Origin of the sequence: Vibrio sp. Hep-1b-8, from assembly GCF_006124995.1 — a bacterium.
GTDB lineage: Bacteria > Pseudomonadota > Gammaproteobacteria > Enterobacterales > Vibrionaceae > Vibrio.
This window is the reverse complement of sequence record NZ_QEWN01000086.1, coordinates 1-57,671: the sequence shown is the minus strand read 5'-3', so window position 1 is coordinate 57,671 and position 57,671 is coordinate 1. Positions and strand designations below refer to the sequence as shown.

Below are 57,671 nucleotides of genomic sequence, written 5' to 3'. Positions count from 1 at the left end.
TTATGGGAAGGCGTAATAACGATACCATCGGCTTTATCTTGGTTTACTAAATTGTACGTCAGGATTGCATGAGAGACACCAGGTGTCGGGGTATAGCTGTTATTTTCCTGTACAATCACTTGCACACCATTGGCGACTAGCACTTCTACCACTGTCGAAAACGCAGGCTCAGAAAGTGCGTGAGTATCTTTACCCACAAAAAGTGGTCCTGTCGTTCCTTTTTCAGCACGTACTTCAGCAACAGCTTGAGCAATCGCCAGAATATGGTGCTCGTTAAAGGTCACTTTATCCGCCGTACCGCGATGACCAGAAGTACCAAATTCAACTTTGTGTGCTGGGTTTGAAGGATTAGGTTGGAGAAGGAAGTAATTTGAAACTAACGCTGGAATATTGTGTAGATCTTGCTGCTGAGCTTTTTGTCCCGCTCGTGGGTGCATCGCCATTTTGACATCCTTTCTAAAATACAGAGAAATAAAAAAACCTCATAATACGTGAACTATATAACGCATTATGAGGTTTGAATCAGATAATTTTGATTTTTAAATCGAGTTTGTCACTTTCTCGATGAGATCTGATGGGAAACTCATTCGCGTCATGAGTTGCTCAACCATCTGTCTTTTTCGACTGGTATTATTATTGGTAATAACCCAGAAAGGTGAACCTGGAATCGCTTTTGGCTTAGTCGTATTACCGTTGGCAAGTAGGGTCTGCTCGTTATCAGCGAAGTAAACTCGCTTACGGCCTTTAACTTGCGTTGCTTCAGAGAAACCATTTGGATTAATGTGATGCAGCGTAGATAAAACAAGCATGAAGCGATCAATCGCTTTTTTAAGACCAGCAAACTCATCGGAAATAAGCAGAGAACGCATCTCTTTGACACTGTCTACTGTCTCTTCTTTAATTGCATCTTTGCTAACCACTACACCCTTTGGTTGCGTCGCTACCTGCGGTTGGCTTGCTACCGAGCTCTGTACATCCGTCATCAATAGACGGCGTAAGATATCCGAAGCACTCTCGCCAATATGCTGGGTTTGACTTGCGATGTAACGGTATAGATCCTCATCAACCTCAATTGTTTTCATTCGCTTTTCACAATCTCTATGTTTAAACTCTGGGGGATTATAGCGAGATCTTTAAAGAGACTCTACGGTTAACCGGTAACGAATAAAATAAAATGTCACATCTGCTCAACTACAAAGTCGAAGGTGAGGGTCACACCATAGTTTTGATCCACGGTTTATTTGGTAATTTGGACAACCTTGGGCTATTGGCTCGAGATTTGCGCCAAGATCATCAAGTGGTTAGTGTCGATCTAAGAAACCATGGTCAATCGTTTCAGAGCGAAGAGCACAGTTATCCGCTCATGGCGGAGGATGTCTACCAATTACTGACATCACTGGAGTTTGAGTCCTACACTCTTATTGGTCATTCAATGGGTGGAAAAGTGGCCATGAAGGTAGCTGAAATGGCAGCAGATCGAGTTGAAAAACTGATCGTTTTAGACATGGCGCCAGTGAAATACACGCAAAACCGTCACGACAATGTTTTCCAAGGATTACAGGCAGTTATTGCAGAGAAACCAGCTAACCGCAAGCAAGCTCTCGATATCCTCGCACAACATATTGAACTCGAAGGCGTGCGACAATTTCTTGGCAAGTCCTTATACAACAACGGCACTCATCTCGCGTGGCGTTTCAATGTAGAGAGCTTATTGGCTAACTATACGGAAATACTCGGCTGGCAACCTATCGAATCCATTGACACTCCGACCCTCTTTATCAAAGGAGGAGATTCAGATTACCTCACTGGTGAACATCAACCGCTCGTCCAGCAGCAATTTCGTCACGCCAAAGCTCATGTGATCGCGAATACAGGTCACTGGCTTCATGCAGAAAAGCCAGCTGAAGTGCTGCGTGCAATACGTAAATTTATTGCTTAAAACAGAATGAGAGGTCAGTTGTGCTCTGACCGTTAACTTTAGTGAGCAACAATGGTATAGTGCGGCGCAAGTAATTTGGCACAAAGGGATTCCATGCTTTACGACTACATGAATATGCTCGAGTCTATTGGTCTCGATCTACTTTTCGCGTCTATCTTTTTCTTGATTGGTATGGCGATAAAAGATGTCTTACAAGCGGGTAATGTTCCCCCTTTCGGTCGTCGCATTGTATGGTTAGTCCTATTTCTTGGCTGTGCTGGGTTTATTGCTAAAGGCATTATCCAGCTAAGTTGGGAAGGTGGTGGTCTAGGCTGATCAAGTCGGGTCACAACAGATAATAGTTAAAGGTAACGAATCTATGGCAAGTGTAGGCATCTTCTTTGGTAGCGACACAGGTAACACTGAAGCTGTTGCAAAGATGATTCAAAAGCAACTAGGTAAACAACTGGTTCATGTTCAAGATATTGCGAAAAGTAGCAAAGAAGACATCGATAACTTCGACCTTCTTCTTCTTGGTATCCCAACATGGTACTACGGCGAAGCGCAATGTGACTGGGACGACTTCTTCCCAGAGCTAGAGCAAATTGATTTCTCAACTAAGCTAGTTGCGATCTTTGGTTGTGGTGATCAGGAAGACTACGCAGAGTACTTCTGTGATGCAATGGGTACAGTACGTGACATTGTTGAAGCGAAAGGCGGCACTATCCTTGGCCATACTTCTACTGAAGGCTACGAATTCGAAGCATCAAAAGGTTTAGTCGAAGGCGACGACAGCCTATTCGTTGGTCTATGTATTGATGAAGATCGTCAACCAGAACTGACTGAACAGCGCGTCATCAACTGGTGTAAGCAAATCCACGAAGAGATGTGCTTAGCAGAGCTAGAAGACTAATCGCAATTCAAGTTGTTTAAAACCTCCCATTGGGAGGTTTTTTTATGCTGTCTGTTGTTCACCCTCATCCCTGAATTGGGGTTTCTTCCTCACGTATAGCTTGCGCTGCACTTCAGAAACAATGTTGCCCTGTTTATCTTTGACATAGATAACAAACTCGGGGAAACATTTCTCACCTTCCGCCGTCTGCGACAGAATGCTTTGCAATTGATCGTCTGTCACTCGAAATTCGGCAAACAGATCACTCTGGCCGGGCTTAATGAAGTTGATACTGGCTTCCTTATCCCAAACGTAATACCGTTCACCCAGAATCCCCATCAGCATCAGAGAGTAAGTTGGATCGGTTAAAGAAAAAATACTGCCACCATATTGGGTTCTATTGGCATTTTTGTTCCACCAACGCAGCTTCAATTTCATTTTAACTTCACGAAAGTCATCACTGATCGATAGGATTTTAATGCCAGCCCCCCAAAACGGAGGCCATGAGTTGAGAGCAAATTTAACCACACCTGGCTTATAGATTTTCGCCAAAGACTTATTCATTGTTCTTCCCTAACTGTGTCTAATTGCGAATTGTTAACTGATTGTAACTGGTCGGATGTCCTTTATCAGTGACTTTGCACTAGTTTATAGAAAAATACTAGTAACCCCTTGAAGTTCGTGGTTTATTGTTGATGTCTACTACCCTATAATGATAGGAATATTGAATTCTGTTAATTACTGCAGATCATCAACAGGAAAGTATATGTCAGACAATAACCAAGCGCTCAAGGATGCTGGTCTAAAGGTAACCCTTCCTAGACTTAAGATTTTAGAAGTCCTACAGCAGCCAGACTGCCAACATATTAGTGCTGAAGATTTATATAAGAAGCTGATTGATCTAGGGGAAGAGATCGGTCTAGCTACCGTTTACCGCGTATTAAACCAATTTGATGATGCAGGTATCGTAACTCGCCACCACTTCGAAGGTGGTAAATCTGTGTTTGAACTGTCTACACAGCACCATCATGACCACTTAGTGTGTCTTGATTGCGGTGAGGTTATCGAATTTTCGGACGACGTAATTGAAGAGCGTCAGAAGGAAATTGCTGCCAAATACAACGTGACGCTAACCAACCACAGCCTATACTTGTACGGTAAGTGCAGTGATGGTACGTGCAAAGGCAATCCAGACGCGCACAAAGCTAAATAATAAAAAAGCACCCTAGGGTGCTTTTTTAACAAGCATAGTGCTCATCTCTGAAGCGAAAAAAATGCCAGTCTCAAGACTGGCATTTGTGGTCACTTTGGTTGTGATTACTGAGCTTCGATCTTAGCCCAAGTATCACGCAAACCAACGGTGCGGTTAAAGACCAACGCATCGGCTTTAGAGTCTTTTGCATCCGCACAGAAGTATCCCATACGCTCAAACTGGTAGCCTTTCTCAGCTTCTGCTGTCACAAGGCTCGGCTCTACATAGCCGTTAAGTTTAACCAGTGAATCTGGGTTGATTGTCTCAGCAAAGTTATCAGCCGCTGCTGGGTTTGGCACGGTAAACAGACGATCATACAGACGAATTTCAGCTGGTAGGCCTTTATCTGCTGATACCCAGTGAATAACACCTTTCACTTTACGACCATCCGCAGGGTTCTTACCTAGCGTTTCATTGTCGTAGCTACAGAAGATAGTAGTGATGTTACCTTCAGCATCTTTTTCAATGCGTTCAGCTTTGATCACGTAAGCACCACGCAGACGGACTTCTTTACCTAGTACCAGACGCTTGTACTTCTTGTTTGCTTCTTCACGGAAATCTTCACGCTCAATCCACACTTCACGCGTGAATGGTACTTCACGCTCACCCATTTCAGGCTTGTTTGGGTGGTTAGCGACTGTCAGAGTTTCCACTTTATCAGCATCGAAGTTTTCGATAACGATCTTAACTGGATCCAGCACAGCCATAGCGCGTGGTGCATTCTCGTTAAGGTCATCACGAATACAAGACTCTAGCGAACCCATCTCGATCATGTTGTCTTGCTTAGTGACACCGATACGCTTACAGAACTCGCGGATAGATGCAGGCGTAAAGCCACGACGACGTAGACCTGAGATAGTTGGCATACGTGGGTCATCCCAACCATCAACCAGTTTCTCAGTCACAAGTTGGTTCAGCTTACGCTTAGACATCACTGTGTATTCTAGATTCAGACGGCTGAACTCATACTGACGTGGCTGGCAGTCAATAGTGATATTGTCCAGTACCCAGTCGTATAGACGACGGTTGTCTTGGAACTCAAGCGTACAGATAGAGTGTGTAATGCCTTCTAGCGCATCAGAAATACAGTGCGTGAAATCGTACATTGGATAGATGCACCATTTGTCGCCTGTCTGATGGTGCTCGGCAAAACGAACACGGTAAAGCACAGGATCGCGCAGTACGATGAAAGAAGACGCAAGGTCAATCTTAGCTCGTAGACACGCTTTACCTTCCTCAAAACCACCATCACGCATCTTTTCAAATAGCGCTAGGTTTTCTTCAGGGGTACGGTCACGGTACGGGCTTGGCTTACCTGGTTGAGTAAGTGTGCCACGGTACTCGCGGATCTGCTCAGGACTTAGCTCTTCAACGTACGCTAAGCCTTTGTTAATTAATTCCACTGCGTAGCCGTATAGCTTATCGAAGTAGTTCGATGAGTAACAAACGTCACCATCCCACTCGAAGCCTAACCAGCTCACATCATTCTTAATTGACTCAACGTATTCAACGTCTTCTTTTTCTGGGTTGGTGTCATCAAAACGAAGGTTACACTTACCCTGGTAGTCCTGAGCAATACCGAAGTTCAAGCAAATTGACTTAGCGTGACCGATATGCAGATAACCGTTAGGCTCTGGCGGGAAACGAGTATGCACGCTTGTGTGTGTACCATCCGCTAAATCTTTATCGATGATTTGGCGAATGAAGTTCGATGGACGAGCTTCAGCTTCACTCATCTATAGCACCTCAATTGTTGTAGTATTGTCAGAGAAAAATTCATCTTTGAGCGGCAATCAGCCTACTCAAAATATATAACGACTAATGATCCACAATTCTTCACCAATACACAACTACAACCGCAGCTTTATTCGCAAATAATCCCTCTTTTAGCTTGATAACAATCAAAAGCTGGTTAGCTTTTCAGCGAATCTGATTTACCAGACCCTAAATGCAAAAAAGCCTCCAGAAGGAGGCTTTCATTACTTACCAGTTAACCAGAGGCTATTATGGAAGTTTTACATCAGATAGGTCTTCATTAGCACCGATTGCTTTCATTTCGCCAGCAACGATTTCAGCCAGAGGACCAAGGATAACTTGAAGGTTGTTCTCACCTAGTTTCACAACACCCTTCGCACCAAGCTTCTTAAGTACAACTTCGTCAGCTACAGAGCGGTCTTTTAGAGTAAGACGTAGACGAGTGATACAAGCGTCGATTGAAGTTAGGTTGTCGTGACCACCTAGAGCTTTTAGGTATTGGCGAGCTAGGTCACCTTTAGCAGCGTCACCTGACGTTGCTTCTACTGCTTCGTCGTCATCTTCACGACCTGGCGATTTCAGGTTGAAAGCGCGGATTGCGAAGCTGAATGTGAAGAAGTATAGAGCACCGAAGCCTAGACCAATCAGTAGTAGAGTGAATGGTTTAGTTGCCAGACCCCAGTTCAGTACGAAGTCGATTAGACCAGCAGAGAAACCGAAGCCGTGTAGCGTACCAAACATGTTAGCAACAACTAGAGACAGACCAGTAAACACAGCGTGCATTGCGTATAGAGCAGGTGCTAGGAATACGAACATGAATTCTAGTGGCTCAGTGATACCTGTTAGGAATGAACAGAAACCTACTGAGAATAGTGCACCACCAACTTGGCTACGTTTTTCAGCTGGAGCAGCTAGGTACATTGCTAGTGCAGCACCTGGTAGACCAAACATCATTACAGGGAAGAAGCCGTTCATGAATACGCCAGCAGACTTGTCGCCGCCGAAGTAACGGTGTAGGTCACCAGACTTAACTGTTTCAGTTACTTCTTTAACAGTTGCAGTGATTTCTGGAGTTACAGAGTTAGCGAATTCAAATGTGTGAGTTTGACCAGCAACAAGAGTCTTAGCTAGAGCTGGGTCTACACAAAGCTGTTGTAGAGCAGGTAGAGCCTGACCAGCAGCTTGAGCACCAGTTACGATGATTTCTTGACACGTGCCCATACCGAACCAGAAGTATGAGTTCAGTACGTGGTGAAGACCTACAGGGATAAGTGCACGGTTAAGAGTACCGTAAACGAACTGGCCGATAGCGCCAGAAGTTGATACAGCGTGTGCTAGTGCGTCAAGACCACCTTGGATACTTGGCCATACTACGCCTGCAACTGCACCTGCAACTAGCGAGAATAGACCAGCCATGATTGGTACTAGACGTTTGCCAGAGAAGAATGCCAACCACTCAGGAAGACGTGTTGCATGGAAAGCGTTGTAAGAGTGACCTGCAATGATACCAGCGATAATACCGCCGAAGAATGACATGTTGATGTCAGCGTTAATTGTGGTTGCTGTTGCTGTTAGTACGAAGTACGCAACTGCACCAGCCAGGCCAGCAGCACCTTGACCGTCTTTAGAAAGACCGATCGCGATACCCAGACCAAATAGAAGCGGAAGTTGACCGAAGATTGCGCCACCAGCTTGCGCCATGAATGGAATATCTAGAAGGTCGCCTTGACCTAAACGTAGTAAGAGCGCCGCAACTGGAAGCGTTGCGATAGGAAGCATAAGAGCTTTACCTAACTTTTGCGCATATCCAAGAATATTCACCTTAAGTTCCCCCTATAGGATTTTGTTTTTGGTTGAGCTACTTTTTTTAGTCGCTCAATTTAGTCCTGCTCAGTTTATGACATTAATTTTGCTCCGCAAATTAAAACCTCATCATTTGTGATCATAATCACCAGAAACAGCCAATATCCAAGGTTTTTGCTAGCGAGATCATAAAACTTATTTTACAATCCAAAAAAATAGCATTCATTACCTCATATTCGCGGTATTCTTACATTATAGATAAGAGCTACGATTACTGTCAGATAAGGCATCGTCTACATTTTGCGATTCGATATGACTAGTATGCTCCACCAGCCCTGACATAAGCAGCTGGTGTAATTCAGAAGCCCCGATTATCCGTTTGCTAAAGATATTTTGCGATCTAATTGAAGAGTACGAATAAAGTACCAGCCTATGACGAGATGGCCTCATTTAGATGACTAAAAGTATTAAGAATCTAACCTATAAGGATTAGCTAACTATGTATGCGCTAACTAACTGTAAAATCTACACTGGCAGAGATGTGCTCGTTGACCATGCTGTAATCATTAATAACGACGTTATTGATTCAGTGTGCCCTGTTTCCGAGCTTCCTCAAGGCATCGAAACTCGTGACCTTAACGGTGCCAATGTCAGCCCTGGTTTTATCGATCTACAGTTAAACGGCTGCGGCGGTGTAATGCTTAACGACGAAATCACTGCTGAAACAATGCAAATCATGCATCAAGCTAACCTTAAGTCTGGTTGTACTAGCTTCCTACCGACACTGATTACCTCTTCTGACGAAGATATGCGTCAAGCGGTTGCAGCTGCGCGTGATTACCATGCTCAGTACAAAAACCAGTCTCTGGGTCTGCACCTTGAAGGGCCTTACCTTAACGTGATGAAAAAAGGTATTCACAGCGTTGACTACATCCGCCCTTCAGATGACAGCATGATTGATTTTATGTGTGAAAACGCTGATGTCATTGCAAAAGTAACTCTGGCACCAGAGCACAACGACGCAGCCCATATCGAGCGCCTTAAACAAGCAGGTATTGTTGTGTCTATCGGTCATACCAATGCGACGTATGCTGAAGCACGACGTGGGTTTGAGGCTGGTATTACCTTCGCAACACACCTATTCAACGCGATGACACCTATGGTTGGTCGTGAACCAGGTGTCGTCGGTGCCATTTACGACACGCCAGATGTCTATGCAGGCATCATTGCTGATGGGTTCCATGTCGACTATGCAAACATTCGAATCGCTCACAAAATTAAGGGCGAAAAATTAGTATTAGTGACCGATGCCACAGCTCCTGCAGGCGCTGACATGGATTACTTTATTTTTGTTGGTAAGAAAGTATATTACCGAGATGGTAAGTGTGTTGATGAAAATGGCACACTAGGCGGCTCAGCACTCACTATGATTGAAGCAGTACAAAATACTGTTGAGCACGTCGGTATCGCTCTGGACGAAGCACTGCGTATGGCTACTCTGTATCCTGCAAAAGCAATCGGTATGGCAGACAAACTTGGCCTTGTGAAAAAAGGTATGATTGCCAACCTGACTGTTTTTGACCGTGACTTCAACGTCCAAGCGACGGTTGTTAACGGACAATACGAGCAAAATTAAGAATGAATGGCGGACAAATAGGTAACGTAGATTTAGTAAAACAGCTAAATAGTGCAGCAGTTTATAGACTGATTGACCAGCAGGGCCCTATTTCTAGGATCCAAGTTGCAGACGTCAGTCAACTGGCTCCTGCCAGTGTTACAAAAATCACCCGCCAACTCCTCGAGCGCGGCCTAATCAAAGAGGTCGCGCAACAAGCTTCTACCGGTGGACGTCGCGCGATATCACTCACAACAGAAGTAGAGCCATTCCACTCTGTCGCGATTCGTCTAGGGCGAGATTACATTCAATTCAGCCTTTATGATTTAGGTGCCAAAGAGCTTGCTTCAGACTACAACGAATTCTTCTACACCACCGAGGAAGAGTTGGTTGAAGGTTTGCTGTCTCACTTAAAGACTTTTATTCAAACCCATCAAACAAGCATCAATCAATTGATCGCTATTGGCGTCATTCTACCGGGTCTGGTGAATCCAGAAACCGGTGTTGTTGAATACATGCCAAACATCACTATTGATAACCTTGCACTATCGGATGTGATTGAAAAGACTTTCCATGTCCAATGTTTTGTCGGCAACGACGTGCGTGGTATGGCATTGGCAGAACATTACTTTGGTGCGAGTAAAGATTGTCAGGATTCAATCTTAGTCAGTGTTCACCGAGGAACCGGTGCAGGTATCATCGTTAATGGTCAGGTATTCCTTGGCTATAATCGCAACGTAGGTGAGATTGGTCACATCCAGATCGACCCACTGGGCGAGCAATGCCAATGTGGTAATTTTGGCTGTCTTGAAACGGTTGCAGCTAACCCTGCCATCGTTGAGCGCGTAAACAAGCTGATTAAACAAGGCTATGAGTCCAGTCTGACTGCGCTTGAAACCATCCGTATATCTGATGTCTGCGAACACGCCAACCTAGGTGATGAGTTAGCAAAACAGAGTCTGGTTCGCGTGGGTAATCAACTTGGTAAAGCAATTGCAATTACCATTAACTTATTCAACCCACAAAAAGTCGTTATCGCGGGTGATATCACTCAGTGTGAAGAGATCGTCTTCCCAGCCATCCGCCGTAACGTCGAAAATCAATCTTTGACCACATTCCATAGCGGATTACCGATTGTAGCCTCTCAAATCGACAAGAAACCGACCTTAGGTGCGTTTGCTATGGTTAAGCGTGCCATGTTAAATGGCGTTTTGTTACAAAAATTGTTAGAAGATTAATCTTCTGCACCAGTAAGCAACTAATTGAGTTAGAATAACGGGCTACGAATATGTAGCCCGTTTTTTTAGGACGAAATCGCAACTATATGGAACTCATTTTAATTTCAGCCGCTTTCCTAGCTGGCTTTATTGCGCTCAAATGTAACCTACCTCCACTGGTCGGTTTTTTGTTAGCAGGCTTTGCTTTACATGCATTTGGCTATCAATCTAATGAAACCATCATCACTTTGGCCGATTTAGGAGTCACGCTACTTCTGTTTACCATCGGCTTAAAGCTCGATATTAAAACCCTACTCTCCAAAGAAATATGGGCAGGGGCAACGGTTCATAACCTACTCTCTACTGCCCTCTTCAGCGTTGTTCTGTTCTGCTTTAAGTTTCTTGGCGTAAGTTCATTAGCGGCAATGTCAATGGACCAACTGCTGCTACTTGGCTTTGCGCTCTCTTTCTCAAGTACCGTATTTGCAGTGAAATCGCTGCAAGAGAAAGGGGAAATGAACGCGACCTACGGTACCATCGCCATTGGTATCTTAGTCATGCAGGATATTTTTGCTGTTGTCTTCTTAACTGCATCAACGGGTAAACTGCCCGAGTGGTATGCTATTGGTCTATTCGCGTTACCACTTCTCAGGCCTCTGTTTTACAAGATGCTTGACTGGGTAGGCCATGGTGAGATGTTGGTTCTACTTGGAATCTTCTTTGCACTCGTCGCAGGCGCGGGGTTATTCGAGTTGGTTGGAATGAAGCCAGATTTAGGCGCACTGATCCTCGGAATGCTGCTTGCTGGGCATAAAAAAGCGTCAGAGCTATCTAAATCGCTTTTCAACCTCAAAGAGCTGTTCTTAGTCTGTTTCTTCCTCAATATTGGACTGTCAGCTCAACCAACGCTATCAGGCCTTGCGTTGGCGTTACTCTTCTTGATGCTACTGCCTCTCAAGGGCATCCTCTATTTTCTGGTACTTAACGGCTTTAAGTTCCGTGTCCGTACGTCTCTATTGGCATCATTAAGCCTATTCAACTTCAGTGAATTCGGCCTTATTGTTGGGGGACTGGCGTATAAAATGGGTTGGATGAGCAGTGACATTCTCGTTGCCTTGGCGATATCTGTATCAATTTCATTTGTCTTAGCCGCCCCTATCAACCGTCACGGTCATGCATTGTATCAACGCTCTGGTCGTTGGTTGCGCGAGCACGCAGCAGAAACGCTAAACACACGTGACCAGTTAATCAACCCTGGACACGCTCAAGTACTTATCCTCGGCATGGGTCGAATTGGTACAGGTGCTTACGATGAACTGCGTAAACGTTATGGAAAAATCAGTTTAGGTATTGAAGTACGTGAAGACGCTGCACACGTTCATAAAAGCCATGGTCGAAACGTTATTGCAGGCGATGCGACCGACCCGGACTTCTGGGAGCGCATCTTAGACACCGCAAATGTTAAGCTGGTGCTATTAGCTATGCCTCACCATCAGGGGAACCAAATCGCTTTAGAACAGTTGCAGCGCAGAAACTTTCAGGGGCAGATTGCAGCAATCGCCGAATACCCCGATCAGCTTGATGCGCTAATTCAGGACGGTGTCGACGCAGCATTCAACATCTATAATGAGGCCGGTAGTGGTTTCGCCCGCCATGTATGTGAGCAGCTACAGCCAACATTTACCAAACCCAACTAAAAACTAAGGCAGCGAAAACGCTGCCTTTTTTATATCCATCGTGCAAAAAGTGACCTTAGTTAGAATTCATTTACCAAAAACACAGCAATGGTGAATAAAATTTAAAGCAATGGCACTTTATTCATTTTTTTCATTAGTGACGGTTGATTTTTTTAATCAGAATGGCAAATTGAACTCAACAGATTAAATTTATTTTAAAGGGAAGTTGTATGTGTTCGATTTTCGGTATTTTAGACATAAAGAGTGACGCAGAAGCGCTACGCCCAGTTGCGCTAGAGATGTCTAAAAAGCTTCGCCATCGTGGCCCAGACTGGTCTGGTATCTACTCATCACCAAAAGCCATTCTTGCGCATGAGCGCCTTGCAATCGTAGGTCTAAACAGTGGTGCGCAACCTCTATACAGTCCAGACAAGAAACACATCCTTGCGGTTAACGGCGAAATCTACAACCACAAAGAGATCCGCGCTCGTTATGAAGGCAAGTACGACTTCCAAACAGACTCAGACTGTGAAGTGATCTTAGCCCTGTACCAAGATATGGGTGCAGATTTACTTGAAGAACTGAACGGTATCTTTGCGTTCGTACTGTACGATGAAGAGAAAGATCAATACCTGATTGGTCGTGACCACATCGGTATCATTCCTCTTTACCAAGGCTACGACGAGCATGGGAACTACTATGTCGCTTCAGAAATGAAAGCATTAGTGCCTGTATGTAAAACCGTGAGTGAATTCCCTCCAGGTAGTTACTACAGCAGCACAGACTCTGAGCCACAACGTTACTACATTCGTGACTGGAATGAGTACGCGGCCGTTCAAGGTAACAGCAGCAGCAAAGAAGAACTAAAAGAAGCGTTGGAAGCCGCGGTCAAACGCCAACTGATGACCGACGTTCCTTACGGTGTTCTACTCTCTGGTGGCCTTGATTCATCAATCACTTCAGCGGTCGCGAAGCGCTTTGCGGCTATGCGTATCGAAGATGATGAGAAATCAGAAGCATGGTGGCCTCAACTACACTCATTTGCGGTTGGCTTAGAAGGCGCACCAGATCTTAAAGCTGCACGTGAAGTGGCTGAAAAAATCGGTACCGTTCACCACGAAATGACTTACACCATCCAAGAAGGTCTAGATGCCATTCGTGACGTAATTTACCATATCGAGACATACGACGTAACGACGATTCGTGCATCGACACCAATGTTCTTGATGGGACGTAAGATCAAAGCGATGGGCATCAAGATGGTGCTATCAGGTGAAGGCGCGGATGAAATCTTTGGTGGCTACCTCTACTTCCACAAAGCACCAAACGCTCAAGAGTTCCACGAAGAGACAGTACGTAAACTGCTTGCACTTAATATGTTTGACTGTGCTCGTGCCAACAAGTCTCTTGCGGCTTGGGGTGTCGAAGGCCGTGTACCTTTCCTAGACAAAGAGTTCATTGATGTCGCAATGCGTCTCAACCCAGCAGACAAGATGTGCGGCAATGGTAAGATGGAAAAACATATCCTGCGTGAGTGTTTCGAACATTACCTACCAGACTCAATCGCATGGCGTCAGAAAGAGCAGTTCTCAGATGGCGTTGGCTACAGCTGGATTGACACACTAAAAGAAGTGGCTGAAGCGAAAGTCACAGACCAACAAATGGAAACGGCGTCTTACCGCTTCCCATACAACACACCAACAACTAAAGAAGGCTACGTATACCGTGAGATCTTTGAAGAGTTGTTCCCTCTGCCATCAGCAGCAGAATGTGTTCCTGGCGGTCCATCGGTAGCCTGTTCTTCAGCGAAAGCGATTGAATGGGATGAGTCATTCAAAAATATGGCTGACCCTTCAGGACGTGCGGTTAAGAGCGTACATAACGACGCTTACTAAGCCAGCAGCAACTGATTTAAAGGCACCTATTTAGGTGTCTTTTTTATTTATCCCCCCAGCAAACCATTCACACTCCCCATAAATGTAACAATCTCGAAAACACGCCTCAGTTTTGGAAACTAAGTTTGTGGCACGACTACACCCCTTACCCACCAAGAAAATAAACCATTCAATTCAATTAGTTAGAATTGATTTCGCTAAATTCCATAGATAGTCGCCATTTGCAGAGAGTAAGTCTAAGGAGTATATGTAGAGACAAATAAAAAACTGTAATAACTCAAATTAGTAAAACTTATGACAAACCAACATCAACAATTTTTTGGACATCCTAAAGGCTTGTTCCTACTTTTTGGTACTGAGCTTTGGGAGCGTTTCTCTTACTACGCGATGCGCGCGATCTTAGTTCTTTATTTGACCGATACTACTATCAACGGTGGATTGGGTTGGTCGACTAAAGATGCCCTCGATCTCTACGGCATCTATACTGGACTTGTCTATATCACACCGATGATAGGTGGCTATCTTGCCGACAACTACTTAGGTCAACGCCGTTCGATTCTGATTGGTGGTGCTTTGATGGCGGTTGGTCAGTTCACACTCGCTCTGCCTGCCGATATGCTTGGGTTGAGCGTCACTCACAGCTTCTATCTTGGCCTTGCGTTGCTGATCCTTGGTAATGGTCTGTTCAAGCCAAACATTTCCACTATGGTTGGTGATCTTTACCAAGAAGGTGATAACCGTCGCGATGGTGCATTTACTATCTTCTACATGGGCATCAACCTAGGTGCTCTGATTGCCGGTGTCGTATCAGGTTCTGTAACCAATGAATTTGGCTGGAAGGCCGGATTTATGGTCGCGGGTCTAGGTATGATCATCAGCTTAATCATGCAAATGACATTAGCTAAGTCTTGGCTGGGTGACATAGGCGTTGTACCCTCGGCAGCTCGTGATCTCGAAAAGAAACAATCGGCGACCAAACAACCGTTAACCAAACAAGAAGTTGATCGCTTAAAAGTCATTCTAGTAATGGGGCTGTTTGTTATCGTTTTCTGGGCAGGCTTTGAACAAGCAGGCGGATTGATGAACATCTACACTCAGCAGTATACCGATCGTATGATTGGCAGTTTTGAAGTTCCAGCGGCTTGGTTCCAGTCACTCAACCCATTCTTCATTATTACTCTCGCCCCGCTACTCGCTGCACTATGGGTAAAACTTGGGCCAAAAGAACCGAATTCTCCGGTTAAATTTGCGCTAGCGCTTTTCTTCTTGGCACTTGGTTTCCTATGCATGGTTGGCGCTGTAATGGAGCAAGGCGGTGACACTAGCGTTAAGACATCAATGCTGTGGCTGGTAGGTGCGTTCTTCTTCCATACGCTTGGCGAACTTTGCCTATCACCAATTGGTCTGTCACTTGTCACTAAGCTAGCACCTCTTCGTCTTGCATCGCTAATGATGGGGGCGTGGTTCGGCTTCAATGCTATTGCCAACTATGTCGCAGGTTTGATCGGTTCACACGTAGGCGAGCTAGGTGCGCTGCCGATTTTCGGAGGCATCGCTGTGGCAGCAACGATTTCTGGTGTAGTCTTACTTCTGTTCTCAAATACGCTCGTTCGTTGGATGCACGGTGCAGAAACACCAATTAGCAACGCGGAGCAGGTCGAAGAGCAACAAGCTCAAGTAGCGTAACTCGCTTATCTTAATAACAAACGCCCAGCCTTTTTGGCTGGGCGTTTTGCTTATCTGGCAATGCAAAGCTATTTCACACGAGTAACACGACTCGCTTTATCACCCGTTGCTGATACTGAACGAATAAATACTTCCCCTGCAACCATCGGGCGGTCTTGGTCTGAATAAGTCATCCACGTCTCGCCATCAATAGAGTATTGAAGCTCAACCCCTGGAAACTGGACATTCATTGTAAGCTGACCATTTTCCAATTTCGCACCAGGTACAGGTAAACGATAGTCGATACCCGATTTTTCAAGTTTCGCCAGTTCACGTTGGCCAAGTACGTTCGCAAAGCGGTTGTAGTCTTGGTTTAACGCAGCTTTATCGACGAGATTTGTATTCTGAGAGTATTCTACTCCTACTTTGTAGTCATTCTCCCAGTCGGTGCGATGCCATGCGCGTTCCGCTGCCGCGAGGACGCGTGGGAATACCATGTATTCATACTGCTCATCATTACGAACCGTCTCAGACCAAAGCTGTGCCGATAGACCGTAGAATGGCTTCGCTTCAACTTCGCCTTTACCAGTAAAACCATTGCCATCACGATCTAGAGATGTTTCTGCGTTCTGCGGCATATTCTCTGGTGCAAAGCCAAACATCTTGCGAGTGTCCGTAGCACGTGTCGCCCAGTAGTATCCGCGCTCTTTAGGATCTACCTCATATGGCATATCCATATAAACGTAATCTGGGTTTGAAACGATGACGTCGTAACCCTTCTTAGACCACTCATAAACAGATGATGTACCACCCCAGTAAAGAACGTCCCAGAAATTAACGCGTTTGTTTTGAGTCGCAAACGCCTCTGCGCCTTCACTGTATTTCAAGCCATCTTGCCATGCTTGGAAGCTAGGAATGCCCTTCTCTGCAACAATTTTCGATACCTGCTCAGCAAAGTAGCTAGGTAAATGTCCATAATCACTGACCGTGCCATCTTCAATTAATGTCTGACATTGTGGTGAACGAGCAAATGGTTTGTCCTGTTGAGAAAGATCGATCGAACCTTTCCAGCTCACTTTGTCTTGCGCATTCACATCTTGGAATCCAGCGCCCAACTTAATATTTTTTGCTTCATCGCCACCGAAGTGCCATGTTGTTAACGGTGCACCCGCTTCAGCGTGCATCGCTGCAACCTCAGAAATCACTTTGTCGACAAAACGAGTAGACGATTCCATACATGGGTTGATAAAGCTCTGTTTGTTGTAGAACTGTACCGTGGTAACGTTTGAAGTGTCTTGTGGATCCATCAGACGATATTCGTTTGCTAATGCTTCATTCCCTTCTGCCATGAGACGATCGTAGCGAGCTTCCATAGAAACCACTGCTGCGCGAGCGTGAGCTGGCATATCAATTTCTGGGATCACTTCGATATTACGCGCTTGTGCGTATTTCAAGATTTCCACGTAGTCTGCTTTGCTGAAGTAACCAGAACCAAAGTTGTCCGTTGTTGCGCCAGAGCCTAGCTGAGGCAGTAAACAGCTCTTCTCTTGTTCATCAAAACAACGGTTCGCTCCGATCTCAGTCAACTCAGGCAGACCCGGGATTTCTATACGCCAACCTTCATCATCAGTGAGGTGAAGATGGAGTTTGTTCATCTTATACGCAGCCATCTGCTCTAGAGTGGCTAGAATCGCCTTTTTTGAGTGGAAGTTACGAGCAACATCCACCATTACGCCTCGATAATCGAAACGTGGAGCATCTTTAATAGACAGTTGTGGTAAATGATCAGGGTTTTGACTGTCTATCAGACCAAAAATAGATTGTACTGCGTAGAATGCACCCGCTTGGTCAAACGCTTTAATTGCAATACCATTGCCGCTAATGACCATTTCATACGCACCAGATTTCGCCATTTCATTCGAAAAATCCGCAGGAACAAGCGCGACGCTTACAGGTAAAGCTCCGTCGACATCAACACCTAACACTTCCGCGCGCTCTTGAATGGCGGCGAATTGAGCCTGATCAAATGCGCCCTTTGGTAGCGCAATACCCCCTTCAATGCTGACCAAACCTTCAGCTGCTTCTACATGCATAGGTGTTGGTAACAAGGTAGTCGATACGTCTTGAACGTTTAGATCTTTATTCTTCTCGAAGCGAGACACAGCGTTAGCAAAAACGTTGTTGTCATCCGGTGTTCGTTTTAGGTTATTCCCTTCAAGCCCAGTAACAAACGACGCAACATCTTCCGTATTTAGAGATGCGATCATTTTAGGCTCAGCGTTGGGTGCTGCAACGAATGCGCCTGGCATGAAATCCGTTTCGAATAACTGCCAGTATTCGCCGATCAGAGGAAGGACGATAGTTTCCCCAGCAGAAAAACCATCAAATTTATCTGTCGGCTCCAACTTATGTAAGTCGCCTGTCACTCGTGTGATTTTGAACTGTTCATTGTCTACATCGAGAATTAGACGAATGCTGTGGAAATAGATAGCCCACTCTTTTGAGTCGATCGCTTCACCTTGATTCACCAATGTCATATTGACTTGATTACATGATGCCCATTCCGCACCTAAGTCCTGACATGCAAGACCTTCATTCGCACCGTGGTTAGTGAGTACTTGATATTGAACATCAAGATTCTCCGCCAGTGAATTCACCACGCGTTGTTCCGTTGATTGAAATGATGCACAACCAGCCAATGTTACCAATACTGACGCTGCAATCAGATTTTGTTTAAACATCTTACTTACCCCAGAAAAATATCGAGCTCAAAATGACGGCTCTTAATCAAGATGAACTCAACATATCCCTAGTTATTTCGCATCGTGAAATTAATAATTCACAAAAGTGACCAAGCTCAAAATTTAGATTTCATGAGCATTTAAAACGCAATAAAAACAGACATTTAAACGAAACGTTAAAATCGACAGACTTATTTTAACGAAATTACTGAGAGGCAATTCACATTATCTGTGGAAAGCTTACTATGAGAGGTGAATTAAGATCACAATATGCCGTTTCTATCTTAAAATTAACAACAGCGGGAAATATAAAAATGTGAATTAACACGCATTTTTCTCTCGCTAAACTACGTCAAAAAGACGCAATTTAACGATTTTTCCGCATGGTATTAGGAGCTGAAATGAAAATACTGATGGTTCTGAGTTTACTGGTTGCTTCAATTAGCCTTAACGCTGAGCCTTTATACTGGAAAGCTCAAAAAGGCCCATTGACCTATACCATCATTGGTTCAGTACATGTAGGCGATGAAAGCATGTATCCCTTACCCGAGAAAATCTTTAAACAGCTAAAGGCCAGCAAGGGATTAATTGTAGAAACCGATATCCGTCAAACCAGTGGAATTCAGTACCCTCCAATAGATTTAGTGGCGAAGGATGTTTTATCTAAACAGCAGCAAGATGAGCTATTGGGCATTGCGACTCTCCTACAACTTAAAGGCAACGAACTCCTCCTCTCACCACCTTGGGCCGTCGCTCTGGCAATCCAGCTCAAGCAAATAGAGTATCTTGGTTACTCAGCAACCGATGGCGTTGATATACGTTTAGCCAACAAAGCAACGCTATGGAACATACCCGTTATCGGTCTCGAGTCTTTGCAGTTCCAGATTGATCTTCTTACTGGGCAAGACCAAGCCGGTAAAGAGATGCTAATCAGTGCAATCGAGGAGTTTGATCATTCTGAAGATTCTACCCATTGCCTAATAGACAGCTGGAAGGCAGGCGATTTAGATAAGCTTAACGAATTTGCGACACTGGCCGAAATGTCCGAGGAACTCGAGTCTGCATTGTTGACCGATAGAAACTTAGACTGGGCTGAGAAACTATCGAATCCAAACTGGCTTCCTGACAATAAAGGAAACTATGTTGTTGTGGTCGGTACGCTGCACTTACTCGGTGAGCAAAGCGTCCTGCAATTACTCAAAGATTATGGGTTCAAAATATCTCAGTTGTCACAAAGCACCAAAGCTCAATGTGAATTTAAGTACTAATGTGCTTACTCCGCCCATAAACGACAAAACACCCTTAAACGACAAAAGCCGTAACATTTCTGCTACGGCTTTCTAAATGTGGTCGGTGAAGAGGGATTCGAACCCCCGACCCTCTGGTCCCAAACCAGATGCGCTACCAAGCTGCGCTATTCACCGAGTTGTTTCTTCAGGCTTATGCCCGTCAACGGATGCGTATATTACGGATTCTCAGCACATACGCAAGCCGTTTTAGCTAACTTTTTGAAAAATTAAGTTCGTTTGACTAAAACATCATCGACGGGCGACAAAGTGTGAGCAAAAACACATCAAGACAAACAAAATAGCAACCTAATAACAACAATTGATCCAGATCAGTGTTGCATATTTAACCAAGGTTTACCTTAAGCCCTGTCATCTCATTTTGTAGTCAACGGAGGAACTATGGACTTTTGGCTTGATCTCCTATTTGGTAATGCGGTAGGACTATCTTCAATGATTGTTATCTTTGGAGCCTTAGGTTTAATGCTATTCTATGGCGGTTTCATCGTCTACAAAGTGATGAACGACAAATCTCCTCACTAGAATCGCTTAGCCCTATTTCTCGGAATAGAGAATTCGCTATGCACCGAAGTAGATACATTGTCTGCTTCGGTTTTTTATTTCCGAGCTACAAAATTTTGACCTATCCCTTCGTCTGTTGAGTATAATACTGTTATCAATTTCCCATGCTGAGATCTCGTGATGTCTCAAGACGATGAATTCGGTTTGTTTCAACAAATGATGGGGGATGTAAAACCTCTCAAGCAAGATACAACCGAACATAAAAAACACCATCAAGTAACGGATGCTCAACTCGCCAAACGCGAAGCCGCAATTTGGCTGACTGAAGATGATCCTGAATATCTGTCTATTGACCACGCGGAAATGATCAAGCCAGACGACGTCATCGAGTTTAAACGTGATGGTGTCCAAGATGGCGTGTATAAAAAGCTGCGTCTAGCCAAATACCCTATTCAAGCTAGATTAGACTTGCATAAAAGAACACTAGAACAAGCTCGAGATGAAGTGGTTAAGTTCCTAAAACAATGTATGCGTATGGATATCCGTACCGTTGTCATTGTTCACGGCAAAGGGGAACGTTCAAATCCACCAGCTCTAATGAAGAGTTTCGTTGCTCAGTGGCTAAAGCAAATCAAAGAAGTTCAGTGTGTTCATAGTGCCCAACGCTTTCATGGCGGGACTGGCGCAGTTTATGTGCTCCTCAGGAAAAGCGCTGAGAAAAAAATAGAAACTCGTGAACGGCATCAAAAACGTCTGGGTTAACTTGTCGCTCGGTGCTAGAATGCGCGACCTCTCTGTGTTGATATTTTGGTCAGCACATTTTATTAACCGCCGTTGTGAAACGTTAGGAGAACAACATGACACAAGATACTGGCAAACGCCTAAATAAATTCATCAGTGAGACTGGATTCTGTTCGCGAAGAGAAGCAGACCGACTGATTGAGCAGGGCCGCGTAACAATTAATGGCCTCGTACCTGAGATGGGAACTAAAGTTCAATCAGGTGACGACGTTCGTGTTGATGACAAACCGATTTCAGCCACAGTCGACAAACCGATTTATATCGCTCTGAATAAGCCAACGGGTATTACTTGCACCACCGAACGCGATATACCAGGCAACATTGTCGACTTTGTCGGCCATAAAAAACGTATTTTCCCAATTGGTCGTCTCGACAAGCCTTCTGACGGCCTTATCTTCCTGACCAATGATGGTGACATCGTTAACAAGATCCTCCGTGCTGGTAACAACCACGAGAAGGAGTATGTTGTTCGTGTCGATAAGCCCATCAGTGATGACTTCATTAACAAGATGTCTTCCGGCGTCAACATTCTTGATACCGTAACCTTACCTTGTAAAGTTGTAAGAGAGACTAAATACTCATTCCGTATCGTGTTAACTCAGGGTCTTAACCGTCAAATACGTCGTATGTGTGAAGCACTTGGCTACGAAGTCTTCAAGCTTCGCCGCGTCCGCATCATGAACATTTCGCTTGATGGTATTCCAAATGGACAATGGCGCTACCTAACCGACGCAGAAGTCTCTGAAATTCTTGCTATGTGTGAAGATTCAAGTGGCACAGAAGAAGCATCTAAAATGGACGCGAAAGGTAAACGCATTCGTCGAGCAACTGACGCGAAACTATTTGACAGCCGTGAAGAGAACCAAGAATCGAAAGCGCGTCGCAACCAAAAGCAACGTACCTTTAAAGGCCGCAACGCCGAAGAGTTCCGCCATGCTCCAAACTCTAAGAAAGGTCGCAATAGTGACCAACAAGCAGAATCGAAAGGCAAGCCTACTAAAAAGACTTTCTACAAACCTACTTCAGAAAAAGCGCAGCGCCCAGCTAAGTCACAAGGCGGCACGTTGAGTTTGAAGAAGTAAGACTTGAGACGATTAGCTAACGAGTAGAATTGCTCACGCAGACACGCTCGTTATCCATAGGGCTCTGCCCTGAATTCTCTAGATTACGACAAAATAAGAGAGCCTTATGGCTCTCTTTCGCAATCATTACAATCTTCGCTTATTGTGTACCGAAGATCTTGTCACCCGCATCACCAAGACCTGGGACGATGTAGCCTTTGTCGTTTAGCTTCTCATCGATTGCCGCAGTGTATAGCTCTACATCTGGGTGTGCTTTTTCTAAAGCTTCAATACCTTCTGGTGCAGCAACAAGAACAAGAACCTTGATAGCTTTACAACCTTTCTCTTTTAGTAGGTCAATAGTTGCGATCATAGAGCCGCCAGTTGCTAGCATTGGGTCAACAACAAGAGCGATACGCTCATCCATGTTGGACGCTAGCTTGTTAAAGTACGGTACTGGCTCTAGCGTCTCTTCATCACGGTAGATACCAACAACACTGATACGTGCACTTGGCATGTGCTCAAGAACACCGTCCATCATGCCCAGACCAGCACGTAGGATTGGCACTACTGTTACTTTTTTACCTTTGATTTGGTCTACTTCAACAGGACCGTTCCAACCTTCAATGGTCACTTTTTCCGTTTCAAAATCCGCTGTCGCTTCATATGTTAATAGGCTACCAACTTCTGTTGCTAGCTCACGAAAGCGCTTAGTGCTGATCTCACCTTCTCTCATTAGACCAAGTTTGTGCTTCACAAGAGGGTGTTTTACTTCAACAACTTTCATTTCTATCTCCGGATATAAGGTAAAATTTAAACAAACCTGCAGATTATAAACGATTTCGTTCTCAATTTCTTGTCATAGAGCAAAAGAAAAAACTTGCGCAAACGTTTGCTATATAGGTTTATCCACTGTTAGAATAGCGCCGTTTTCATATCCAACTTAAAACCGAGGACTTCCCTGTGAGTGCTGATAACACATCTCTTAGCTATAAAGACGCTGGCGTTGATATCGATGCAGGCAACGCGCTTGTTGACCGTATCAAAGGTGCTGTAAAACGTACACGTCGCCCAGAAGTAATGGGTGGAATTGGTGGTTTTGGCGCACTGTGTGAACTACCAACTAAATATAAGCAACCAGTCTTGGTATCAGGTACTGACGGTGTAGGGACTAAACTGCGCCTTGCTTTGGATATGAAAAAGCATGACACAATCGGCATCGACCTTGTTGCTATGTGTGTGAACGACCTTATCGTTCAAGGCGCAGAGCCACTGTTCTTCCTCGACTACTACGCGACAGGCAAACTGGATGTTGATACGGCTGCCGACGTGGTATCAGGTATTGCTGACGGCTGTGTTCAGGCTGGTTGCGCCCTGATTGGTGGCGAGACTGCTGAAATGCCAGGCATGTACGAAGGTGAAGACTACGACGTAGCAGGCTTCTGTGTTGGCGTAGTAGAAAAAGAAGACGTTATCGATGGCACTAAGGTTGCTGCTGGTGATGCACTGATCGCTGTAGGTTCTAGTGGCCCACACTCAAACGGCTACTCACTTATCCGCAAGATCCTGAAAGTATCCGGTGCAGATAAGAACGAAGAACTTGCAGGTCGCACTATCGGTAAGCACCTGCTAGAGCCAACTAAAATTTACATCAAATCAGCACTTAAGATGATTGAGAAGCACGATATTCATGCTATTTCTCACATCACAGGTGGTGGTTTCTGGGAAAACATTCCTCGCGTACTACCAGAAGGTACGAAAGCCGTTGTTGATGGCAGCAGCTGGGAGTGGCCAATAATCTTCAAGTGGCTACAGGAAAAAGGCAACGTAACAACTCACGAGATGTACCGCACATTTAACTGTGGTGTTGGTCTTGTTGTTGCTCTACCTAAAGATCAGGCAGACGCTGCTGTTGAGCTATTGAAAGCTGAAGGCGAAAACGCATGGGTAATTGGTGAAATCGCTGATGCTCAAGCTGGTGAAGAACAGGTAGAGATCAAATAAGTATGAAAAGTATCGTTGTTTTAGTATCAGGAAATGGCTCAAACTTACAGGCAATCATTGATGCTTGTGAGACCAGCATTACTGGCGGCCGCGTCACAGCCGTGTTTTCAAACAAGGCCGATGCGTACGCGTTAGAACGTGCGAAAATGGCTGAGGCTGGGGCTCATTTTCTTGATCCAAAAAGCTTCGATACCCGTGATGCTTTCGATCATGAGTTAATGAAGCAAATCGATGAGTACAAACCCGATGTCATCGTACTTGCTGGCTACATGCGAATCCTCAGTGGCGAGTTTGTTCGCCACTACATGGGTCGAATGATCAACATCCACCCTTCACTACTGCCTAAATACCCTGGGTTGAACACTTACCAACGTGCTATTCACGCGGGTGATGAAGAACATGGGACTAGTGTTCATTTTGTCACAGAACAACTGGATGGCGGTCCTGTGATTCTGCAAGCGAAAGTACCCATCTTCGATGAAGATACCGTAGACACATTGACTGAGCGCGTTCAAACACAAGAACACCGAATCTACCCTATGGTCGTTAAGTGGTTAGTCGAAGAACGCTTGGTAATGAAAGATGGTAAAGAAGCTTACCTAGACGGTAATCTACTTAGCATTCACGGCTACGCAGAAGAGTAATCTGCTGAACCAAAGACAAAAAGGCGAGCCAAGTGCTCGTCTTTTTTATTCTTACGCCTAATATTAATCTTCCATTCATCTTACCCCTGCTATGGTGCTAACAACCAATGGAGGCACGCGATGGATCTGAAAAGTTTACTCAATCAAGCATTTAACTCCGACCTTGTTAAACAAGGCCAACAACACATCAAACAACAATCCAGCTCAGGCACTTTAAAATCACTGGGAGCTGGCGCCGTCGGAGGCGGTTTGGTTTCCCTACTGATGGGTTCAAAGAAGAGCAAAAAACTCGGCAAAAATGCACTTAAAATTGGCAGTGTCGCTGCGTTAGGCGCTTTGGCGTACAAAGTGTATAACGACTATCAGGATAAAAACGCCTCGATATCAAACCACAATGCTCAGCAAGATACCTTCAACGCTGAAGATAACATCCACAGCGAACTGATCTTAACGGCGATGATTGCAGCAGCGAAAGCCGATGGTCATGTGGATCAGCAAGAAATGGAACGAATTGAACTGACACTAAAACAAGCAGGCGCAGATCTTCAACTGCAAAGTTTTCTTCATTCAGAGCTGAATAAGCCACTCATTCCAACTGAAATTGCGCGTTTAGCGCGCTCACCTCAGCAAGCATCTGAAATATATCTCGCTTCGCTGATCGTGATTGATGAACATAACTTTATGGAGAAGGCCTATCTCCAAGAACTCGCTAAACAACTCAACTTGTCACCAGAAGTAACCTTTCAGTTAGAACAACAGTTAAACAGGGCATAACATTGAACAGATATTCAACAGCCAATGGTAACCCTTGAGCTAGGACAAGCACCTGCTTTGAGTTTCTTTGAGTGACTGTGTATATTTGACAGCAGTGACTATTTATTGGAGTGAAGGCCATGCAAGTATACGGCTGTTGTGATCTAATTCGTGAACTTTATGCCCAGATTGGTAGTGGAGATCAAGCTTATGTCCCACAAGCTATCTCATGTGCAGTTAGAGCGTTAAATGATATCGCTGCTGATGAGTCCTTACCAAAGGATACTCGAGAAAAAGCAGCATTTGCTGCGGCAAACTTACTTATTTCAGATTTCGAGGATAAGTAATGAACTTAGCGAACTTTGAGTCAATGGACCCAGTTATGCTGATGAGTATCATCAACATGAAGCTGCGTGACGATTTTGCTGGCGACTTAGATAAACTCGTCGCGTTTTTCGATATTGATAGAGTCGCGTTAGAAGCGAAGTTATCAACCGCTGGCTTTGACTTTTTGCCAGAAGCAGGTCAGTTTCGGTAAACGCGCTAGATTCAGAGATAAAAAAACCGCCGTTTGGCGGTTTTTTTATCTGTAGAAGCAATCTTTACTCTTCGTCAGCATCAGCTGCGCGTTGAGCTAAACGGCGTGCTTTTCTTTCTTCAGCTTCACGAGCTAGGCGTGCTTCACGCTCTAAACGCTCTTGACGTTGAACCGCTTTACGTTCGTTGCGCTCTGCTTGGTTTTTAACGAAACCAGCAAGTTCTTTCTCTGCCCACGCTTGAGCAAGTTCTTGACTTTCAAAAGCCATTTCACGCTTAGAAACGACAGTTTTACGAGAAGTCACTTGGCGAGTGATTTCAGCAGTCCAACCGTTACGTTTTTCAGAAGTGCGAATAGCAAATTTTGGATTTTTAGACATTTAATTCATTTCCTAAGGGATTAATCAGGGATTCGGTCAACTTGATAACTCCATCTAAGCTGAGCTGTTTAACACCATCCCTTGGTAAGCGCGGTATTAGAGCACAAAAGTCCGCATAACGCTGCAAGTTTTTTACGAGCGAGCTGGAGAGCTCGAGCCCAAAAAAAGCGCCGGTCTCTCAACCAGCGCTTTTCTATTTGGATCAGACTCACCTTTGGTGATTAGCCCAAATTCTTACGTGCGTTTTGGAACATACGCATCCAAGCACCGTTTTCACCCCAACCTTCAGGAGCCCAAGAGTTTGCCACTGTACGGAACACACGCTCTGGGTGAGGCATCATAATAGTCACACGACCATCCGTCGTTGTCAGGCCTGTAATCGCATTAGGAGAACCATTCGGGTTGTTCGGGTATCGCTGAGTTGGATTGCCATGGTTATCCACGTAACGCACAGCGACAGTACCAGACGCTTCAATTGCTGCTAGATGCTCCGCTCCACGAACTTCAACACGCCCTTCACCATGAGACACAGCGATTGGCATACGCGAACCCGCCATACCATCGAAGAACACAGAATCTGACTTCTGAACTTCGACTAAACTAAAGCGCGCTTCAAAACGCTCAGATTCATTGCGTACGAATCTTGGCCATAGTTCTGCGCCTGGGATCAACTCTTTCAGGTTAGACAGCATTTGACAGCCATTACATACCCCTAGAGAGAAAGTATCTTCACGGTTGAAGAAACCTTCAAACTGATTGCGCGCTTGTTCATTGAACAAGATAGACTTCGCCCAGCCTTCCCCTGCACCCAATACGTCACCGTAAGAGAAACCACCACAAGCAACGAGACCTTGGTATTGGTCCAGAACAGCCTGACCAGTCAGGATATCGCTCATGTGGATATCGGTCGCTTCAAAACCTGCACGGTCAAATGCAGCCGCCATTTCAACATGAGAGTTAACGCCCTGCTCGCGCAGAATAGCCATTTTCGGCTTGGCGCCTGTCGCAATGTACGGAGCTGCAATATCTTCTTTGACATCGAAGCTCAATTTAACGTTGAGACCTGGGTCTGAGTTATCTTTCTTCGCTTCAAACTCTTGATCCGCACACACTGGATTATCACGCAGAGCCTGCATCTTATGGGTAGTTTCTGCCCAGATAGTACGCAGTTCAGTACGATTACGCTCAAGAACGACTGAATCACCAGACTTAATAACAAGCTCATCAGAAGCATCGACTGAACCGATCACATGTGAACAAGTTTCTAGACCATTTACTGCCAAGGTTGAAAGCACTGTGTCTAGGTCAGAATTTTTCACCTGAATCACGGCACCAAGTTCTTCGTTGAACAGAGCCGCAAGAGTATCGTCACCCAAGGCAGCGATGTCAGCATTGATACCACAGTGACCTGCGAACGCCATTTCGGCCAAAGTAACGAACAGACCACCGTCGCCTTTATCGTGGTAAGCCACAACTTGATCATTTGCAACAAGAGCCTGAATACCCTCGTAAAAACCTTTAAGTTGTGCTGCATTGTCTACATCAGCAGGTTTGTCACCAAGCTGCTTGTACACCTGTGCAAGCGCTGTTGCGCCTAGACGATTCTTACCATTACCCAAGTCGATAAGTACCAGGCTAGTGTCGCCTTTGTCAGTGCGAAGCTGAGGTGTAATCGTCTTACGAATATCCTCAACACGCGCGAATGCAGTGATAATTAGAGACAGTGGAGACGTCACTTCTTTCTGTTCACCGTTCTCTTCCCACTTGGTTTTCATTGACATCGAATCTTTACCGACTGGGATAGTCAGTCCAAGCGCCGGACATAGCTCTTCACCAACAGCCTTCACCGCTTCGTAAAGACCTGCGTCTTCACCTGGGTGGCCTGCTGGAGACATCCAGTTTGCAGACAATTTAATATGTTTGATGTCACCAATGTTGGTCGCAGCGATGTTCGTGATTGCTTCGCCCACCGCAAGACGAGCTGATGCACCAAAATCTAGTAGAGCAACTGGAGTGCGCTCACCCATTGACATTGCTTCACCGTGGTAAGTGTCGTAGCTTGCTGCCGTTACTGCGCAGTTTGCAACTGGAACTTGCCATGGACCAACCATTTGGTCACGAGCGACCAGACCTGTTACGGTGCGGTCACCAATCGTGATAAGGAACGTTTTTTCAGCCACTGTTGGTAAGCGTAGAACGCGCTCTACCGCATCATTTAGTTCAATACCTTGACGATCAATCGCTGGGTTGTTCACCTTCAGCGTTTTCGCGTCACGGTGCATCTTCGGCGTTTTACCTAGAAGAACATCCATTGGCATATCGATTGGTGTGTTGTCGAAGTGTGAATCTTCTAGCTTCAATTCACGTTCTTCTGTCGCGATACCAACAACAGCATATGGTGCGCGCTCACGCTTACAGATAGCATCAAATGCTGCCATATTTTCTGGTGCAACCGCTAATACATAACGCTCTTGCGATTCATTACACCAAATCTCTAATGGGCTCATACCCGGTTCATCATTTGGTACGTCACGTAGCTGGAAGATACCACCACGTTCACCGTCATCAACAAGCTCTGGAAGTGCGTTTGAGATACCGCCAGCACCAACATCATGAATAAAGGCGATTGGGTTTGCTTCGCCTAGCTGCCAACAGCGGTCGATCACTTCCTGACAACGACGCTCCATTTCTGGGTTTTCACGTTGAACTGATGCGAAATCGAGATCTTCGGCTGATTGACCAGATGCCATTGAAGACGCAGCACCGCCACCAAGGCCGATATTCATTGCAGGGCCACCAAGCACAATTAGGCTTGCTCCTACTGGGATTTCTTTCTTCTGTACATGCTCTTCACGGATGTTACCCATACCACCAGCAATCATTATTGGCTTGTGGTATCCACGGATCTCTTCACCTGCGTGAGAATTAACTTTCTCTTCGTAAGTACGGAAGTAACCAAGTAGGTTTGGACGACCAAATTCGTTGTTGAACGCCGCACCACCTAGAGGACCTTCTAGCATGATATCTAGAGCGTTAACGATACGACCAGGCTTGCCAAAATCGGTTTCCCAAGGCTGCTCAAAGTTTGGAATACGTAGGTTAGAAGTCGTAAAACCAACTAGACCTGCTTTTGGTTTACCACCGATACCAGTTGCGCCTTCATCACGGATTTCACCACCGGAGCCCGTAGATGCACCAGGCCAAGGAGAGATAGCCGTTGGGTGGTTATGTGTTTCCACCTTCATGAGAATGTGTGCTTTCTCATGGTTGTAGCCATACTGACGTGTTTCTGGATTAGGGAAGAAACGACCAACATCAGAACCCACCATAACCGCTGCATTATCTTTGTAAGCCGACAGCACGTTATCTGGTGTCACTTGATAAGTATTTTTGATCATTTTAAACAAAGACTTCTCTTGCTTGACGCCGTCGATTGTCCAGTCTGCATTAAAGATCTTATGGCGACAGTGCTCTGAGTTTGCTTGTGCAAACATCATCAGTTCGATGTCAGTTGGGTTGCGTTCAAGTTTGTTGACGAACGCATCGTAGAGATATTCAATTTCGTCATCAGCCAAAGCTAGGCCTAGGATAACGTTTGCTTTTTCAAGCGCATCACGACCACCTGCAATTAGGTCAACATCCGCGACTGGCGCAGGCTCAGCAACTTGGAACAAAGCTTGTGCAGAATCGAAATCAGTGAAAATGACTTCCATCATGCGATCATGAAGGATAGCTTTTAGCTCAACCAGTTGAAGTTCTGTAAGTTCGGTTGAGGATTCGATGTAGTAAGCCGTACCGCGCTCAAGGCGAACCACTTTGTCCAGACCACAGTTATTGGCGATATCCGTCGACTTTGACGACCAAGGAGAGATCGTTCCTGGGCGAGGAGTCACAAGCAGAAGCAAACCTTGTGGTTCATGCTCTTCAATTGTAGGACCGTAAGTCAGTAGTTTTTCAAGTTTCTCAACTTCAGACTCATCAAGATCAGCTGATAGTGCTGTAAAGTGAGCGAACTCTGCGTAGATGCCAGTTACTGGCAGACTTAGTTCACGACAAAGCTCTAGAAGCTTGTTAACACGAAATTCAGATAGAGCTGGGGAGCCACGAAAAATTCTCATGTGCTTAGGTCTCTTATGCAATTGGTTAAGGTCTATTGACCTGAGGTGATATTGGAATAAATTCAGTAAGTTAGGACATATCACTTCGAACTTATGCCGATTGCACCTCTCTGTTGCGAGCGCATTATATAGTAATTATTTTTGTGATGTAACACCAAAAGCAACCGTTTGCGTCATTTTTTTTGTCAAATTTGAGATACACCAAAATTCCTCATTACCAGAACAGTTATCCCGAAGCCTGACTGATTATCTTGCCTTGTCATGACACTTTGATATAAATGCCCTACTAGATGTATGAGAATGTCGTTAATGAAAAAGCATTATCTAAACCAACTTAAATCTGTGTGCGCGTTGCTATTCAGCGCCTTGGTGCTTTCTGGTTGCCAAATAGAATCCGAACCAAAGAGTGAGTTGGACTTAATTAAAGAACGTGGTGTATTGCGTGTTGGCACACTCAACAATCAACTTTCTTACTTTATCGGACCAGATGGCCCTGCTGGACTGGATTACGAACTTGCTCGTGAGTTTGCCAATGAACTCGGCGTCCAGCTTGAAATGAAACCGGCATACAGAATATCAAGCCTATACCCAGCACTGAAAAATGGTGAAATTGATATAATCGCAGCGGGCTTGAGCCAATCTCCAGAGCGTCTAAAACTCTTCCGCCCAGGGCCTGCCTACTACTACGTGAGTCAACAGCTTGTATACAAGAAAGGAAACTGGCGTCCAAGAAACCTTGAGCAGTTGCTTGAGAAGCAGGCTGAGCTTATTGAAGCCAATAGTGGTGAAGATGTACTGAGAATTGTCAGCGACTCTCATTTTAACCGCACACTAGCAACAATTCAGGCCGAACAGCCACAATTATCTTATGATATTGACCCAAATGCCGACGTAAATGATCTGCTTAAGCAGGTTTCCTCTGGAGAGCTGCGCTTTACTGTCGCGGACTCGGTAGAAATTTCGCTCTCACAACGAATTTACCCAGATATTGCCCTCGCCTTTGAACTGACAGAAGACCAACCCATCTCTTGGTTCTTGCGTCGTTCTCAAGATGAGAGCTTATACGGCTTGATCATAGAGTTCTTCGGGGCGGTTAATCAGTCTGGTCATCTCGCATCGCTTGAAGAGAAATACATTGGTCACATTGGCAGTTTTGACTATGTTGATACACGTGCTTTCATTCGTGCGCTAGACTCCAAACTACCGAAGTGGTCTCCACTATTTAAAAAGTATTCGGATGAGTTTGACTGGAGACTTGTAGCAGCTCTGGCTTATCAAGAGTCACACTGGAACCCTAAAGCTAAATCGCCAACGGGTGTACGTGGCATGATGATGTTGACTCTCCCTACGGCAAAAAGTGTGGGGGTGAACAATCGTCTCGACCCAGAGCAGTCGGTTCGTGGGGGCGTTGAGTACTTGCGCAGAATGGTGGCTCGAATTCCAGACTCGATCGATGAACATGAAAAAATTTGGTTTGCGCTGGCTTCCTATAACGTGGGTTATGGTCACATGATGGATGCACGTAGACTGACCAAGACGCAAGGTGGAAACCCAGATGCTTGGTCTGACGTAAAAGATCGACTGCCACTGCTGCGTCAGAAGAAATACTACAGCCAAACTCGCTACGGTTTTGCTCGTGGAGATGAAGCTCGCCGCTATGTTGAGAATATTCGCCGCTACTACCAGAGTATTATTGGACACGTCGAACAGCAGACGGTTGAAAATGGCGACATCAGCATTGATGATCTCGCGGTTATCCAACTGCCTGAAATGGAAGAGTCTGAAGAAAGCCTAAGCGCTGAAGATGAGTTAGAAACACTGGAATCTGAAGCCCTCGTCGAGCCATCAACTAATCAGTAGACACCCCATGTTTGAGTGCGCAGTTTTGGTTAAATTCTTCGCACTTAATCATTATTTACTCACTCAGAGATAATATCGTGTTCAAGATCACTTGCGAAGTTTCTTGGAATTGTAACAATTGCGAGGTATAAGACGTTTATCGTCACATAATCAATTGCTTCTCTGCACTTGAGAGTTTGATTAAACATTAACCAAAACAGGAGGTTGTTTTATGCTTAGACGTAAAATGCAGTCAAAACGCCTTAACAAGACCGTTGCTGCAAATCGCCGTAAGCGCATGCTGAGTAACAACAAGAAAAAGGTGATCGCACGTCACCGCGCCTTTATGCAATTAATTATTGCCGCATAACCCCGCATAGCAAACATCTTAACCACAAGATGTTTGCTTATGACCCGCTTTCCTTCAGTCTTTTTTGTCTCTGCTTGTTTCGTCCATTTGCTCTAAGCGTATTGCCTGACGTTGCTGTTTCTTCTCTTTGCGTCGACGTTTAAAGAACGCTTGTAACTGAGACCGGCACTCCTCTTCAAGCACCCCTTGTTCAACATCTGCATAATGGTAAGCGGCTTGATGCTCAAACAAGTTGAGAACCGTTCCTGCCGCACCAGCCTTAAGATCAGGTGCACCAAAAACGATTCGCTTGACGCGACTATGTAATAACGCTCCCGCACACATAGGACATGGCTCTAACGTTACATACAGTGTGGTATCGAGTAGTCGATAGTTCTGCAACACATGGCCCGCCTTACGAATAGTCTGCATCTCAGCGTGCGCGGTAGCATCATGCTGGCCAATAGACTCATTCCAGCCTTCCGCAATAACTTTACCCTCTTTGACTAAGACCGCACCAACAGGCACTTCTCCCTTTGCTTCGGCAAGCTCAGCAAGCTCGATAGCGCGGCGCATAAACAGTTCATCTTGAGGGGTAAATTGAGAATCTGACACAGAGAACTCCAAAATCTAGCATAGCGGCTGTGGGCTGGTGATTTTACTCAAAGAGTGAGTGATCTGAAAGGAGAACTCTCTATTTGTCTGGTTTATCGCCGAAACGAAAAAGCGCCGGTCTTTCAACCAGCGCTTTATTAAATGTTACTAAACAATCTCAGCGTTCTTACATGCTGTAAGTGTATGGAGCTTGGATACCTAGAGGGATACCTAACATCCAGTAGACAACTAGGAAGATTGACCAACCGATCAGCATTGCAATCGAGAATGGCATCATTAGAGATGCAAGTGTACCGATCCCTGTCGACTTCACGTAACGTTGACAGTAAACCACGACTAGCGGGAAGAATACCATCAGAGGTGAAATGATGTTAGACACCGAGTCACCAACACGGTAAGCCGCTTGAGATAGCTCAGGAGAGATACCGACAGCCATTAGCATTGGAACTAGGATTGGACCAATCAGAGCCCACTTCGCTGACGCAGAACCAATAAGTAGGTTTACAGATGCAGTCAGTAGAATCATACCAATGATTGTTGCTTCACCCGGTAGGTTCATGGCTTTTAGGCCTTGAGCACCGTAAAGCGCTAGCATAGTACCGATGTTTGACTGAGCGAACGCCGATAGGAACTGTGCACAGAAGAACGACATGACAATGTACGCACCCATTGTAGACATAGTGTCAGCCATCGCTTTAATGATGTCGTTACTTGTCTTGAACGTACCTGAAACACGGCCATATACGTAGCCTGGGATGATAAACAGAATAAAGATCAGCGGAACAATCGATTTCATCAGCGGTGCAGAGAACGCCGTAATCTCACCAGCTGGAGAACGTAGTGCTGAATTCTCAGGAATGATCGCAGCGATAAGTAGCGCGATGCCCGCCATCATAGCCCAACCAGCGTAACGGAACGCTTTTGATTCTAGCTCTGAGAAAGAACCAAGATCTGGTGCTTTTTCAGCATCTTCGTCGATAGGTGTATTTGCTAGACGAGGTTCGATGATTTTCTCTGTCACGTACCAACCGATAGCAACAATGATCACTGAAGATAGGCCAGTAAAGAAGATGTTTGCTAGTGGGTTTACTACATATTCTGAATCGAGAACCTGAGCCGCAGTCTGTGTAAAGCCAGCAAGTAGCGGATCAATACCTGAAGGAATGAAGTTAGCTGAGAAGCCACCCGACACACCCGCAAACGCTGCCGCGATACCCGCTAGAGGGTGACGACCTGCCGCGTGGAAAATAATACCACCTAGTGGAATAACCAGAACGTAGCCCGCATCTGCCGCTGTGTGCGAAACGATCGCAACCAGAATTAGCATTGGAGTCAGCAGCTTCGCTGGAGTGAAGTTAAGCATCTTCTTAAGGCCAGTTGTAATAAAACCAGAAGAGTCAGCAACACCAACACCTAACATCGCGACTAACACGATACCTAGTGGTGCAAAACCAGTAAAGGTTGTCACCATATTCGCGAGAAAGCTTGCTAAAGATTCGCCAGTCAAAAGGTTTTTAATTTCAAGAGCTTCACCCGAACGTGGATTGATCAGGTCAAATGTAACGTTGGAGAGCAACGCTGACGCAGCCCAAGTAATAACAAGTGCCCAGAAAAATAAAATGGCAGGATCTGGGATCTTGTTACCTGCGCGTTCGATAAAGTTTAAGAAGCGATCCATCCCACTCGGCTTCGAGGATGGTGCCTTATTTACTGCTTGGTTACTCATGGTAACTCCATATGTGATGTTGTTGCCTAAGGCTTCTTGTAATTGTTTTGTCAGCCTATGATTCGACTGTCATTCTATAAAATAGCCTTACTAAAAGCACAAGATTCTGTGTATTTTTCCATAATTGGAGACATATTTTGCAAAAACACCATTAACGTGCAACAAAGCCAATACAAATACCCATCACGACATGAAACAATTTTGAAACCAAAACGTAAAACATAGATCTCGCTTTTGAGTTTTGAGCGCTAATACGACATGGATATGAAACTAATGCAACATGCATATTGTTAATCAGAAAACATCGTCTTCAGGGTAACCATTTGGGGCTGACCTAGTCGGTCATTCCATTCAACATACACTTCGACTTGTTTAAGGTTTACTGAAGATGGCCACGACATACTCTGAATTTGCCACGCCAATTGGAATTTTGAGTGTGAGCTGGAATCGGTGCCGCTAGCTAATGAACTCACACCTAGAAAACCAGCGTGACGTCTTAGCCGCTCGGTTTTCTGCTCTGCGATACTTAATGCTGTCACGCTATCCACCGCAAACTCGGCTCTCTGCTCTATGTATACCTGAAGTTGCACCAACGCCAATGAAGTCATTCCACTTAGCAACATCGTAATAAGAACTTCGATAAGGCTAAAGCCAGTTTGCCTATTCCGCATTCCAACCTCCATTTAGCCAGCGAATCACAGTGTTTTCCGCGTTAGGATGGATTATTACAGACTGTATGGTCTCATCAGTGGTTTGCTCACCATAATAAAAACGCCTGCTGATACCATAATTTCGCCTTGTAGCCCGAATAACAAAACGTTGGCTGCCTAGCGGCTCAATCAATAACTCATCTAATTCCATCGCTGTCAGACAATCATTGAACAGCTCCTCTCTTTCTACAGGCGATGATAGAACTAGCACATCCGGGTGTCGCTTTATTCGGGCAAAGGCACACTCGATTCCCCCTTCAACTAACCAGTGTGTTTGACTTAATCTAATCTGATTCTGTGCCTGTTTAATGTGAAAAAATACCCCTCTAAAAAGCCCCATAGACACACCTAAAGCCGCTGTCAGTAACACGCTACTCAAAATTAATGTCACTATGCCTTTCTGCTTCACTAATCGTTCCTTACTCGCACAGTTATCTGAGAGGAGTAATTTACCTCCGGCGCTTGAGTTAGCTGACCGGCTAAGCGAACAGAAACAAGCTGACTAGCACTTGCGTGTTCACTAGTGACTTCCGTTGAGACTTCGAATTCAGAGACAGAGATAAGTTTGGGATCGAAGAGGCTATAACAGTTACCAAGTAAACCTGATTCAGCCGCTGAAGCGATACCTAAAGGTGCAGACGTATGCTTCTCGCATATTTTCAGCTGACCGACTAACGAAGTGGTTGAAACGTAATACTTAAAAAATACATTGCGAAATAGCTCTTCAGCAGAAGACGCCGCTCGATAGACATAACCAAGCTGTTGACTGTCAGGATTCACATAGATGGTTTTGGTACTACCAACAAGCCTAACCGATACTCCTCGTGCATCATTGAATCCTGCACGTTTTATATCCTGCTTAATGTGCAGCATGACACTTTCTATACTGTCGACAAGAAGTAAACGCTCACCTCTATGCTCAGTAATTTGCAGACTTGCCAAAAGAATTGAGCTGACGACACCTAACGTCATCACGCCCATTAATGACGCCACCAGTATTTCAATCATTGTCGAACCATACTGAGTGTTGTTGCTAACATGCCGCATAACCAAAACGCTCGGCTCCTTCAGCACAAACCACCACCCTATTGGCAAAAAATGAACTCTTTAGCCGCAACTTATGATCGCTTTCCCCCTCGACATAGAATTCAAAACTGCCGTTCTCGACTCGACCGCGTACCCCATAAAATCGGATTCTGTCTCTAGTGTAATTCCAACTCAGTTTTATCGAAGCAAACGTGCGACCGTCAATTAAGAGTATGGTTTCCCCACTGTCGACAACCTGTGAATCCGTCAAGGTTATTCGCCATAACCCCGCTTGCTGTTCAGAACCGAGGTCAGTAATGTGAACCCAGAGATCTTGATTCCTTGCGATCGCCTCAGAACGGCTCTGCATCATAAACCCCTTTAGCTCATTCGCCACACGCTTCATCTGAAGAGCATGACTCATCTGCAACATACTCGGAATTGCTGCTGACATGAGTAAGGCCATTAAAATCAGCCAAATGAGTAGCTCAATCAGAGTAAAGCCGAGAGACGTTTTCCACTTCATCATGTAAATCAATGTCTATGCACAACCATTCTTGAAGTGACCTTAACAGTCAATAAGATTATGAAAATAAACAAATAATAAGACTAGAAGCAGATTCAAATGACGTATTCAAAAACGAGCAACATTAGACCAAGGGGTATGACATTGATCGAGTTATTAGTCGTCGTCATGCTGGTAACCATTTTTGCCTCGATTCTCTATCCAAACTATCAGAGCCAAATTCTCAAGGCACATCGCGCTGCAGCCATTAGCGACTTGGCGAAAATTCAGCTCGAACTGGAGCGTCAGTATCGGGGAAGTTACGCATTGGCAGCCGAAAATGTGCTGCCAGATGGCGACTGCACTTGGTGTAAAACCAATGCCCGTCAGTTTTCTTTCTCGATATCAGCGACAGAAAACCGCTACATCATAAAAGCCCACCCAACTCACTCTCAGACGAGCGACGAGTGCGGTGGAGAAAGGTACCAATCCCTCAGCCTAAATCAGGCTGGAGAGTACAGCCCGATAAAATGCTGGCAATAAAAAAGCCTGCGCGGAGGCAGGCTTTTACAGTTGAATAAAACCATTAGCTGGTTAGGTCATCAAAGAACTTTTTCACTCCGTTGAAGAAGCCTTCAGACTTAGGCTTGTGCTTTGTCGCAGCTTCACCACCACATGATTCTTCAAACTCTTTAAGCAGCTCTTTTTGACGAGAACTTAGGTTAACTGGCGTTTCCACGACAAGCTTAACGATAAGATCACCAATACCGCCACCGCGAACACCCTTAACACCTTTACCACGCATACGGAACATACGACCGGTTTGAGTTTCTGACGGTACTTTCAGATTAACACGACCATCCAGTGTAGGGACTTCAACCTCTCCGCCTAGCGCTGCCATAGTAAAGCTAACAGGAACTTCACAGTACAAGTTGTTGCCGTCACGTTCGAAGATATGGTGCTCTTTCACGTGAACCTGAACGTATAGATCACCGGCTGGTGCACCCATTTCTCCAGCTTCACCCTCACCAGACAAGCGGATGCGATCACCTGTGTCCACGCCTGCAGGAATCTTAACATTAAGAGTTTTGGTTTTCTGTTTGCGACCTTGACCATGACATACGTTACATGGGTCTTTGATGATCTTACCTTTACCATGACAGGTAGGACAGGTTTGTTGAACCGCGAAGAAACCTTGGCGCATTTGCACTTGGCCGTGGCCGTGACAGGTACCACATGTCTCAGCAGAAGTGCCTTTCTTAGCACCGCTACCTTCACAAGAGTCACAGTGAACAAGTGTAGGGACATCAATTTCTTTCGAGACACCACGAACCGCTTCTTCTAGCGACAACTCCATGTTGTAGCGTAGATCTGCACCACGCTGCGCACGTTGCTGACCACCGCCACGACGACCACCACCAAAGATATCGCCAAATACGTCACCAAAGATGTCACCGAAATCTGCGCCGCCGCCACCAAAGCCGCCACCGCCCATACCACCTTGTTCAAAGGCCGCATGACCATACTGGTCGTAAGCTGCTTTCTTTTGTGGATCGAGCAGGATTTCATACGCTTCTTTTACTTCTTTAAACTTATCTGCGGCGCTCTCATCACCCTGATTGCGATCCGGGTGGAACTTCATTGCTAGGCGCTTGTACGCCTTTTTAATATCACGCTCTGATGCATCGCGGCTTACGCCTAATACTTCGTAAAAATCACGTTTTGACATGTTTCTCGTCACCAAATTTATTACTGCAAACGGTCAACACCGCTTGGTGTTATATCGATCTAACTAATGGCTCTGAATTTTAACGACTTCGCGCTAAAAAGACACTTTTAGTTAGATGGACATAATTTACAAACATACGGGCGTATGAGTTTCCTCAAACGCCCGCATCATATTCAAGTTAAATCAGATTCAAGAATTACTTCTTGTCTTCTTTCACTTCTTCGAACTCTGCGTCAACTACGTCGTCATCTTTCTTAGACTGTTCACCAGCGTCACCTGCTTGTTGAGCTTGTGCTTGCTGTTGAGCAATTTCCATTAGCTTCTGAGCCGCAGCCATAAGCGCTTGTACTTTAGCATCAATCGCTTCTTTGTCTTCGCCTTTACGAGCGTCTTCTAGTTCAGAGATCGCTGCTTCAATCTTCTCTTTCTCTTCAGCTGGTAGAGCGTCACCCGCTTCTTCTACTTGCTTACGAGTACCGTGAATCATTTGGTCAGCTTGGTTACGAGCACTTGCTAGTTCTTCGAACTTCTTGTCCGCTTCTTTGTTAGCTTCTGCTTCTTGAACCATTTTCTCGATTTCTTCATCGCTCAGACCGCCAGAAGCTTGGATAGTGATCTTCTGTTCTTTACCAGTCTGCTTATCTTTCGCTGATACGTGAAGGATACCATCCGCATCTAGGTCGAAAGTTACTTCAATTTGTGGCATGCCACGTGGCGCAGGCTGAATGCCTTCTAGGTTAAATTGACCTAGAGACTTGTTGTACATTGCTTGCTTACGCTCACCTTGAAGCACGTGAATAGTTACCGCGTTCTGGTTGTCTTCTGCTGTAGAGAAAACTTGGTTCGCTTTAGTTGGGATAGTCGTGTTCTTCTCAACGAGTTTAGTCATTACGCCGCCCATAGTCTCAATACCTAGAGACAGAGGAGTAACGTCTAGTAGAAGTACGTCTTTCACTTCACCAGCAAGTACACCACCCTGAACTGCAGCACCCATTGCTACTGCTTCGTCTGGGTTAACGTCACGACGCGCTTCTTTACCAAAGAACTCAGCAACCTTAGCTTGAACCATAGGCATACGAGTCTGACCACCAACTAGGATTACGTCAGTGATATCGTTAACCGATAGGTCAGCATCTGCTAGAGCAACTTTTAGCGGCTCAAGTGAGCGTTGTACTAAGTCTTCAACTAGAGATTCTAGTTTCGCACGAGTCACTTTAACGTTCATGTGCTTAGGACCAGTCGCATCCGCAGTAACGTAAGGTAGGTTTACGTCAGTTTGAGTCGTAGAAGAAAGCTCAATTTTCGCTTTTTCTGCCGCTTCTTTAACACGCTGCATTGCTAGAGGATCTTTCTTAAGATCGATACCTTGCTCTTTCTTGAACTCATCCACTAGGTAGTTAATCATGCGGTTATCAAAGTCTTCACCACCTAGGTGTGTGTCACCGTTAGTTGCTAGAACTTCGAATGTTTTCTCGCCTTCAACTTCATCAATCTCAATGATAGAGATATCGAAAGTACCACCACCAAGGTCGTATACCGCGATAGTGCGGTCGCCGCCAGACTTGTCTAGACCGTAAGCTAGAGCTGCTGCTGTTGGTTCGTTGATGATACGTTTAACTTCTAGACCTGCGATACGGCCAGCATCTTTAGTTGCTTGACGCTGAGCATCGTTAAAGTAAGCAGGTACTGTGATAACTGCGCCAGTTACTTCCTCACCTAGGAAGTCTTCAGCCGTTTTCTTCATTTTCTTAAGTACTTCAGCAGAAACTTGAGGAGCTGCCATTTTTTGGCCTTTCGCTTCTACCCAAGCATCACCGTTGTCAGCCTTAACAATTTTGTATGGCATGATTTCGATGTCACGTTGTACTTCTTCGTCTTCAAAACGACGACCGATCAAACGCTTGATTGCAAATAGCGTGTTTTCTGGGTTAGTAACTGCTTGACGTTTCGCAGGTTGACCTACTAGCGTCTCACCGTCTGTGTATGCAATTACTGATGCTGTGGTACGCTCACCCTCTGCGTTTTCAATTACGCGTGGTTGGTCGCCGTCTAGTACAGCAACACATGAGTTTGTAGTACCTAAGTCAATACCAATGATTTTACCCATCAGGCTATCTCCGAATAAATTTCTATTTTCGTTTTGCTATATCCCCTATGTGGGGGATCGAGAATCGGGTTTCAACCCTTGCTCACAAACAAAAATAATTATGTTTGCTTCTCTTATGCCCAATAGATAAGGGCGCCAAATCTCTTTTCAAGGGACAAAACAAAAAAAAATAGAAAAAGATTAGATAAATGAGCAGGAGCAAGAATGAAATATAAAAAAGCGAGGCACTTGGCCTCGCTCTACTTTCATCAATTAAGATTACGCGTTGTTTGCTTGAGCTGGTTTCACTTCTGCTTCTACTTCATCTTTACCGATTTCGCCTTCGCTTGTTGCAACAATGGTGTTCACCGCTGTGTCACCTACTACGTTTGAAGAGGTACAGAACATATCGTTGATACGGTCAACCGCTGCGATAATTGCTAGACCTTCTGGTGGAAGACCTAGTTGGTGAAGTAGAACACCAACCATAACAACACCGCCACCTGGTACACCACCCGCACCAATCGATAGAAGCAGGATAGTTAGACCTAGAGTAAACACATCTGCTGTATTGATAGGCTGACCAAATGCGTTAGCGACGAAGATAGTTGCCAATGCGATGTAAATAGACACACCAGACATGTTCATCGTTGCACCTAGTGGTACACCAAAACCTGCAACCGATTTAGAAACGTTTAGTTTCTCAGTTAGGGTGCGCATTGTTACTGGAATCGTTGCGTTAGAGCTTGCTGTTGATAGTGAGAACAGAACCTGCTCACGCGTCGCACGTAGGAATGCCTTTGGAGACGTCCCCGTTGCAATGCCTACCGCCATTGGGTAGAAGATGAAAATCCAGAATACTAGCATTGTTACAACGAGTGCTACATAGCCCGCAACAGACATAAGCGTGTTTGCGTCTAGAGTCGCGCCTAGTTGAATCATCAGAGCGAATACACCGTATGGTGCTAGGCTCATGACGAGACCAACAAGCTTCATCATAATTTCATTAGCCATCTTGAAGGTACGGATAGCAGGGCCACCGCGTGAATCAAGCGCTTGAATAGCAAGTCCAGTCAGAATCGCCATGAAGATGATTTGTAGCATGTCACCGTTAGCAAAAGCCTGTACAGGGTTGCTTGGTACAATGTTGACGACTAGAGAGAAAATATCTGGTGTTTCAGTTGTCGTTAGCTTAACGCTCTCTGAGATAGTACCAGCTAGGTTGGCATCAGCACCTGGTTGGAAAATCATACCAACGGTCAGAGCTGCTGCGATCGCGATAATGGTGTTGATAATGTAAAGAGCAAAAGTTTTACCACCAAGACGACCAAATGCGGTGATGTCTTTTAGATCGACAATACCACATACGATTGATACATATACTAAAGGCACTACAAGTAGTTTGATCAACGATACAAACATACCACCAGCGCCTTCAGCGGCACCAAGAAGGTAAGTATCAAAAATAGCAATTCCACTAAATAAGTACTGGATTGCCGTACCGATCAGAAGACCAGCAAACAAGCCTACAAAAATCTTGCTTGAAAGCGATTTATCCATCATCCATCTCCAGAATGTTGTGTTTATTAATTATGTTTTTATAGATTATTCCGCCACGTTTCATAGTGGAGTTCGCACATAATACACACTGAAGTTACAAAATAAAGCCTTTGTTTACGATAATGTTACAAACTTCTAATCAGAAATTAATTTTCGGTTACACTTTTATCTAAGGATAATTCACTAAATCAACACCTTGTGTGGCAGTATGAAATCCGGTTTTAACCATAAAAAAAGAGAGGCTACGCCTCTCTTTTGATACAAAAGTCGTTCTACAGGTCAGAATTTACTTAGCAACCATTACCATTGCAGGGCGCACTACACGACCGTTCAGTTCATAACCTTTCTGCATTACAAACATGACTGTGTTTGATTCATGATCTGGACTTTCTTGAATCGACATCGCTTGATGCAATTCAGGGTTGAACGTTTCGCCTTCAGGATTGATCTCTTTCAAACCAAACTTAGAAACGGTATCGACAAACGTTTTATGCGTCAGCTCAACACCTTCAAGAAGTGGTTTAATCACTTCATTTTCAGTATCTGCGGCTTGAATCGCACGCTCTAGGTTATCGATAACAGGGAGTAACTCTTCCGCGAACTTGTTTAGTGCGTACTTACGAGCCTTATCGATCTCAGTTTCAGTGCGACGACGCATGTTTTCAACTTCAGCTTTAGCACGAAGAACGCTATCTTGCTGCTCTTTAACTTTAGCTTCACTCGAAAGCAACGCAGCTTCTAGTTGAGCGATCTTTGCCTCTTGCTCGTCTAGTTCTGTTTCCTCTTCGTTCCACTCGATATCAGCGTCAGTGCCTACAACTTCCGCTTCTAGCTCTGCTTGCTGTTGTAGTTCTTCATCTTTGATTTTGTTTTCTTCGTTGCTCATGATATCTCCAGACTTCATATTTATTGGCACCCAACACTTCACGTTTATCGTATCGGAATACACAAAAACTCGCATAAATTGCTAACTTGCCATTATTATGGGGATGAAGATTGTCGAATCAAGCCTATTTGGTGCGGAAAACCTATGAAAAAACCTTTTGAAGTGATCGCCATCATTGGTAAACCCAGAGATCAGCAAGCAATAGCAACGCATAAAGAGCTCTATACCTGGCTTCAAGCTGAAGGTTATAAGGTGTATATCGATGACCGTCTTTGCGAGATTCTCGACGATATTCCTAAGGATGACTTCGCCAGTCTGATACAACTTGGCCGCATTGCCGACCTTGCCATTGTCGTCGGTGGTGACGGAAACATGCTCGGCGCCGCACGAGTGCTATCACGATTCGATATCTCAGTGATCGGAGTAAACCGCGGTAATCTCGGCTTCCTAACCGACCTCAACCCAGAGGATTTCCAGACGGCGCTAAAGAAAGTGCTTGCTGGTGAGTTTATTGAAGAGCAACGATTCTTACTCGAAGCTGAAGTCCATCGCCACGGGCAAGTAAAAAGCCACAACGCAGCACTGAATGAAGCCGTACTCCACCCCGGCCAAGTGGCACATATGATTGAGTTTGAAGTCTACATTGATGAGAGCTTTGCCTTCTCACTTCGAGCTGATGGTCTGATCGTATCAACCCCTACCGGTTCAACGGCCTATTCTCTATCCGGTGGTGGGCCAATCTTATCTCCAAGCTTGAATGCTATTTCACTCGTTCCGATGTTCCCACATACACTATCAAGCCGACCACTAGTGGTTGACGGAAACCGCCGAATCAAATTGGTTGTGGCGCCAGATAACCGCGGAACCCAAGAAGTCGGCTGTGATGGTCAGGTTTCACTTCCAGTCTCTCCTGGCGATGAAGTACACATCTATCAAAGCCCCAATATTCTCAAACTCATCCATCCAAAAGACTATAGCTACTATCATGTGTTACGAAACAAGCTGGGATGGTCGAGCAGATTGTTTTAAATAACTAGCAATATTGGAGGGTTGGCGTAGCGCGTCAGCCCTTTTTTGTTTAGCCGGGTGGATTTATTGCATCTCCTACGAAACAAATTCTTTCTAGATATCCGGCAGCGAAGTTCGCGCTTGCTCACAAAAATTTTCACCAGCATCTTTACTGTATAAAGAAACAGTATATACTGTTTTCTTATACAGTATTGTTCATTTAAACAGGTACATAAAATGCTGGCTCATCTAAGTGTTAATAATTTCGCAATTGTTAAGTCTCTACAGCTAGAGCTATCCAAAGGAATGACAACCATCACTGGCGAAACGGGCGCAGGTAAGTCCATCGCGATAGATGCTCTCGGGTTATGTTTAGGGGGGCGCGCTGAAGCCGGCATGGTACGTCAGGGAGAAGAGAAAACAGAAGTCAGTGCTGCTTTCTCCCTAGAGAACAATATCAACGCAACGCGCTGGTTGGAAGACAATGATCTTCTCGACGGTAGCGACTGCATTTTACGCCGCATTATCAGTAAAGAAGGTCGTTCACGTGCGTTCATCAATGGCAGCCCAGTTCCTCTTTCGCAACTCAAATCTTTGGGCCAGTTATTGATCAACATCCATGGTCAACATGCACACCATCAATTGATGAAGAGCGAGTATCAGATGGCAATGCTTGATCAGTATGCAGGTCACACTGCGCTGCTGAAAAGCACACGCAATGCCTACCAAGCATGGCGACAAGCCGACAACAATCTCAAACAACTAAAAGAGAACAGCGCTACTAACCTAGCGCAAAAACAGCTCTTGGAATACCAAATCAAAGAGCTAAACGAACTCTCTCTTGGCGAGGATGAATATGAACAACTCGAACAAGAACACAAACGCCTATCCAACAGCGGCGAGCTTGCCTCAACCTGTCAGCAAGCTATCGAGCTTATTTACGAAGGTGAAGAAGTTAACGCGCTTGGTATTTTGCAATCAGCCAATCACTCCCTAATCCAACTAGCGGAACTGGACGAAAAACTGGCTGAGCTGCCAAATATGATTGCAGAAGCGATAATTCAGCTAGAAGAAGCGAACAGTGAGCTGCGAAACTACCTCGATTGTATTGATGTCGACCCTGCACGTATGGCTTACGTTGAAGAACGTTTTTCTAAAGTTATGTCGATGGCTCGCAAACATCATGTATTACCCGAAGAACTGTTCGCCCACCATCAAGACCTTCTCGCGCAGATTGAAGCATTAGATTGTTCTGATGAGCGTCTAGAAGAGCTTGAGCAAGAAGTTAGCGATAAATACCAGTCATTTTTAACCTCTTCAGAGAGGTTAAATAAATCGCGTAACCGCTATGCCAAAGAGCTAAACAAACTGATCACAGCTAGCATGCATGAACTTAGCATGGAAAAAGCTCAGTTCCAGATTGAAGTCAGCAGCGAAGGAACTCACCCATCACCACTGGGTATGGACAGTGTTTGTTTTGTTGTATCAACAAACCCAGGTCAGCCAATGCAACCTATCGCCAAAGTTGCTTCAGGTGGCGAACTGTCACGAATTTCTTTGGCTATTCAGGTCATCACCGCACAGAAGGTGGATACACCAAGTCTTATATTTGATGAAGTAGACGTTGGCATCAGCGGACCAACCGCGGCGGTAGTTGGTAAAATGCTGCGTAAATTGGGTGAATCAACCCAAGTGCTATGTGTTACCCACTTACCGCAAGTGGCAGGTTGTGGTCATCAGCAGCTATTTGTGGCCAAACAAACCAAAGCAGGTAAAACAGAAACTCAAATGCGCCGCCTAGATGATGAACAACGCGTTACCGAACTAGCACGACTACTTGGAGGAAGTGAAATCACTGACTCTACACTCGCCAATGCCAAAGAACTCTTGATCGCTGCATAACCCCTCCTCTAACGAGCCAGATTTATCTTTTTTGATAAATTTTGGCTCTAGTTTGCAACCAAATTCAAAAATCATGGTCTGAAACAATTCAAAATGCTCACAGCTTTTTACTTTGGCGCTTAGCTTGTTTATTATCGGCTGAGTTTAAATTTTATCTGTTACAAGAATTTTAAGTATGCAATTTAAAAAGTGGCTTATCGCTGTACCACTCGCTATGACAATGCTGACAGGCTGCTCCCTTCTCGAAAAGCTGGTATACCGTATTGATATCAACCAAGGCAACTATGTTGAGCAAAGTGCAGTCGAACAGTTGAAGTTTGGTATGACCAAAGAACAAGTACGCTACGTTATGGGTTCACCAATGCTAGTCGAGAACGGCTACCCAGATACATGGTATTACATCTACCACCACACCGAAGGCCATAACGACTCAGTACAAAAAAATCTCATCGTCAATTTCAATGACAACGGTCAGTTGGTTGACGTTGCTGGTGACTTCCCTGCGAGCTCAGACTTCTTCGAAAGCATCAACTAGCAAAAAGCGGGAAAATTTTTGAAGGGTTGGCAGTCAGTGCCAACCCTTTTTGTTTTTGAGGGAGTCGTTTGAGAACGAAGCTCGTTTTCCCTAAGCCTCTTTCCTGAGCGGATTTTTCTTACCGCCAGTAACAGGGTCAGCACTTCCAGCCGCTTTCGCCTGTTCAGCTCTTTTGCGACGAATTTCTTTTGGATCAGCGAGTAGCGGGCGATAAATCTCAATACGATCTTTATCCTGAACAGTTGAATCCAACTTAACGTTGCGACTAAACACACCGACCTTGTTCTTGCTTAAGTCGATTTCTGGGTACAACTCAAGTACACCAGACTGTGCGATGATCTCTTCAACTGTCATCGCTCCTTTAACCACCAGCGTAAATATACGCTGTTCATGAGGCAGTGCGTATACCACCTCAACATGAATCATGTCTGACTCAATACTCATAAGCTACGTAAACCTGTTTTGCGCGCTTGGTAAATGCATTAACCATATTGTTGGTCAGCTCGTTAAACACCTTACCAAAGGCCATTTCAATCATCTTGCTTGAAAACTCAAATTCCAGCTTCAATTCAACTTTGCACGCTTTTTCATCTAAAGGGGTAAAAAACCAGCCGCCTTTCAGCGCTTTAAATGGCCCATCAACCAAATTCATGATGATAGCCTCACCCTTAACTAACTCATTAGAAGTCGTGAACGTTTTACTAATCCCTGCTTTTGCAACATCAACAGAAGCGACCATCGCGTCTGAGCTCGATTCAATCACACGTGAACCCGAGCACCCTGGCAAAAATTCTGGGTAACTCGCCACATCATTCACCAGATCGAACATCTGTTCTGCACTAAATGATACCAACGCAGAACGGCTGACTTGCTTCATATTGACTCCTCATAACATCCGCCTGAACCTCAAGCATGGTGCAATTTTACTTTTATTTGCACTAAGCGCAAATAAAGGGATTTCCTAAGTCAAATCCTAGCCGTATAATGCACCCACTATGGTAAAGAAAAAATCCAAACAAAAAGCGGGTAGCAATACCATCGCTGTCAACAAGAAAGCTCGCCACGAATATTTTATCGATGATGAAATAGAAGCAGGTATGGAGCTTCAAGGCTGGGAAGTTAAGTCACTTCGTCAGGGCAAAACTAACATCGCAGAAAGCTACGTGTTTATGCGCGATGGTGAAGCCTTTGTTAGTGGCATGACTATTACTCCGTTAAACCAAGCGTCTACTCACGTGGTGGCTAGCCCTACCCGCGTTCGTAAACTGCTGCTTAGTCGTCGTGAACTCGACAACCTAATGGGTCGTATTAACCGTGAAGGTATGACTCTGGCTGCACTATCACTCTATTGGTCACGTTCTTGGGTCAAGATGAAGATTGGTGTCGCCAAAGGTAAGAAACTGCACGACAAACGTGATGATCTTAAAGAAAAAGATTGGGCACGCGAAAAAGCGCGCGTAATGAAGAGCTCACTGCGCTAATATTGAGCACTTAAACGCACAAGTCTAGACAGGTAACACTTTTCTGGTACTATGCGAAGAACACTTGGGGCTGATTTAGGATTCGACAGGAATTTTGCAGTCTGAGGTGCATGCCGTGGGGCGGTTGGCCACGTTAAAAGCCGCAAAAAAATAGTCGCAAACGACGAAAACTACGCACTAGCAGCTTAATACCCTGCTCAGAGCTCTCTCGCCCTAGCTTCCGCACGTAAGACGGGGACCAACGAGGGATCAAACCCAAACGCGCTAGCCCGGATTCTCCCGCCTGAGAGATGAACGGCGAATTATAATTCAGGATAGTCACTTACTGGCGTGTCGGTTCGCAGGTACTTGGTGAATTTAAAGATCGACTAAGCATGTAGTACCAATGATGAATGGTTTTTGGACGCGGGTTCAACTCCCGCCAGCTCCACCAAACGTTTGGAAAGGGCGATAACTCAAAGAGTTATCGCCCTTTTTGTATTTTAACAATCAATATCTGAGCTGCTTGTACTAAAAATTGGTACTAAATATAGGGCAACGACTTGCTGGTCAATATTCTTTATGGTGCCTGTCCTTGTTATTTTGCTTGTTGCTCTTCACTTTTTATAGAGACAAATCGTGTTTTGGGTCTGGATACAGCTTCGCAAATGGCCTCTGCGTCATTAGCATCGTTCTTCTCATTTTGTCGATATGGAATAACGAACTTGGATGCCATTATCTTAGGATTATGTCCGAGCTTACGTAGCTCTCTTGCCCAATAGTGTGCACCAGAGCATGCTTCCATACCAATGATACAGGGTGGTAGATTGGCGAATGTGTCTAAGAGTTTGTTTCTTTTGACAGTTTTTCGTAGGATGCACTTGCCATATGCATCAACGCCGTGAATACTGAACACATTCTTGGCGAGATCAATGCCAATAGTTTTAATGTTGGACATGATAACCTCCAGTTCTTCAGCGTGTACTGAGTCAGTATGGCACGCGGAGTTTCAGGGAGAGGGAGTCCATATCATTCGTTATGTGACTTAGGGAGAACTCTGTATGGAAAGTGTTAATATTCGGGACGTAGAACAAAAGGATATTTCAGACGTTCAAAAATATATATCTGAACCATCTTTAAGTGATATGAGCAATATTCCATCCCCATATCCTGAAAATGGTGCAGAGATATGGTTTAACCATGTCCAGAGTTTGATTTCGGAAAATCGCGCTAGAATTTTTGTGATCGAGTTAGGTAAAGAGTTTGCGGGTGTCATAGCTATGAATGCTCTGAGCTTACATGAGTCTAAGGCTAATTTTGACTATTGGGTTCGCCTCGATTTGCAAGGAGAAGGTATAGCATCAAAAGCTTTAGGGTTTGCCGTAGAAGAGGCTAAGCGCATGGGGTTGAAAACGCTATATAGTGGGTGTTTGGTTCGTAATGTAGCTTCCCAGAGAGTTTTAAAGAATAATGGTTTTTCACCCTATCGAGTCATTAAGTTGGCAGATGGAAAGCATGTAGGCGAAGAACTAGTGCAAATGTCGAAAACGTTCACATAACAAGATAATTGGACTCCCGATCTAATGACAAGCTAACCTTCTTAAGTTAGCTAACACTTTGGGAGAACAAGATGAGAACCACGATCATTGGTGTTGACCTAGCCACTAAGGCTATCCAAGTATGTGTTTATTTAAACTCAAAGGTGCTTTCCAATAAAGAACTGACACCTCAGCAGTTTAGTGAGTTTTTGCGTCAACAGCCTCCATGTGTCGTGGTATTCGAATCTTGCAGTGGCTCTAACTACTGGGCTCAATATTGTCGCTCGATGGGCCATAAAGCTAAGCTCATTTCTACTCGCTTGGTTGGTGCGATAAGGCAGAACCAAAAGACGGATAAAAATGATGCCCTTGCAATCGTCCAGGCAGCGCTATTGCCCGAAGTACACTTTGTCGCGACTAATGACGAATGAGGACGAATGAGGACAGGCACCATTAAATGTGTAAACCAACTCAAAACGTTGCTTTAATGTACATCAAATGTATTCCCGTTGGAGTTATTCTTGTCAAATCTCGGCTGTACACATAGCCATATTTTTCTAACAAGTCGATAGTGTGATAAGTACACTCTTGGTCAATGGCCAAAGCTCATTCGTTATATCGATGACGGTCACTTATCGATAGACAATAACCGTGCTGAACGCGCCATTAAGCCGCTGGTTATTGGGAGAAAGAACTCTTCTCGACCAATCCCAATGGAGCTGAAGCGAGTGCGATGCTTTACAGTATCGTCGAGACCGCGAAAGCCAATGGTCTTATCCTATACGACTATATGGTCAAGTATATGAAAGAGCTGGCGAAAGCGGAGCCGGATATCGATGCGCTCCTGCCTTGGAACTTCAAACACTAGCAGTGTCGCCCCGTGGGATCATGGGGCGGATACGTTTGAATTTAGTGTTACATTGAATGTTACATGAAAATCCTACTTCAAAAGGAACTGAACCCCCGTCCAAATATAACTTTTAGCTATTACGGACTGACGAAATCATAGCAAAATAATCTTAAAATTACCCCCTCTGCGACCGTTAGCTATCAGTAGGTGATCAGTTATTATCGAGCAATGAGTTTAGCATACTCGATGAGGACGGGATTAGACCAACTTTTAGACCAAAAGGTTTGAAGACTTTATTCAATATGTCTGTTTTGTAGTTACCACGATCATTCTCTATATCAGAGAGGGTTTTTCGGGACACATCTACGAGCCTTGCGTAAACATCTTGCTTTAAACCTAAAACATTGATCCGAAGCTCTTTCAGTGCCTGACCTTGGGTTAGTTCGCCGAACAGTAGTTGTTTAACTATTTGATTTACTATCCTGCTGCGTTCGGTTGCTTTTGGAGGTAGAGTCTTTTTTGATGCCCTTTGAGAAGTGCGACCTCCGATGTTAACAGTATCAGCCTTTACGTTGTCGTCACTGTTTGTATTGTGAGGACTAGAGACCTGTTTGCGATTATGTCGGAGACGGTTAACGACATCATTTATAGACTCTTTAGATGACTTGTTATTATTGCTCATAACAGCCCCCATTTTTTCAATTTTCCAGGGATATGATTTAATCCAATAGCTGGCATTTTAATGATCTGCTCTGGAACCCCACGAGCGACCAGTCGTTCTTTAAGATCCAGACATTTTTCTGAGGTATCTTTAAGCTCGCTCAGTAAGAGCTCACTCGGCACAAGGTCAGACAGTGATTCTGCAATACCGATAAAATTGTAAGTGCCTCCAACTTCTAGTGGGGCTTTCCATTTTGTAGTTCTTGGAATACCTTCTGGATCGGCTTTCATTGGAGCAAAATCGTAGATTGGGGCTAATTTAATATAACCATCACCTTTTAAGAATGAGGTGTTTCTACCGTGGTTGTCGCTATTGCCAAATAGGATGTTGAGTAAGTCTCTCTTTACCCACTCTACAACAAAGCTCTGAACATCAAAGTCATACCCTTGATTTTGCACCATATGACTATGGGTGATTTTTTCAATTAACGTTCTAATCGTCGCTTCATGCTCTAGAGTAACGCCTGCACCTTTATTCAAAATGGAGTAGACAGACTCCATTCCGAATTTTTCAATCTGTTGCTTTTCGTTAAAACGAATATCAAACCTAGGCAACCATAAAGAAGGGTAGTTTAATCCTTCTTCTAATCGCATATTTTGGATTGGTATGGTATCAAAACCCATAGAGGTGAGTTCGTGATAATAATGAAACTCAGCTCGAAGAATATTGCAGTCAACAGTGCTTCTTGAGCCTCTAGGATACTTGACTAAATAGTGTAGATCTTGGTTGGTGTTATCATCTTGATAAGGATCGATCCATATCTTACTTGGCTCTGTGATTTCTTTAGAGCAACGCAAGATTAGTTTTGGAGCTTCACCTCCTGCGCCTGTCGCACCGCCAGCCGCAGCCCCTCTTTGTTGAGCATAATCTAAAAAGTCACTTGCGCGGTTTTTTACATCGTCTAGAGAAAAGTAGAGGGTATCTGACTCTTCATAGCTTTCTGGTAGAGAGTCTTTTACTCGCAAGTTGCCGATAGGCGACATTGTGCCAAACTTTAGTAAAACATAGTCTTGTTCATCAATTGAAAGATCTTCAATGTCTAGATGTTTGACCCAATAGCGTCTGCTTGCCCCACTTGGCATTATGTCATCAAGAAAAGTTAGCCATCCAGGCCGCCCCATGTCGTCAAAGAAAAAAGATACAGGCAGGTTCATTGATACGGCGTGTAGGTCATCTTTTTCATGATGTTCTAATGCGTAGTCTCCGAGGTAATTGAGTTCAGTCACTCGGAAGTTGTTCTGTTTACTTTTCGGAAATGAAATGACAGCAATGTCTAGCCATTCACCTTTGATAAAAGCTTGTATGTTTAATTCTTCCATTGAGGACTCCACTCTATCTATGAGTACTATAGTACTCATAATGCTTGGTTTTATCAATTAATGTGTAAATTTTTACGCATAGTTGATAGGGAAACCTGTGTAGGCTTCCAGTTTAGAGATCAGCTCGTTGTTCAAATTAGCATGGTAGTGCGGAGTATACGGAATAGTGCCCTGCTAATTAAGAGTTAGTTATTTCCATATGTGCTGTGGGTAAAAATAGCCACTGTTCACGCTTTAAATAAATTTCATCGGTGATTGATTGGAAGGCGTATCTATTGCTAATGATAATTTCACTACTCATTATCTTGATTTTTCTTCATTTATGAAACCTTAACTACTCATTAGTTATTTAAAGAGTTTGAGACTGAGAAACAAAAGCTGGGAATATAAGGTTCTGTTCATTTTTTAGTTTGTTCATAAAAAATGAACAGGGGAAGAAAATGAACACTTGATGCTGAGGAATCCCCTGATGATTTAGATAAAAATCATCAAGTTAAGGTAGATGCACATCTTGTCATGTGATCAAATGGTTTCGCCAAAAAACAACAACCAAACAACAAGATGCGCGAACTCAATATCTTACATGATTCTCTCTACCAATTCTGCCCTGAACTGCACTTAAAGCGACTTAATAGCTTAATGCTAGCTTGCCGAGCATTGCTTGATAGCAAAACCCTTACGCTCACCGAACTTGGTCGCAACTTACCTTGCCAAGCTAGAACTAAGCACAATATAAAGCGGATGGATCGTCTTTTAGGTAACCACCACCTGCATCAAGAGAGACTTGCCGTTTATCGTTGGCATGCTAGCTTTATCTGTGCGGGTAACCCCATGCCAGTGGTTCTCGTCGATTGGTCTGATATCCGTGAACACAAGAGGCTTATGGTGCTCCGAGCATCAGTGGCGCTACAAGGGCGTTCGGTCACTTTATATGAAAAGGCCTTTCCACTTTCAAAGCAGTGTTCTAAGTCAGCTCATGACCAGTTTTTATCTGATCTGGCGAGCATTTTACCTTCCTCTGTGACCCCACTCATTATCAGTGATGCTGGATTTAAAGTGCCATGGTACAAGTCTGTTGAAGAGCACGGATGGTACTGGCTGAGTCGAGTAAGAGGTAAAGTACAATTTGCTGAACTCGGTGCCGAGAATTGGCAGCCAGTCAGTAAGTTACATAGCAAAGCCTCTAGCAGAGCCAAAAGTCTTGGTTACCAAAAGCTGACCCAAAGCAATGCCATCAACCGCCAAATAGCGCTGTATAGAGCATTGCCTAAAGGCCGTAAGAATCAGCGTTCTACCCGAACAAACTGTCACCATCCATCGCCGAAGGTGTACTCTGACTCAGCAAAGGAGCCATGGGTATTGGCAACTAACTTACCAACGGCGTCTCGTACTCCCAAGCAGTTGGTGAGGCTTTACGCAAAGCGCATGCAGATAGAGGAAACCTTCCGAGACTTAAAGAGTCCCGCTTACGGATTAGGCCTACGTCAAAACCGCACTAGTTGCCCCAAAAGGTTCGATATTATTTTGCTGATAGCTTTAATGCTGCAACTCATGTTTTGGCTGGTAGGAATACATGCACAGCAACAAGGGTGGGATAGGCACTTTCAAGCGAATACAGTCAGAAATCGAAATGTCCTGTCTACCGTTCGATTAGGTATGGAAGTCCTCAGGCGACCAGACTACGAGATTACTACACAACACCTCTTAGCAACGGCCATGGCTCTAGCTGAGCAGCTCTTAAAAGATGGCTATGCACTGGCGGATTTATGAGGGGATCCCTCAGCGCATCGTAACTTTGCTGAATGTACGTTGATTTCACACAACTGCGGTTACATTAATTTTTCTACAAAAGATAGGGAAGGAGCTAGAAGCCAACTCCATATCCCAATACTATTAATCCACATAAACAATCTAAATTTTTTTGATTCAGTCTTAACTCGATATCTTATAAAAGGGTAAGCTATCCAGTACCTTGTTAGACGACTGACTATTGAGTAAGAGGTTTGGAATTGCCATCTTAGATAACCTTTTTCATCGTAAAGCTTGTCTAAGTCTTTAGCTAGTTGCTTATCAATAAAAACAATGCGTTGTACGTTACCTAAACCAACCACAGCACTCATGAGCACGCCAGAGATTCCCCAGATTATGGCGTAAATTGCAAAAACTCCACTTATAACGTTAAGAAAATCACTCAAAATAAGTCCTCTACTAGTGCTTCAGTTGCTTCTGTAAACTCGATGGCTTTTTCATACACAATATCTCCTGTGCTTTTACCAATAGTTGCCCCTATAACACCTCCAGCAGCACCTCCAACGACGAATGCACTAATTGAAGCTATAGCAAGGACAGGGGCAGATGTAATCCCGACAACACCAAGTGCTAACAATGTTCCTGAAGCTGCCCATTGCCCCGTTTGTGCTCCAACAAGCCAACCTCCAAGAAAGCCACCAATTTCACGAGCCGTCACTTTGCCGCATTCTCCTGAACCATCGATAGAACAGGCTTCATAAATATTCTTCGTACCACTTGCTGCACCAAGCGCTAGCCCTACGTAACCGACTCCACGAGATGTCGCGATACCAATCGCCACATTCGCTATACGCTTACCTAAATTCGGTACCAGACCTTTTGCAATAATTTCATCAGCATTATGGATAACAGAATGAGTAGAGAGTTAACACCATCACAACACGGCTTGCCATCGCAACTTGAGAGACGTAAAGGTGGTTAATTTCAAGAGCCCCATCTAATCGACAGGCTCATTTATATCATTTTTTAAAACCAGGTAAGCCCTGAGACAAGCGCCATTTTTTGACGATTCTAACAATATTTTCTGGCGTTCCATCTATAGGATTTTCTGGGTAATAAATTAGGTCTGAACCATCTGGATGTTCTGTTGTAGCGATAAAGTTTTCAAGTAATTCATCTTGATATTCTTCAGAACCTTCTGCGCTGATAATAATGTTTAGTAACTCCAAAAACTCTAACTCGGTATAGTCTTCTAACCTATCATGTAATCTCATCGTTAACCCTTATGAATGTTTATATGGTTCTTAGGTGTATTAACTTTTATGTTATCAACATTGTAGACATCCCCACCATGTTGAATTTCTTTGAGGTGATGTAATTCAAATGAACGGCGTCCACCCACCGTATCTTTAAATCTTGCTCGGGGAGCCTTACCATCTTTCATCCGTTTTATATTCGAAGGAATAAATTGGAGAGCCAATATTGAGTCTTCAGATACCTCTATCCAAAAAGCCTTCCTAAAGCTATCAAAACTACTGAATTCCTTATCCCTCAACTTGTCAGCAATTTGCGACGGAACTGGTGACCCTAACCCCTCACTGGCTTTCTCTAACCATATGCCCGTTATATCTTCGCCATTCCCTGTAACAACCCCAGACCCATCACGCGCCGTTTTTTGGAACATCAGGTAAAGAGGAGGCAACCCAGCATCCACAGGGAAGGTGATAATATATTCGACTAGATCTTCTTCTGGGTAGAGAACCGTGCCAATTTCTTGCTCGTACTCTTCAATTGGGTGAACCAAGATATTGTGAACATCCACTTGGTCATTCTCGGGGAGGACGGTATCAGGTGTGAGTACATCCGTTGAGCCGTCAGGTGTCCAGGTAATGGTGATATCATTATCCAACTCAGCAATAAAGTGTTGCCCTTGCTGCACCGCCTCACGCTTCGCCACGCGATCACCGTATGCACTTCCTTCGCCCGTTTTTATACCAACGATTTGTTGCTTGCCATTTTCATCGGTGTACATATTGAAACGGACACGCATCGTAACTGTGTCACTCGTCGCAAACTCAGGGTTGCCCTCAAGTGTTCCATCGCCAAGCTGCGAAGGCCACAAAGCAGCAACTAAACCGCCACCGACGCGGGCAAAGCTGCTGAGAGCCTCACCTGTGATACTCCATTTCCCTAGCGTAGAGGTGGTGTTGGTACTGATAATCCCAAGGTTAGAACTGGTTGTACTCGCTGGCAACGCTAAAAATGCCAATTTGCCATAGTCTGTTGCCTTCGATTCGGTAGACACTATTTTCAGATTTACAACGGGAATGTCTTTTTCAATCAACTCAGGACGATTGATCGATGCGATTGAGGTATCGACTAAGCATCGCTCGGTGTAGTTATAGAAAGTGTTTAAAGGTTGATTAAATCGCTTTGGGCTCTCCGGTGGTATCTCGTAAACAGGCTCTTTTTCAATGCTTAGCGGTTGCTGTTTTTCTACATTCAGAGAATCCCCTACCGATAGAGACATCGGGTCGGCATCGTACTGTGGATTAAGTTCCAACAAAGCTTTTGGCGCTAGACCATACTGCTTGGCAATCTTCATCCACGTTTCTCGCATACCCGTTTCGAGATCAGTTTGGACAATATGCTTAACGGGCTGAGGTTGGGGTTCGGCTGGTTTCTCTGATTCAGCTCGTTTAATGATGGGTTGTTTTGTTGCCCCTCGACCACTTTGCCACCGAGTTTCCACAACACCAATATCGCGTTTTGGTTCTGGTTATAGCCTCTTTCGGGATCAAGGCGGTGATGCATTGAGTGAGTGGCATAAAAGCCCCAGTTTTTATCACCGAGAATACGGTACTCTTGGATCAGTTTGCCGTTATGAAAGTGGTAGTAAAAACCGTGAGTGGGAAAGCCTAGCCGCTCGCCGAGCTGCACAGCGGGAAAAACGGGAATAAAGCCCTCTTGCGCTACGCCACTGCCTATCGGTCGGACTTTTACTGGCTGACGAGGCGAGAGAC

At 44.7% G+C, this 57,671-nt stretch carries 53 protein-coding genes, 1 tRNA gene, 1 other RNA gene and 4 pseudogenes (1 of these 59 running past the window's edge); 30 read left to right on the top strand and 29 right to left on the bottom strand.

The window, feature by feature from the left end; all coding sequences use genetic code 11:
• On the bottom strand, positions 1-443 hold the 5' portion of the coding sequence (gene pgm / locus DA100_RS08755; protein ID WP_138971783.1) for a phosphoglucomutase (alpha-D-glucose-1,6-bisphosphate-dependent). 1,204 nt of this gene lie to the left of the window's left edge; 443 of the gene's 1,647 nt are visible here — the first part of the coding sequence; its start codon is at positions 441-443; its stop codon lies beyond the left edge, outside the window.
• 96 nt (positions 444-539) lie between these two features.
• Positions 540-1,082 (bottom strand): replication initiation negative regulator SeqA, encoded by a 543-nt coding sequence (gene seqA / locus DA100_RS08750; protein WP_138971782.1) that lies wholly within the window; start codon positions 1,080-1,082, stop codon positions 540-542.
• Positions 1,083-1,174: 92 nt separating this feature from the next.
• Between seqA and DA100_RS08745 the strand changes: the two genes are divergently transcribed.
• The 3 genes from DA100_RS08745 (at position 1,175) to fldA (ending at position 2,831) form a co-directional block, all read left to right on the top strand.
• Positions 1,175-1,939 carry an alpha/beta fold hydrolase gene (locus DA100_RS08745; RefSeq protein WP_138971781.1) on the top strand — a complete coding sequence of 255 codons (765 nt, stop codon included), beginning with the start codon at positions 1,175-1,177 and terminating at the stop codon, positions 1,937-1,939.
• Between the two features lie 93 nt (positions 1,940-2,032).
• Entirely contained in the window at positions 2,033-2,254 is a 222-nt protein-coding gene (locus DA100_RS08740; RefSeq protein WP_138971780.1) for a DUF2788 domain-containing protein, read from the top strand.
• Between the two features lie 43 nt (positions 2,255-2,297).
• Complete coding sequence (fldA, locus tag DA100_RS08735) at positions 2,298-2,831, top strand: flavodoxin FldA (protein ID WP_138971779.1); 534 nt, start codon at positions 2,298-2,300, stop codon at positions 2,829-2,831.
• Positions 2,832-2,873: 42 nt separating this feature from the next.
• Here fldA and DA100_RS08730 read toward each other — a convergent pair whose 3' ends face one another.
• Complete coding sequence (locus tag DA100_RS08730) at positions 2,874-3,374, bottom strand: DUF4442 domain-containing protein (RefSeq protein WP_138971778.1); 501 nt, start codon at positions 3,372-3,374, stop codon at positions 2,874-2,876.
• Between the two features lie 202 nt (positions 3,375-3,576).
• On the opposite strand from DA100_RS08730, the gene fcrX reads away from it, so the two are divergent.
• Positions 3,577-4,023, top strand: coding sequence for a ferric iron uptake transcriptional regulator FcrX (gene fcrX, locus DA100_RS08725; protein ID WP_138971777.1), 447 nt, complete (start codon positions 3,577-3,579; stop codon positions 4,021-4,023).
• A 104-nt stretch (positions 4,024-4,127) separates the two neighbouring features.
• Here the strand turns inward: fcrX and glnS are convergent, their stop codons facing one another.
• Both glnS and nagE read right to left on the bottom strand, forming a co-directional pair.
• Complete coding sequence (glnS, locus tag DA100_RS08720; RefSeq protein WP_138971776.1) at positions 4,128-5,798, bottom strand: glutamine--tRNA ligase; 1,671 nt, start codon at positions 5,796-5,798, stop codon at positions 4,128-4,130.
• A gap of 268 nt (positions 5,799-6,066) precedes the next feature.
• Positions 6,067-7,638 carry an N-acetylglucosamine-specific PTS transporter subunit IIBC gene (nagE, locus tag DA100_RS08715; protein ID WP_006879330.1) on the bottom strand — a complete coding sequence of 524 codons (1,572 nt, stop codon included), beginning with the start codon at positions 7,636-7,638 and terminating at the stop codon, positions 6,067-6,069.
• A 481-nt stretch (positions 7,639-8,119) separates the two neighbouring features.
• On the opposite strand from nagE, the gene nagA reads away from it, so the two are divergent.
• The 5 genes from nagA (at position 8,120) to DA100_RS08690 (ending at position 15,709) form a co-directional block, all read left to right on the top strand.
• Positions 8,120-9,256 carry an N-acetylglucosamine-6-phosphate deacetylase gene (nagA, locus tag DA100_RS08710; RefSeq protein ID WP_138971775.1) on the top strand — a complete coding sequence of 379 codons (1,137 nt, stop codon included), beginning with the start codon at positions 8,120-8,122 and terminating at the stop codon, positions 9,254-9,256.
• 2 nt (positions 9,257-9,258) lie between these two features.
• Positions 9,259-10,473, top strand: coding sequence for an ROK family protein (locus DA100_RS08705; protein WP_138971774.1), 1,215 nt, complete (start codon positions 9,259-9,261; stop codon positions 10,471-10,473).
• Between the two features lie 86 nt (positions 10,474-10,559).
• On the top strand, positions 10,560-12,149 hold the full coding sequence (locus DA100_RS08700) for a cation:proton antiporter family protein (protein ID WP_138971773.1): 1,590 nt from the start codon (positions 10,560-10,562) through the stop codon (positions 12,147-12,149).
• A gap of 209 nt (positions 12,150-12,358) precedes the next feature.
• Positions 12,359-14,023: an asparagine synthase B gene (gene asnB / locus DA100_RS08695; RefSeq protein ID WP_138971772.1), complete on the top strand. Its 1,665-nt coding sequence runs from the start codon at positions 12,359-12,361 to the stop codon at positions 14,021-14,023.
• 294 nt (positions 14,024-14,317) lie between these two features.
• Positions 14,318-15,709, top strand: coding sequence for a peptide MFS transporter (locus DA100_RS08690; RefSeq protein ID WP_138971771.1), 1,392 nt, complete (start codon positions 14,318-14,320; stop codon positions 15,707-15,709).
• A 68-nt stretch (positions 15,710-15,777) separates the two neighbouring features.
• Here DA100_RS08690 and DA100_RS08685 read toward each other — a convergent pair whose 3' ends face one another.
• Positions 15,778-18,429: a beta-N-acetylhexosaminidase gene (locus tag DA100_RS08685; protein WP_138971770.1), complete on the bottom strand. Its 2,652-nt coding sequence runs from the start codon at positions 18,427-18,429 to the stop codon at positions 15,778-15,780.
• Between the two features lie 401 nt (positions 18,430-18,830).
• On the opposite strand from DA100_RS08685, the gene DA100_RS08680 reads away from it, so the two are divergent.
• Entirely contained in the window at positions 18,831-19,697 is an 867-nt protein-coding gene (locus tag DA100_RS08680) for a TraB/GumN family protein (protein ID WP_138971769.1), read from the top strand.
• 79 nt (positions 19,698-19,776) lie between these two features.
• Here DA100_RS08680 and DA100_RS08675 read toward each other — a convergent pair.
• Positions 19,777-19,853 (bottom strand) — tRNA-Pro (locus DA100_RS08675).
• A gap of 264 nt (positions 19,854-20,117) precedes the next feature.
• Here DA100_RS08675 and DA100_RS08670 point away from each other — a divergent pair.
• The 3 genes from DA100_RS08670 (at position 20,118) to rluF (ending at position 22,120) form a co-directional block, all read left to right on the top strand.
• Entirely contained in the window at positions 20,118-20,258 is a 141-nt protein-coding gene (locus DA100_RS08670) for a DUF3149 domain-containing protein (RefSeq protein WP_011078358.1), read from the top strand.
• 159 nt (positions 20,259-20,417) lie between these two features.
• Positions 20,418-20,999, top strand: coding sequence for a DNA endonuclease SmrA (gene smrA, locus DA100_RS08665; protein WP_138971768.1), 582 nt, complete (start codon positions 20,418-20,420; stop codon positions 20,997-20,999).
• A gap of 95 nt (positions 21,000-21,094) precedes the next feature.
• A complete protein-coding gene (gene rluF / locus DA100_RS08660; RefSeq protein WP_138971767.1) occupies positions 21,095-22,120 on the top strand; it encodes a 23S rRNA pseudouridine(2604) synthase RluF in 1,026 nt (341 codons plus the stop codon).
• A gap of 139 nt (positions 22,121-22,259) precedes the next feature.
• Here rluF and upp read toward each other — a convergent pair whose 3' ends face one another.
• Positions 22,260-22,886, bottom strand: a complete 627-nt coding sequence (upp, locus tag DA100_RS08655) for a uracil phosphoribosyltransferase (RefSeq protein ID WP_138971766.1) — start codon at positions 22,884-22,886, stop codon at positions 22,260-22,262.
• A gap of 176 nt (positions 22,887-23,062) precedes the next feature.
• Between upp and purM the strand changes: the two genes are divergently transcribed.
• The 5 genes from purM (at position 23,063) to DA100_RS08630 (ending at position 26,038) form a co-directional block, all read left to right on the top strand.
• Positions 23,063-24,103 (top strand): phosphoribosylformylglycinamidine cyclo-ligase, encoded by a 1,041-nt coding sequence (gene purM / locus DA100_RS08650; RefSeq protein ID WP_138971765.1) that lies wholly within the window; start codon positions 23,063-23,065, stop codon positions 24,101-24,103.
• A 2-nt stretch (positions 24,104-24,105) separates the two neighbouring features.
• The gene (gene purN, locus DA100_RS08645; protein WP_138971764.1) at positions 24,106-24,747 is read left to right on the top strand and encodes a phosphoribosylglycinamide formyltransferase; all 642 of its coding nucleotides are present in this window, start codon (positions 24,106-24,108) and stop codon (positions 24,745-24,747) included.
• 120 nt (positions 24,748-24,867) lie between these two features.
• The gene (locus tag DA100_RS08640; protein WP_138971763.1) at positions 24,868-25,521 is read left to right on the top strand and encodes a tellurite resistance TerB family protein; all 654 of its coding nucleotides are present in this window, start codon (positions 24,868-24,870) and stop codon (positions 25,519-25,521) included.
• Positions 25,522-25,640: 119 nt separating this feature from the next.
• A complete protein-coding gene (locus DA100_RS08635; RefSeq protein ID WP_138971762.1) occupies positions 25,641-25,847 on the top strand; it encodes a YaeP family protein in 207 nt (68 codons plus the stop codon).
• Entirely contained in the window at positions 25,847-26,038 is a 192-nt protein-coding gene (locus tag DA100_RS08630; RefSeq protein WP_138971761.1) for a DUF4250 domain-containing protein, read from the top strand. Before DA100_RS08635 ends, DA100_RS08630 begins: the two co-directional genes overlap by 1 nt.
• Positions 26,039-26,102: 64 nt before the next feature.
• On the opposite strand, the gene DA100_RS08625 is transcribed toward DA100_RS08630, so the two are convergent.
• Together DA100_RS08625 and purL are read right to left on the bottom strand one after the other, a co-directional pair.
• Positions 26,103-26,417 (bottom strand): DUF3622 domain-containing protein, encoded by a 315-nt coding sequence (locus DA100_RS08625; RefSeq protein ID WP_138971760.1) that lies wholly within the window; start codon positions 26,415-26,417, stop codon positions 26,103-26,105.
• 221 nt (positions 26,418-26,638) lie between these two features.
• The gene (gene purL, locus DA100_RS08620) at positions 26,639-30,535 is read right to left on the bottom strand and encodes a phosphoribosylformylglycinamidine synthase (RefSeq protein ID WP_138971759.1); all 3,897 of its coding nucleotides are present in this window, start codon (positions 30,533-30,535) and stop codon (positions 26,639-26,641) included.
• Positions 30,536-30,844: 309 nt separating this feature from the next.
• Between purL and mltF the strand changes: the two genes are divergently transcribed.
• Both mltF and DA100_RS20950 read left to right on the top strand, forming a co-directional pair.
• Positions 30,845-32,395: a membrane-bound lytic murein transglycosylase MltF gene (gene mltF / locus DA100_RS08615; RefSeq protein ID WP_138971758.1), complete on the top strand. Its 1,551-nt coding sequence runs from the start codon at positions 30,845-30,847 to the stop codon at positions 32,393-32,395.
• Between the two features lie 211 nt (positions 32,396-32,606).
• Complete coding sequence (locus tag DA100_RS20950) at positions 32,607-32,744, top strand: hypothetical protein (protein WP_171052184.1); 138 nt, start codon at positions 32,607-32,609, stop codon at positions 32,742-32,744.
• Between the two features lie 54 nt (positions 32,745-32,798).
• On the opposite strand, the gene tadA is transcribed toward DA100_RS20950, so the two are convergent.
• The 6 genes from tadA to DA100_RS08585 form a co-directional block, all read right to left on the bottom strand.
• The gene (tadA, locus tag DA100_RS08610; RefSeq protein ID WP_138971757.1) at positions 32,799-33,338 is read right to left on the bottom strand and encodes a tRNA adenosine(34) deaminase TadA; all 540 of its coding nucleotides are present in this window, start codon (positions 33,336-33,338) and stop codon (positions 32,799-32,801) included.
• Positions 33,339-33,504: 166 nt separating this feature from the next.
• Positions 33,505-35,064 (bottom strand): AbgT family transporter, encoded by a 1,560-nt coding sequence (locus DA100_RS08605; protein ID WP_138971756.1) that lies wholly within the window; start codon positions 35,062-35,064, stop codon positions 33,505-33,507.
• 290 nt (positions 35,065-35,354) lie between these two features.
• Positions 35,355-35,735 carry a prepilin-type N-terminal cleavage/methylation domain-containing protein gene (locus tag DA100_RS08600; RefSeq protein WP_138971755.1) on the bottom strand — a complete coding sequence of 127 codons (381 nt, stop codon included), beginning with the start codon at positions 35,733-35,735 and terminating at the stop codon, positions 35,355-35,357.
• Positions 35,725-36,183 (bottom strand): hypothetical protein, encoded by a 459-nt coding sequence (locus DA100_RS08595; RefSeq protein WP_138971754.1) that lies wholly within the window; start codon positions 36,181-36,183, stop codon positions 35,725-35,727. Before DA100_RS08595 ends, DA100_RS08600 begins: the two co-directional genes overlap by 11 nt.
• Positions 36,183-36,782, bottom strand: coding sequence for a pilus assembly protein PilW (locus tag DA100_RS08590; RefSeq protein ID WP_138971753.1), 600 nt, complete (start codon positions 36,780-36,782; stop codon positions 36,183-36,185). The genes DA100_RS08595 and DA100_RS08590 overlap by 1 nt, the downstream gene beginning before the upstream one ends.
• A 25-nt stretch (positions 36,783-36,807) precedes the next feature.
• Positions 36,808-37,329, bottom strand: coding sequence for a GspH/FimT family pseudopilin (locus DA100_RS08585; RefSeq protein WP_138971818.1), 522 nt, complete (start codon positions 37,327-37,329; stop codon positions 36,808-36,810).
• A 96-nt stretch (positions 37,330-37,425) separates the two neighbouring features.
• Between DA100_RS08585 and DA100_RS08580 the strand changes: the two genes are divergently transcribed.
• On the top strand, positions 37,426-37,848 hold the full coding sequence (locus tag DA100_RS08580) for a type IV pilin protein (protein WP_138971752.1): 423 nt from the start codon (positions 37,426-37,428) through the stop codon (positions 37,846-37,848).
• Positions 37,849-37,891: 43 nt separating this feature from the next.
• On the opposite strand, the gene dnaJ is transcribed toward DA100_RS08580, so the two are convergent.
• The 4 genes from dnaJ to grpE form a co-directional block, all read right to left on the bottom strand.
• On the bottom strand, positions 37,892-39,034 hold the full coding sequence (dnaJ, locus tag DA100_RS08575) for a molecular chaperone DnaJ (RefSeq protein WP_138971751.1): 1,143 nt from the start codon (positions 39,032-39,034) through the stop codon (positions 37,892-37,894).
• A 196-nt stretch (positions 39,035-39,230) separates the two neighbouring features.
• On the bottom strand, positions 39,231-41,141 hold the full coding sequence (dnaK, locus tag DA100_RS08570; protein ID WP_138971750.1) for a molecular chaperone DnaK: 1,911 nt from the start codon (positions 41,139-41,141) through the stop codon (positions 39,231-39,233).
• A 258-nt stretch (positions 41,142-41,399) separates the two neighbouring features.
• Positions 41,400-42,680: a dicarboxylate/amino acid:cation symporter gene (locus tag DA100_RS08565; protein ID WP_138971817.1), complete on the bottom strand. Its 1,281-nt coding sequence runs from the start codon at positions 42,678-42,680 to the stop codon at positions 41,400-41,402.
• Positions 42,681-42,966: 286 nt separating this feature from the next.
• Positions 42,967-43,566 carry a nucleotide exchange factor GrpE gene (gene grpE, locus DA100_RS08560; protein WP_138971749.1) on the bottom strand — a complete coding sequence of 200 codons (600 nt, stop codon included), beginning with the start codon at positions 43,564-43,566 and terminating at the stop codon, positions 42,967-42,969.
• A gap of 144 nt (positions 43,567-43,710) precedes the next feature.
• Here grpE and nadK point away from each other — a divergent pair, with 144 nt between their 5' ends.
• From nadK to bamE, 3 genes are all read left to right on the top strand, one after another.
• Positions 43,711-44,595, top strand: coding sequence for an NAD(+) kinase (nadK, locus tag DA100_RS08555; RefSeq protein WP_138971748.1), 885 nt, complete (start codon positions 43,711-43,713; stop codon positions 44,593-44,595).
• 216 nt (positions 44,596-44,811) lie between these two features.
• Entirely contained in the window at positions 44,812-46,476 is a 1,665-nt protein-coding gene (recN, locus tag DA100_RS08550) for a DNA repair protein RecN (protein ID WP_138971747.1), read from the top strand.
• 175 nt (positions 46,477-46,651) lie between these two features.
• Positions 46,652-47,011: an outer membrane protein assembly factor BamE gene (gene bamE / locus DA100_RS08545; protein WP_138971746.1), complete on the top strand. Its 360-nt coding sequence runs from the start codon at positions 46,652-46,654 to the stop codon at positions 47,009-47,011.
• A 90-nt stretch (positions 47,012-47,101) separates the two neighbouring features.
• Here bamE and DA100_RS08540 read toward each other — a convergent pair whose 3' ends face one another.
• Both DA100_RS08540 and DA100_RS08535 read right to left on the bottom strand, forming a co-directional pair.
• Positions 47,102-47,455, bottom strand: coding sequence for an RnfH family protein (locus DA100_RS08540; protein WP_138971745.1), 354 nt, complete (start codon positions 47,453-47,455; stop codon positions 47,102-47,104).
• The gene (locus DA100_RS08535; protein WP_138971744.1) at positions 47,445-47,888 is read right to left on the bottom strand and encodes an SRPBCC family protein; all 444 of its coding nucleotides are present in this window, start codon (positions 47,886-47,888) and stop codon (positions 47,445-47,447) included. Before DA100_RS08535 ends, DA100_RS08540 begins: the two co-directional genes overlap by 11 nt.
• A 118-nt stretch (positions 47,889-48,006) precedes the next feature.
• Here DA100_RS08535 and smpB point away from each other — a divergent pair, with 118 nt between their 5' ends.
• A complete protein-coding gene (smpB, locus tag DA100_RS08530) occupies positions 48,007-48,492 on the top strand; it encodes an SsrA-binding protein SmpB (protein WP_138971743.1) in 486 nt (161 codons plus the stop codon).
• A gap of 66 nt (positions 48,493-48,558) precedes the next feature.
• Positions 48,559-48,925, top strand: a transfer-messenger RNA (tmRNA) gene (gene ssrA, locus DA100_RS08525).
• 150 nt (positions 48,926-49,075) lie between these two features.
• Here the strand turns inward: ssrA and DA100_RS08520 are convergent.
• A pseudogene (locus DA100_RS08520) lies at positions 49,076-49,429 on the bottom strand (transposase); the annotation flags it as partial.
• Between the two features lie 103 nt (positions 49,430-49,532).
• Here DA100_RS08520 and DA100_RS08515 point away from each other — a divergent pair.
• The 3 genes and pseudogenes from DA100_RS08515 to DA100_RS08505 form a co-directional block, all read left to right on the top strand.
• Entirely contained in the window at positions 49,533-50,030 is a 498-nt protein-coding gene (locus DA100_RS08515) for a GNAT family N-acetyltransferase (protein ID WP_138971742.1), read from the top strand.
• A gap of 71 nt (positions 50,031-50,101) precedes the next feature.
• Positions 50,102-50,422, top strand: a pseudogene (locus DA100_RS08510) (IS110 family transposase); the annotation flags it as partial.
• Between the two features lie 165 nt (positions 50,423-50,587).
• Positions 50,588-50,877: pseudogene (locus DA100_RS08505) on the top strand (transposase); the annotation flags it as partial.
• Positions 50,878-51,070: 193 nt separating this feature from the next.
• Here the strand turns inward: DA100_RS08505 and DA100_RS08500 are convergent.
• Complete coding sequence (locus DA100_RS08500; protein WP_171052183.1) at positions 51,071-51,553, bottom strand: helix-turn-helix transcriptional regulator; 483 nt, start codon at positions 51,551-51,553, stop codon at positions 51,071-51,073.
• Positions 51,538-52,899, bottom strand: coding sequence for a HipA domain-containing protein (locus DA100_RS08495; protein WP_138971739.1), 1,362 nt, complete (start codon positions 52,897-52,899; stop codon positions 51,538-51,540). Before DA100_RS08495 ends, DA100_RS08500 begins: the two co-directional genes overlap by 16 nt.
• Before the next feature lie 561 nt (positions 52,900-53,460).
• Between DA100_RS08495 and DA100_RS08485 the strand changes: the two genes are divergently transcribed.
• The gene (locus DA100_RS08485) at positions 53,461-54,669 is read left to right on the top strand and encodes an IS4 family transposase (protein WP_138971738.1); all 1,209 of its coding nucleotides are present in this window, start codon (positions 53,461-53,463) and stop codon (positions 54,667-54,669) included.
• A gap of 59 nt (positions 54,670-54,728) precedes the next feature.
• Here DA100_RS08485 and DA100_RS08480 read toward each other — a convergent pair whose 3' ends face one another.
• The 4 genes and pseudogenes from DA100_RS08480 to DA100_RS08465 all read right to left on the bottom strand — a co-directional run.
• Complete coding sequence (locus DA100_RS08480) at positions 54,729-55,094, bottom strand: hypothetical protein (protein WP_138971737.1); 366 nt, start codon at positions 55,092-55,094, stop codon at positions 54,729-54,731.
• Positions 55,091-55,489, bottom strand: a complete 399-nt coding sequence (locus tag DA100_RS08475; protein WP_206208562.1) for a hypothetical protein — start codon at positions 55,487-55,489, stop codon at positions 55,091-55,093. The genes DA100_RS08480 and DA100_RS08475 overlap by 4 nt, the downstream gene beginning before the upstream one ends.
• Before the next feature lie 178 nt (positions 55,490-55,667).
• Complete coding sequence (locus DA100_RS08470; protein ID WP_138971736.1) at positions 55,668-55,922, bottom strand: bacteriocin immunity protein; 255 nt, start codon at positions 55,920-55,922, stop codon at positions 55,668-55,670.
• A gap of 2 nt (positions 55,923-55,924) precedes the next feature.
• Positions 55,925-57,671: pseudogene (locus DA100_RS08465) on the bottom strand (S-type pyocin domain-containing protein); the annotation flags it as partial.

Coding starts and splice junctions, on each gene's coding strand:
- glnS (WP_138971776.1), bottom strand. CDS start 5,798: ATGAGTGAAGCTGAAGCTCGTCCATCGAACTTCATTCGCCAAATCATC.
- purN (WP_138971764.1), top strand. CDS start 24,106: ATGAAAAGTATCGTTGTTTTAGTATCAGGAAATGGCTCAAACTTACAG.
- DA100_RS08690 (WP_138971771.1), top strand. CDS start 14,318: ATGACAAACCAACATCAACAATTTTTTGGACATCCTAAAGGCTTGTTC.
- dnaK (WP_138971750.1), bottom strand. CDS start 41,141: ATGGGTAAAATCATTGGTATTGACTTAGGTACTACAAACTCATGTGTT.
- fcrX (WP_138971777.1), top strand. CDS start 3,577: ATGTCAGACAATAACCAAGCGCTCAAGGATGCTGGTCTAAAGGTAACC.
- DA100_RS08600 (WP_138971755.1), bottom strand. CDS start 35,735: ATGCGGAATAGGCAAACTGGCTTTAGCCTTATCGAAGTTCTTATTACG.
- DA100_RS08745 (WP_138971781.1), top strand. CDS start 1,175: ATGTCACATCTGCTCAACTACAAAGTCGAAGGTGAGGGTCACACCATA.
- DA100_RS08605 (WP_138971756.1), bottom strand. CDS start 35,064: ATGAGTAACCAAGCAGTAAATAAGGCACCATCCTCGAAGCCGAGTGGG.
- DA100_RS08640 (WP_138971763.1), top strand. CDS start 24,868: ATGGATCTGAAAAGTTTACTCAATCAAGCATTTAACTCCGACCTTGTT.
- DA100_RS08590 (WP_138971753.1), bottom strand. CDS start 36,782: ATGATTGAAATACTGGTGGCGTCATTAATGGGCGTGATGACGTTAGGT.
- DA100_RS08670 (WP_011078358.1), top strand. CDS start 20,118: ATGGACTTTTGGCTTGATCTCCTATTTGGTAATGCGGTAGGACTATCT.
- asnB (WP_138971772.1), top strand. CDS start 12,359: ATGTGTTCGATTTTCGGTATTTTAGACATAAAGAGTGACGCAGAAGCG.
- smrA (WP_138971768.1), top strand. CDS start 20,418: ATGTCTCAAGACGATGAATTCGGTTTGTTTCAACAAATGATGGGGGAT.
- DA100_RS08470 (WP_138971736.1), bottom strand. CDS start 55,922: ATGAGATTACATGATAGGTTAGAAGACTATACCGAGTTAGAGTTTTTG.
- mltF (WP_138971758.1), top strand. CDS start 30,845: ATGAAAAAGCATTATCTAAACCAACTTAAATCTGTGTGCGCGTTGCTA.
- DA100_RS08685 (WP_138971770.1), bottom strand. CDS start 18,429: ATGTTTAAACAAAATCTGATTGCAGCGTCAGTATTGGTAACATTGGCT.
- DA100_RS08625 (WP_138971760.1), bottom strand. CDS start 26,417: ATGTCTAAAAATCCAAAATTTGCTATTCGCACTTCTGAAAAACGTAAC.
- nadK (WP_138971748.1), top strand. CDS start 43,711: ATGAAAAAACCTTTTGAAGTGATCGCCATCATTGGTAAACCCAGAGAT.
- DA100_RS08535 (WP_138971744.1), bottom strand. CDS start 47,888: ATGAAGCAAGTCAGCCGTTCTGCGTTGGTATCATTTAGTGCAGAACAG.
- upp (WP_138971766.1), bottom strand. CDS start 22,886: ATGAAAGTTGTTGAAGTAAAACACCCTCTTGTGAAGCACAAACTTGGT.
- DA100_RS08500 (WP_171052183.1), bottom strand. CDS start 51,553: ATGGGGGCTGTTATGAGCAATAATAACAAGTCATCTAAAGAGTCTATA.
- dnaJ (WP_138971751.1), bottom strand. CDS start 39,034: ATGTCAAAACGTGATTTTTACGAAGTATTAGGCGTAAGCCGCGATGCA.
- DA100_RS08580 (WP_138971752.1), top strand. CDS start 37,426: ATGACGTATTCAAAAACGAGCAACATTAGACCAAGGGGTATGACATTG.
- DA100_RS08730 (WP_138971778.1), bottom strand. CDS start 3,374: ATGAATAAGTCTTTGGCGAAAATCTATAAGCCAGGTGTGGTTAAATTT.
- DA100_RS20950 (WP_171052184.1), top strand. CDS start 32,607: ATGCTTAGACGTAAAATGCAGTCAAAACGCCTTAACAAGACCGTTGCT.
- rluF (WP_138971767.1), top strand. CDS start 21,095: ATGACACAAGATACTGGCAAACGCCTAAATAAATTCATCAGTGAGACT.
- purL (WP_138971759.1), bottom strand. CDS start 30,535: ATGAGAATTTTTCGTGGCTCCCCAGCTCTATCTGAATTTCGTGTTAAC.
- DA100_RS08495 (WP_138971739.1), bottom strand. CDS start 52,899: ATGGAAGAATTAAACATACAAGCTTTTATCAAAGGTGAATGGCTAGAC.
- DA100_RS08635 (WP_138971762.1), top strand. CDS start 25,641: ATGCAAGTATACGGCTGTTGTGATCTAATTCGTGAACTTTATGCCCAG.
- seqA (WP_138971782.1), bottom strand. CDS start 1,082: ATGAAAACAATTGAGGTTGATGAGGATCTATACCGTTACATCGCAAGT.
- DA100_RS08565 (WP_138971817.1), bottom strand. CDS start 42,680: ATGGATAAATCGCTTTCAAGCAAGATTTTTGTAGGCTTGTTTGCTGGT.
- DA100_RS08585 (WP_138971818.1), bottom strand. CDS start 37,329: ATGATGAAGTGGAAAACGTCTCTCGGCTTTACTCTGATTGAGCTACTC.
- recN (WP_138971747.1), top strand. CDS start 44,812: ATGCTGGCTCATCTAAGTGTTAATAATTTCGCAATTGTTAAGTCTCTA.
- DA100_RS08680 (WP_138971769.1), top strand. CDS start 18,831: ATGAAAATACTGATGGTTCTGAGTTTACTGGTTGCTTCAATTAGCCTT.
- smpB (WP_138971743.1), top strand. CDS start 48,007: ATGGTAAAGAAAAAATCCAAACAAAAAGCGGGTAGCAATACCATCGCT.
- DA100_RS08705 (WP_138971774.1), top strand. CDS start 9,259: ATGAATGGCGGACAAATAGGTAACGTAGATTTAGTAAAACAGCTAAAT.
- DA100_RS08740 (WP_138971780.1), top strand. CDS start 2,033: ATGCTTTACGACTACATGAATATGCTCGAGTCTATTGGTCTCGATCTA.
- grpE (WP_138971749.1), bottom strand. CDS start 43,566: ATGAGCAACGAAGAAAACAAAATCAAAGATGAAGAACTACAACAGCAA.
- DA100_RS08485 (WP_138971738.1), top strand. CDS start 53,461: ATGCGCGAACTCAATATCTTACATGATTCTCTCTACCAATTCTGCCCT.
- fldA (WP_138971779.1), top strand. CDS start 2,298: ATGGCAAGTGTAGGCATCTTCTTTGGTAGCGACACAGGTAACACTGAA.
- DA100_RS08540 (WP_138971745.1), bottom strand. CDS start 47,455: ATGAGTATTGAGTCAGACATGATTCATGTTGAGGTGGTATACGCACTG.
- DA100_RS08515 (WP_138971742.1), top strand. CDS start 49,533: ATGGAAAGTGTTAATATTCGGGACGTAGAACAAAAGGATATTTCAGAC.
- nagA (WP_138971775.1), top strand. CDS start 8,120: ATGTATGCGCTAACTAACTGTAAAATCTACACTGGCAGAGATGTGCTC.
- bamE (WP_138971746.1), top strand. CDS start 46,652: ATGCAATTTAAAAAGTGGCTTATCGCTGTACCACTCGCTATGACAATG.
- DA100_RS08630 (WP_138971761.1), top strand. CDS start 25,847: ATGAACTTAGCGAACTTTGAGTCAATGGACCCAGTTATGCTGATGAGT.
- DA100_RS08700 (WP_138971773.1), top strand. CDS start 10,560: ATGGAACTCATTTTAATTTCAGCCGCTTTCCTAGCTGGCTTTATTGCG.